The 55,679-nt window shown below is 65.8% G+C and carries 56 protein-coding genes and 3 pseudogenes (1 of these 59 running past the window's edge); 27 read left to right on the top strand and 32 right to left on the bottom strand.

Going from position 1 to position 55,679, the window contains the following annotated elements; translation table 11 throughout:
- A protein-coding gene (locus C477_RS14740; protein ID WP_008895306.1) for a class II fumarate hydratase crosses the window boundary here: on the bottom strand, positions 1 to 371 show its start. It extends 1,039 nt beyond the left edge of the window; the window shows 371 of its 1,410 coding nt (coding positions 1-371); its start codon is at positions 369 to 371; its stop codon lies beyond the left edge, outside the window.
- Positions 372 to 581: 210 nt separating this feature from the next.
- On the opposite strand from C477_RS14740, the gene C477_RS14735 reads away from it, so the two are divergent.
- From C477_RS14735 to C477_RS14720, 4 genes are all read left to right on the top strand, one after another.
- Positions 582 to 1,850: an ABC transporter substrate-binding protein gene (locus C477_RS14735; protein WP_008895305.1), complete on the top strand. Its 1,269-nt coding sequence runs from the start codon at positions 582 to 584 to the stop codon at positions 1,848 to 1,850.
- Positions 1,851 to 1,954: 104 nt separating this feature from the next.
- The gene (locus C477_RS14730) at positions 1,955 to 2,875 is read left to right on the top strand and encodes a carbohydrate ABC transporter permease (RefSeq protein ID WP_008895304.1); all 921 of its coding nucleotides are present in this window, start codon (positions 1,955 to 1,957) and stop codon (positions 2,873 to 2,875) included.
- Positions 2,872 to 3,795, top strand: coding sequence for a carbohydrate ABC transporter permease (locus C477_RS14725; RefSeq protein ID WP_008895303.1), 924 nt, complete (start codon positions 2,872 to 2,874; stop codon positions 3,793 to 3,795). Before C477_RS14730 ends, C477_RS14725 begins: the two co-directional genes overlap by 4 nt.
- 40 nt (positions 3,796 to 3,835) lie before the next feature.
- Positions 3,836 to 5,008 carry an ABC transporter ATP-binding protein gene (locus C477_RS14720; protein ID WP_008895302.1) on the top strand — a complete coding sequence of 391 codons (1,173 nt, stop codon included), beginning with the start codon at positions 3,836 to 3,838 and terminating at the stop codon, positions 5,006 to 5,008.
- Positions 5,009 to 5,092: 84 nt separating this feature from the next.
- Here C477_RS14720 and C477_RS14715 read toward each other — a convergent pair whose 3' ends face one another.
- The 6 genes from C477_RS14715 to C477_RS14690 form a co-directional block, all read right to left on the bottom strand.
- A complete protein-coding gene (locus tag C477_RS14715) occupies positions 5,093 to 5,800 on the bottom strand; it encodes a DUF4013 domain-containing protein (protein ID WP_008895301.1) in 708 nt (235 codons plus the stop codon).
- Between the two features lie 151 nt (positions 5,801 to 5,951).
- On the bottom strand, positions 5,952 to 7,595 hold the full coding sequence (locus C477_RS14710; RefSeq protein ID WP_008895300.1) for a PH domain-containing protein: 1,644 nt from the start codon (positions 7,593 to 7,595) through the stop codon (positions 5,952 to 5,954).
- Positions 7,585 to 8,046, bottom strand: a complete 462-nt coding sequence (locus C477_RS14705) for a PH domain-containing protein (protein ID WP_008895299.1) — start codon at positions 8,044 to 8,046, stop codon at positions 7,585 to 7,587. The genes C477_RS14710 and C477_RS14705 overlap by 11 nt, the downstream gene beginning before the upstream one ends.
- Before the next feature lie 49 nt (positions 8,047 to 8,095).
- On the bottom strand, positions 8,096 to 9,832 hold the full coding sequence (locus C477_RS14700) for a PH domain-containing protein (RefSeq protein ID WP_008895298.1): 1,737 nt from the start codon (positions 9,830 to 9,832) through the stop codon (positions 8,096 to 8,098).
- Between the two features lie 5 nt (positions 9,833 to 9,837).
- Positions 9,838 to 10,299 (bottom strand): PH domain-containing protein, encoded by a 462-nt coding sequence (locus C477_RS14695; RefSeq protein ID WP_008895297.1) that lies wholly within the window; start codon positions 10,297 to 10,299, stop codon positions 9,838 to 9,840.
- Positions 10,300 to 10,395: 96 nt separating this feature from the next.
- Positions 10,396 to 10,650: a BolA family protein gene (locus tag C477_RS14690; protein WP_008895296.1), complete on the bottom strand. Its 255-nt coding sequence runs from the start codon at positions 10,648 to 10,650 to the stop codon at positions 10,396 to 10,398.
- A 132-nt stretch (positions 10,651 to 10,782) separates the two neighbouring features.
- On the opposite strand from C477_RS14690, the gene C477_RS14685 reads away from it, so the two are divergent.
- From C477_RS14685 to C477_RS14670, 4 genes are all read left to right on the top strand, one after another.
- Positions 10,783 to 11,283: a DUF7523 family protein gene (locus C477_RS14685; protein ID WP_085944989.1), complete on the top strand. Its 501-nt coding sequence runs from the start codon at positions 10,783 to 10,785 to the stop codon at positions 11,281 to 11,283.
- A gap of 179 nt (positions 11,284 to 11,462) precedes the next feature.
- Complete coding sequence (locus C477_RS14680; RefSeq protein ID WP_008895294.1) at positions 11,463 to 12,632, top strand: patatin-like phospholipase family protein; 1,170 nt, start codon at positions 11,463 to 11,465, stop codon at positions 12,630 to 12,632.
- Positions 12,632 to 14,125, top strand: coding sequence for a cysteine--tRNA ligase (gene cysS, locus C477_RS14675; protein ID WP_008895293.1), 1,494 nt, complete (start codon positions 12,632 to 12,634; stop codon positions 14,123 to 14,125). Before C477_RS14680 ends, cysS begins: the two co-directional genes overlap by 1 nt.
- A 115-nt stretch (positions 14,126 to 14,240) precedes the next feature.
- Complete coding sequence (locus C477_RS14670; protein WP_008895292.1) at positions 14,241 to 14,936, top strand: DUF6517 family protein; 696 nt, start codon at positions 14,241 to 14,243, stop codon at positions 14,934 to 14,936.
- Between the two features lie 99 nt (positions 14,937 to 15,035).
- On the opposite strand, the gene C477_RS14665 is transcribed toward C477_RS14670, so the two are convergent.
- From C477_RS14665 to C477_RS14650, 4 genes are all read right to left on the bottom strand, one after another.
- Complete coding sequence (locus C477_RS14665; RefSeq protein WP_008895291.1) at positions 15,036 to 16,103, bottom strand: presenilin family intramembrane aspartyl protease PSH; 1,068 nt, start codon at positions 16,101 to 16,103, stop codon at positions 15,036 to 15,038.
- A 94-nt stretch (positions 16,104 to 16,197) separates the two neighbouring features.
- Entirely contained in the window at positions 16,198 to 16,464 is a 267-nt protein-coding gene (locus tag C477_RS14660) for an H/ACA ribonucleoprotein complex subunit GAR1 (protein WP_008895290.1), read from the bottom strand.
- A 1-nt stretch (position 16,465) separates the two neighbouring features.
- The gene (gene srp19 / locus C477_RS14655) at positions 16,466 to 16,747 is read right to left on the bottom strand and encodes a signal recognition particle subunit SRP19 (protein WP_008895289.1); all 282 of its coding nucleotides are present in this window, start codon (positions 16,745 to 16,747) and stop codon (positions 16,466 to 16,468) included.
- Positions 16,748 to 16,809: 62 nt separating this feature from the next.
- Positions 16,810 to 17,895: a PGF-CTERM-anchored ABC transporter substrate-binding protein gene (locus C477_RS14650; RefSeq protein ID WP_008895288.1), complete on the bottom strand. Its 1,086-nt coding sequence runs from the start codon at positions 17,893 to 17,895 to the stop codon at positions 16,810 to 16,812.
- A gap of 60 nt (positions 17,896 to 17,955) precedes the next feature.
- Here C477_RS14650 and btuC point away from each other — a divergent pair, with 60 nt between their 5' ends.
- Positions 17,956 to 19,086 (top strand): vitamin B12 ABC transporter permease BtuC, encoded by a 1,131-nt coding sequence (btuC, locus tag C477_RS14645; RefSeq protein ID WP_008895287.1) that lies wholly within the window; start codon positions 17,956 to 17,958, stop codon positions 19,084 to 19,086.
- Positions 19,083 to 20,546: a heme ABC transporter ATP-binding protein gene (locus C477_RS14640; protein ID WP_008895286.1), complete on the top strand. Its 1,464-nt coding sequence runs from the start codon at positions 19,083 to 19,085 to the stop codon at positions 20,544 to 20,546. The genes btuC and C477_RS14640 overlap by 4 nt, the downstream gene beginning before the upstream one ends.
- A gap of 36 nt (positions 20,547 to 20,582) precedes the next feature.
- Here C477_RS14640 and C477_RS14635 read toward each other — a convergent pair whose 3' ends face one another.
- The gene (locus C477_RS14635) at positions 20,583 to 21,698 is read right to left on the bottom strand and encodes an acyltransferase family protein (protein WP_083870297.1); all 1,116 of its coding nucleotides are present in this window, start codon (positions 21,696 to 21,698) and stop codon (positions 20,583 to 20,585) included.
- A gap of 457 nt (positions 21,699 to 22,155) precedes the next feature.
- On the opposite strand from C477_RS14635, the gene C477_RS14630 reads away from it, so the two are divergent.
- The gene (locus tag C477_RS14630) at positions 22,156 to 22,716 is read left to right on the top strand and encodes a plastocyanin/azurin family copper-binding protein (protein WP_008895284.1); all 561 of its coding nucleotides are present in this window, start codon (positions 22,156 to 22,158) and stop codon (positions 22,714 to 22,716) included.
- A gap of 93 nt (positions 22,717 to 22,809) precedes the next feature.
- On the opposite strand, the gene C477_RS24165 is transcribed toward C477_RS14630, so the two are convergent.
- Both C477_RS24165 and C477_RS14625 read right to left on the bottom strand, forming a co-directional pair.
- The gene (locus tag C477_RS24165) at positions 22,810 to 22,956 is read right to left on the bottom strand and encodes a hypothetical protein (RefSeq protein ID WP_008895283.1); all 147 of its coding nucleotides are present in this window, start codon (positions 22,954 to 22,956) and stop codon (positions 22,810 to 22,812) included.
- Positions 22,957 to 23,019: 63 nt separating this feature from the next.
- Positions 23,020 to 23,832, bottom strand: coding sequence for a hypothetical protein (locus tag C477_RS14625; protein ID WP_008895282.1), 813 nt, complete (start codon positions 23,830 to 23,832; stop codon positions 23,020 to 23,022).
- Positions 23,833 to 24,004: 172 nt separating this feature from the next.
- Here C477_RS14625 and gatE point away from each other — a divergent pair, with 172 nt between their 5' ends.
- On the top strand, positions 24,005 to 25,873 hold the full coding sequence (gene gatE, locus C477_RS14620; protein ID WP_008895281.1) for a Glu-tRNA(Gln) amidotransferase subunit GatE: 1,869 nt from the start codon (positions 24,005 to 24,007) through the stop codon (positions 25,871 to 25,873).
- A gap of 67 nt (positions 25,874 to 25,940) precedes the next feature.
- Here gatE and C477_RS14615 read toward each other — a convergent pair whose 3' ends face one another.
- Positions 25,941 to 26,423, bottom strand: a complete 483-nt coding sequence (locus C477_RS14615) for an Lrp/AsnC family transcriptional regulator (RefSeq protein ID WP_049914566.1) — start codon at positions 26,421 to 26,423, stop codon at positions 25,941 to 25,943.
- 186 nt (positions 26,424 to 26,609) lie between these two features.
- On the opposite strand from C477_RS14615, the gene C477_RS14610 reads away from it, so the two are divergent.
- Positions 26,610 to 27,563 carry a DMT family transporter gene (locus tag C477_RS14610; protein WP_008895279.1) on the top strand — a complete coding sequence of 318 codons (954 nt, stop codon included), beginning with the start codon at positions 26,610 to 26,612 and terminating at the stop codon, positions 27,561 to 27,563.
- A gap of 158 nt (positions 27,564 to 27,721) precedes the next feature.
- The gene (locus tag C477_RS14605) at positions 27,722 to 28,381 is read left to right on the top strand and encodes an HTH domain-containing protein (protein WP_008895278.1); all 660 of its coding nucleotides are present in this window, start codon (positions 27,722 to 27,724) and stop codon (positions 28,379 to 28,381) included.
- A 68-nt stretch (positions 28,382 to 28,449) separates the two neighbouring features.
- Here C477_RS14605 and C477_RS14600 read toward each other — a convergent pair whose 3' ends face one another.
- Entirely contained in the window at positions 28,450 to 29,229 is a 780-nt protein-coding gene (locus tag C477_RS14600; RefSeq protein ID WP_008895277.1) for an RNA methyltransferase, read from the bottom strand.
- A 1,008-nt stretch (positions 29,230 to 30,237) separates the two neighbouring features.
- Between C477_RS14600 and C477_RS14595 the strand changes: the two genes are divergently transcribed.
- The 3 genes from C477_RS14595 to C477_RS14585 all read left to right on the top strand — a co-directional run bounded on the left by C477_RS14595 (position 30,238) and on the right by C477_RS14585 (position 33,692).
- Positions 30,238 to 31,479, top strand: a complete 1,242-nt coding sequence (locus C477_RS14595) for a Cdc6/Cdc18 family protein (RefSeq protein ID WP_008895276.1) — start codon at positions 30,238 to 30,240, stop codon at positions 31,477 to 31,479.
- Positions 31,480 to 31,592: 113 nt separating this feature from the next.
- Positions 31,593 to 32,786: a dihydropteroate synthase gene (gene folP / locus C477_RS14590; protein ID WP_008895275.1), complete on the top strand. Its 1,194-nt coding sequence runs from the start codon at positions 31,593 to 31,595 to the stop codon at positions 32,784 to 32,786.
- Between the two features lie 207 nt (positions 32,787 to 32,993).
- The gene (locus C477_RS14585; protein WP_008895274.1) at positions 32,994 to 33,692 is read left to right on the top strand and encodes a 6-hydroxymethylpterin diphosphokinase MptE-like protein; all 699 of its coding nucleotides are present in this window, start codon (positions 32,994 to 32,996) and stop codon (positions 33,690 to 33,692) included.
- A 107-nt stretch (positions 33,693 to 33,799) separates the two neighbouring features.
- Here the strand turns inward: C477_RS14585 and C477_RS14580 are convergent, their stop codons facing one another.
- Positions 33,800 to 33,955, bottom strand: coding sequence for a hypothetical protein (locus C477_RS14580; RefSeq protein WP_008895273.1), 156 nt, complete (start codon positions 33,953 to 33,955; stop codon positions 33,800 to 33,802).
- 1,027 nt (positions 33,956 to 34,982) lie between these two features.
- On the opposite strand from C477_RS14580, the gene C477_RS14570 reads away from it, so the two are divergent.
- Positions 34,983 to 35,285, top strand: coding sequence for a HalOD1 output domain-containing protein (locus tag C477_RS14570; protein ID WP_049914562.1), 303 nt, complete (start codon positions 34,983 to 34,985; stop codon positions 35,283 to 35,285).
- A gap of 30 nt (positions 35,286 to 35,315) precedes the next feature.
- Here the strand turns inward: C477_RS14570 and C477_RS14565 are convergent.
- The 9 genes and pseudogenes from C477_RS14565 to trmB all read right to left on the bottom strand — a co-directional run.
- A pseudogene (locus C477_RS14565) lies at positions 35,316 to 35,816 on the bottom strand (sugar phosphate isomerase/epimerase family protein); the annotation flags it as partial.
- 172 nt (positions 35,817 to 35,988) lie between these two features.
- A pseudogene (locus tag C477_RS14560) lies at positions 35,989 to 36,447 on the bottom strand (sugar phosphate isomerase/epimerase family protein); the annotation flags it as partial.
- A gap of 156 nt (positions 36,448 to 36,603) precedes the next feature.
- Positions 36,604 to 36,921: a peptidase associated/transthyretin-like domain-containing protein gene (locus C477_RS14555; protein WP_008895270.1), complete on the bottom strand. Its 318-nt coding sequence runs from the start codon at positions 36,919 to 36,921 to the stop codon at positions 36,604 to 36,606.
- A 71-nt stretch (positions 36,922 to 36,992) separates the two neighbouring features.
- Positions 36,993 to 38,071, bottom strand: a pseudogene (locus C477_RS14550) (Gfo/Idh/MocA family protein).
- Between the two features lie 158 nt (positions 38,072 to 38,229).
- Entirely contained in the window at positions 38,230 to 39,417 is a 1,188-nt protein-coding gene (locus C477_RS14545; RefSeq protein WP_008895268.1) for an ABC transporter ATP-binding protein, read from the bottom strand.
- A 4-nt stretch (positions 39,418 to 39,421) separates the two neighbouring features.
- Positions 39,422 to 40,459 carry a carbohydrate ABC transporter permease gene (locus C477_RS14540; RefSeq protein ID WP_008895267.1) on the bottom strand — a complete coding sequence of 346 codons (1,038 nt, stop codon included), beginning with the start codon at positions 40,457 to 40,459 and terminating at the stop codon, positions 39,422 to 39,424.
- Complete coding sequence (locus C477_RS14535) at positions 40,459 to 41,502, bottom strand: carbohydrate ABC transporter permease (protein ID WP_049914561.1); 1,044 nt, start codon at positions 41,500 to 41,502, stop codon at positions 40,459 to 40,461. Before C477_RS14535 ends, C477_RS14540 begins: the two co-directional genes overlap by 1 nt.
- Positions 41,492 to 42,961, bottom strand: a complete 1,470-nt coding sequence (locus C477_RS14530; protein WP_049914560.1) for an extracellular solute-binding protein — start codon at positions 42,959 to 42,961, stop codon at positions 41,492 to 41,494. The genes C477_RS14535 and C477_RS14530 overlap by 11 nt, the downstream gene beginning before the upstream one ends.
- 256 nt (positions 42,962 to 43,217) lie before the next feature.
- Positions 43,218 to 44,282, bottom strand: coding sequence for an HTH-type sugar sensing transcriptional regulator TrmB (gene trmB, locus C477_RS14525; protein WP_008895264.1), 1,065 nt, complete (start codon positions 44,280 to 44,282; stop codon positions 43,218 to 43,220).
- Between the two features lie 158 nt (positions 44,283 to 44,440).
- Here trmB and C477_RS14520 point away from each other — a divergent pair, with 158 nt between their 5' ends.
- Positions 44,441 to 45,478: a mechanosensitive ion channel family protein gene (locus tag C477_RS14520; protein WP_008895263.1), complete on the top strand. Its 1,038-nt coding sequence runs from the start codon at positions 44,441 to 44,443 to the stop codon at positions 45,476 to 45,478.
- Between the two features lie 110 nt (positions 45,479 to 45,588).
- Positions 45,589 to 46,032, top strand: coding sequence for a universal stress protein (locus C477_RS14515; RefSeq protein WP_008895262.1), 444 nt, complete (start codon positions 45,589 to 45,591; stop codon positions 46,030 to 46,032).
- 70 nt (positions 46,033 to 46,102) lie between these two features.
- Here the strand turns inward: C477_RS14515 and C477_RS14510 are convergent, their stop codons facing one another.
- Positions 46,103 to 46,513, bottom strand: a complete 411-nt coding sequence (locus C477_RS14510) for a universal stress protein (RefSeq protein ID WP_008895261.1) — start codon at positions 46,511 to 46,513, stop codon at positions 46,103 to 46,105.
- Between the two features lie 154 nt (positions 46,514 to 46,667).
- Here C477_RS14510 and C477_RS14505 point away from each other — a divergent pair, with 154 nt between their 5' ends.
- Both C477_RS14505 and C477_RS14500 read left to right on the top strand, forming a co-directional pair.
- Entirely contained in the window at positions 46,668 to 46,907 is a 240-nt protein-coding gene (locus C477_RS14505; protein WP_008895260.1) for a DUF5816 domain-containing protein, read from the top strand.
- A 280-nt stretch (positions 46,908 to 47,187) separates the two neighbouring features.
- Positions 47,188 to 47,493: a DUF7116 family protein gene (locus C477_RS14500; protein WP_008895259.1), complete on the top strand. Its 306-nt coding sequence runs from the start codon at positions 47,188 to 47,190 to the stop codon at positions 47,491 to 47,493.
- Between the two features lie 37 nt (positions 47,494 to 47,530).
- Here the strand turns inward: C477_RS14500 and C477_RS14495 are convergent, their stop codons facing one another.
- Positions 47,531 to 48,736, bottom strand: coding sequence for a pyridoxal-phosphate-dependent aminotransferase family protein (locus C477_RS14495; RefSeq protein WP_008895258.1), 1,206 nt, complete (start codon positions 48,734 to 48,736; stop codon positions 47,531 to 47,533).
- Between the two features lie 192 nt (positions 48,737 to 48,928).
- Between C477_RS14495 and C477_RS14490 the strand changes: the two genes are divergently transcribed.
- From C477_RS14490 to C477_RS14475, 4 genes are all read left to right on the top strand, one after another.
- The gene (locus C477_RS14490; protein WP_008895257.1) at positions 48,929 to 49,927 is read left to right on the top strand and encodes a metal-dependent hydrolase; all 999 of its coding nucleotides are present in this window, start codon (positions 48,929 to 48,931) and stop codon (positions 49,925 to 49,927) included.
- 81 nt (positions 49,928 to 50,008) lie between these two features.
- Positions 50,009 to 50,626: a hypothetical protein gene (locus tag C477_RS14485; protein WP_008895256.1), complete on the top strand. Its 618-nt coding sequence runs from the start codon at positions 50,009 to 50,011 to the stop codon at positions 50,624 to 50,626.
- Positions 50,619 to 51,278, top strand: coding sequence for a hypothetical protein (locus tag C477_RS14480; protein WP_008895255.1), 660 nt, complete (start codon positions 50,619 to 50,621; stop codon positions 51,276 to 51,278). Before C477_RS14485 ends, C477_RS14480 begins: the two co-directional genes overlap by 8 nt.
- A gap of 84 nt (positions 51,279 to 51,362) precedes the next feature.
- Complete coding sequence (locus C477_RS14475) at positions 51,363 to 51,563, top strand: dodecin (RefSeq protein WP_008895254.1); 201 nt, start codon at positions 51,363 to 51,365, stop codon at positions 51,561 to 51,563.
- A 189-nt stretch (positions 51,564 to 51,752) separates the two neighbouring features.
- On the opposite strand, the gene C477_RS14470 is transcribed toward C477_RS14475, so the two are convergent.
- From C477_RS14470 to C477_RS14455, 4 genes are all read right to left on the bottom strand, one after another.
- Entirely contained in the window at positions 51,753 to 52,127 is a 375-nt protein-coding gene (locus C477_RS14470) for a HesB/IscA family protein (protein ID WP_008895253.1), read from the bottom strand.
- A 139-nt stretch (positions 52,128 to 52,266) separates the two neighbouring features.
- Positions 52,267 to 52,521, bottom strand: a complete 255-nt coding sequence (locus C477_RS14465) for a hypothetical protein (protein ID WP_049914559.1) — start codon at positions 52,519 to 52,521, stop codon at positions 52,267 to 52,269.
- 81 nt (positions 52,522 to 52,602) lie between these two features.
- Positions 52,603 to 53,898, bottom strand: coding sequence for a histidinol dehydrogenase (gene hisD / locus C477_RS14460; RefSeq protein ID WP_049914558.1), 1,296 nt, complete (start codon positions 53,896 to 53,898; stop codon positions 52,603 to 52,605).
- Between the two features lie 48 nt (positions 53,899 to 53,946).
- Positions 53,947 to 54,168 carry a hypothetical protein gene (locus tag C477_RS14455; RefSeq protein ID WP_008895250.1) on the bottom strand — a complete coding sequence of 74 codons (222 nt, stop codon included), beginning with the start codon at positions 54,166 to 54,168 and terminating at the stop codon, positions 53,947 to 53,949.
- Positions 54,169 to 54,444: 276 nt separating this feature from the next.
- Between C477_RS14455 and C477_RS14450 the strand changes: the two genes are divergently transcribed.
- Positions 54,445 to 55,068, top strand: coding sequence for a metal-dependent hydrolase (locus C477_RS14450; RefSeq protein ID WP_008895249.1), 624 nt, complete (start codon positions 54,445 to 54,447; stop codon positions 55,066 to 55,068).
- Positions 55,069 to 55,679: the final 611 nt, after the last annotated feature.

The raw sequence follows: 55,679 nt of genomic DNA, 5'->3' as shown, positions 1-55,679 counted from the left end.
CCGATTTCGCTGCCCATGATCTCGGCGGCGCGGTTGGCGATGACCTCGTTGGCGTTCATGTTCGAGGAGGTTCCGGAGCCGGTCTGGAAGACGTCGACCGGGAACTGGTCGTCGTGCTCGCCGGCGATGACCTCGTCGGCCGCCTCGACGATCGCCTCGGCGACGTCGTCGTCGATCAGGTCCAGATCGCGGTTGGCCTGCGCGGCGGCCTTCTTGACGACGCCGAGCCCACGGATAAATCGACGGCTGAACGAGATTCCCGAGATCGGGAAGTTCTGGATGGCGCGTTGGGTCTGGGCGCCCCAGTAGGCGTCCGCGGGTACCTGCATCTCGCCGAGGCTGTCGCGTTCGACTCTGTAGTCGTCACTCATGTGCGGAGATTGACCGGCGGGTGCGTAAAATCCACCGGTATACGTCCGAGACGCGGTGCTGAATACCGGGGAATCGGATCGCCCCTCTCTGAGCGTGGTATCGCCAGCCCGCAGGGCATTCGTCAGCCGGTTTAGCAGATTCACTCAGAATGTAATTAATTATGGAAACTATTAAGGGGGGTATGGACTATTAATTATGTGTGATTCACTGTGGTCGACGGTAACAACCTATCACGTCGAACGATTCTCAAGGGTGCGGGTATAGCAGGAACGGCGAGTGTAACCGCCCTCGCGGGCTGTACCGGCGGTGGCGGCAGTACGCTCGAGGTCCTCCACGGATGGACCGGCGGCGACGGCGCTGATGCCGCGGACGCGCTCTTCTCGGCGTTCGAGGAAGAGCACTCGGACCTCGAGTACGACGAGAACCCGATCGGTGGCGGCGGCAACGAAAACCTCGACCAGACGGTCGCGAACCGCCTCCAAGGCGGCAATCCGCCGAGTTCGTTCGCCGGCTGGCCGGGTGCAAACTTGGAGCAGTACGAGGACGCCGTCGGCGACATCGAGTCGGAGGTCTGGGACGAGGCCGACCTGAAGGACGCCCACGTCGAGGAAGCGGTCGAACTCTGCCAGCACAACGGCGGCTTCTCGGCGGTCCCGCTCGGCTCCCACCGTCTGAACGACCTCTTTTACAACGTCAGTGTCCTCGAGAGCGCCGGCGTCGATCCGAGTTCGATCGATAGCGCCGACGCGCTGATCGACGCGCTTGACGCCGTCGAGTCGGAGACCGACGCGACGCCGTTCGCGTTCTCGCTCGCGCCGTGGTGTATCCTCCAGACGTGGGCCCAGACGATGCTCGGCGAACACGGCTACGAGGCCTACATGAACTTCATCGAAGGCAACGGCGACGAGAGCGCCGTCCGCGACACGTTCGAGAAGCTCGAGCAGATCCTCGGCTACATCAACGCCGACGCGGCCTCCGTCGACTTCACCGAGGTCAACCAGGACATCATGAGCGGCGACGCCGCGTTCATCCACCAGGGCAACTGGGCCGCCGGCGCGTACATCGCGGATGACAAGGATCTCACGTACGGCGAAGACTGGGACGCGATCCAGTACCCCGGAACGGAGGACTACTACACCCTCCACATCGACTCGTTCATCTACCCGAGCGACAACCCGACGCCGGACGACACCGCGACCTGGCTCCAGTTCGTCGGCTCCGAAGAAGCGCAGGTCGCGTTCAACCAGTACAAGGGATCGATCCCGACGCTGACGGACGTGTCTACCGACGAGTTCAACCCCTACCTCACGGACACGATCGACGACTTCGACAACGCCTCGGAAAAGCCGCCGACGCTCGCACACGGCCTCGCCGTGGACACGAGCACGCAGGCCGACCTCGAGGACGTGCTCAACAACAACTTCGCGGACCCCTACGACGTCGACGGTGCGACGAGCGGGTTCATGGACAACGTCTAACTCGTCCCACAAACATGAAACGTTTTTTAGCATTACTGCGTAGCGTCCGGCGTGTCCGAGGCAAGGACCCCGAAAGCGAACGGACGAGTCGTGAGCGACGCGTCATGACGGACGGCGGAACCACCGAGGAACGTTCCACGCTCCGACGCTGGCTCGACAGCGACATCGTGCAGTCGTCGCCGTTCTGGCTGCCGCCGTTCCTGCTGATGGGCTTTTTCGTCTACGCCGCGATCGGCTGGAACCTCCTGCTCTCGCTGACGGAGTACTCCGGATTCGGAGATCCGGACTACAGCAACCTCGGTCTGCACAACTACCGGGCGATGCTGGACGATCCGGGAATGTGGGCGGCGACGCGGAACACGTTCGTTCTGCTCGTCGGCTTCACGGTCGTCTGTCTGATCGTCGGCCTCCTCCTGGCGCTGCTGCTCGATCGGGAGATTCGGTTCAGCAGGTCGTTTCGGACGATCTACCTCCTGCCGTTCGCCCTCTCGTTCATCGTCACGGCCCAGTTCTGGCGGTGGATGTACAACGTGAACAACGGCATCGTCAACCAGTTCATCGGGCTCTTCGGCATCGGTCCCTACAACTGGCTGGGGAGTCCAAAACTCGTATTGGGGTCGGTGATCTTCGCGCTCGTCTGGCAGTTCAGCGGGTACACGATGATCATCTATCTCGCCGCGCTCCGGTCGATCCCGAACGACCAGTACGAGGCCGCACGAGTCGACGGTGCGAGCACGGTTCGAATGTACTGGCGCGTAATCGTTCCGCAGTTACGACCGGCGATGGTCAGCGCGACCGTCACGTTAGTGCTGTTCGCGTTGAAGGCGTTCGACTTCCTGTACGCGACCTTCGACGGCTACCGACCCCGCCGCGGGGCCGACATCCTGGCGACCAAGATGGTCCGTGAGTCGTTCGGCCGATCCGAGTGGGCCTACGGGTCGTCGATCGCACTCATGTTGTTCGTCCTGTCGCTGGGAGTCATCGCACCGTATCTGTACAACCAGTACAAGCGAGGGAACCTATGAGCGAACAAACAATTACCACTGAGGAGGCGGCGACGGAGCACGAGACCGGCGGGATTTCGATCGGCCGCGTCGGACTGTACGCCACGCTGGTCGGTCTCGTCGGGTTCTATCTGATCCCGATCGAGTCCGGACTCGTGACATCGATCAAAACGCCGACCGCACTTCAGGAGACATTCCCGTTCCTTCCACCCGCTGGAAGCGGGATTACGGTCGAGAAGTGGCAGATCGCGTTCGATTACCTCGCGCCCGGGATGGTCAACAGCATGCTGTTTACCATCCCGTCGACGATCCTGTGTGCGCTCCTCGGCAGCATGGCCGCCTACGGGCTGACGCTCGTCGATTGGCGCGGGCAGATCGCCGTGCTGGCGCTGTTCATCGCGGGCATCTTCGTCCCGTACCAGGCGGTGATCGTCCCGCTCTTCCAGTTCTGGAGTCAGTACATGCAACTGGGCACGCGGCTCTCGTTCCTGTGGGGTCTCCCGCTGCTCGAGCCGCATTACGCGACGATCCTCGAGTTGATCATCACGCACACGGCCTACGGGATTCCGATCGTGACGCTGCTGTTCCGCTCGCAGTACAAGACGATGTCCGAGGAGATGATCGAGGCCGCGCGACTCGACGGCGCGTCGGTCTGGCGGGTCTACCGACGGATCGTCCTGCCGCTGTCGATCCCGATGTTCGCGGTCGTGTTCATCTTCCAGTTCACCCAGATCTGGAACGAGTTCCTGTTCTCGCTGACGATCATCGGGAGCACCAACGATCCGGCCGCGTCCGCGACCCTCATCCTGTCCGGGCTCGGCCAGTCCCTCGAGGGAACGGATTACCCGCTCCGGATGGCGGGCGCGTTCATCACGGCGCTCCCGACGCTGCTCGTCTACGTGCTGTTCGCCGACAAGTTCGCGGAGGGAGTACAGACATGACCGACCGACAACTAACGATACGCAACCGGAGGCTCTGACGATGGCAGAAACCCAACTCGACGACGTACGAAAAGTATTCACGGAAGACGACGGCAACGAGATCGTCGCCGTCAACGACGTATCGATCGATATCGAGGACGGGGAGTTCCTCGTCCTCGTCGGCCCCTCGGGCTGTGGCAAGTCGACGACATTGCGGATGATCGCGGGACTCGAGTCGATCACGGACGGCGAGATTCGACTCGACGACCGAGTGATCAACGACTTGCCGGCGAAGGAGCGAAACATCGCGATGGTGTTCCAGTCCTACGCGCTGTACCCGCACATGACCGTACGGGAGAACATGGCGTTCGGACTCGAGGAGTCCACCGACCTCTCGGACGACGAGATCGCCACCCGAGTCGAAGAGACCGCCGAGATGATGGGGATCGATCCCCTGCTGGACCGGAAGCCGGAAGAGCTCTCCGGCGGCCAGCAACAGCGGGTCGCGCTCGGCCGCGCGATCGTCCGGGAGCCGGCCGTCTTCCTGATGGACGAACCCCTCTCGAACTTAGACGCCAAGCTCCGCGCGCAGATGCGGACCGAGCTCCAGCAGCTCCAGGAGCAACTCGAGACGACGACGGTCTACGTCACGCACGACCAGACGGAGGCGATGACGATGGGCGACCGGATCGCCATCCTCAACGACGGCGAACTGCAGCAGGTCGGCACGCCCCTCGAGTGCTACCACGAACCCGCGAACGCGTTCGTGGCGGACTTCATTGGCGAGCCGGCGATGAACTTCTTCGACGTCACGCGCCGCAACGCGGACGGCGACGGAGCCGTCCTCGTCGGTGAGACCCTCGAGTACGCCGTCTCGAACGACATTACGACGGCGATCGGCGATCGGAACGAGCTCGTCCTCGGCGTGCGGCCGGAGGATATCGACATCCAACACAGCGACGGCAACCCCCGGCGCGCGGACGGCCACACCGTCCCCGCGACGGTCACCGTCGTCGAACCGACCGGCGACGAGAACATCGTCTACCTCGATCTCGGCGAGGACGGAAGCGAGACGGCCATCGTGACGATCGACGGAATGAGCCGGATCGAGGCCGGCGACAGCGTGGTCGCGCACATCCCCGAGGACGCGATTCACGTCTTCGACGGGAAAACCAACGAGGCGCTGCACAACCGCCGCGTCGAGAGCAGCGAGCCTCGAGCGCCGAACATCTGATCGACGACGACCGACCCGCTGGTTCTCGAGACCGGCGATAGCAACTCCTTCTCTCGAGACGGCTCGACGTTCGATCGGCCGTTCCTATCTCGGCCCGCCGCCCGACGCTCGAGCGTAGCCGACGCCGACGGTGCGGGCGCCCGCGACGACGGCGTAGGCGGCGACCCCCGCGGCGAGCAACCCGAGTACGTCGCCGCGGCGGACAGCCGTCGCGGCTAGCCACGCCGCGAACACGACGAACGAAAACCCGACGGTCCACCGTAGGAAGTACGTCGGATCGGTCAACGCGGGCAGTACCGTCTCCGCCTCGGCGGCCGCTCGCAGTCGTCCGGTCGAGACGCTCGCGGCTACGGCGGCCGGGTACACGTACGCACACGCGGCGAAGAAGAAGATCGCGATCGTCGAAGAGACGAGCGAGAACAGTCCCAGCCCCGCGCCGTTCTCTTGTGCGAGCGCTGCCGGCGTCTCGATCAGCGACCGCGTCAGCAGGACAATCGCCGGGACGAGGACGACGACCGACAAGGCGAGCGCCTCGAGGCCGGGGCGGACGACCGCCCGAACGGACGGCAGCGGTCGTCGCTCGTCCGATCCGAGGATGACGGCCGCCGTTCCGAAGAGGACGACGGCGCCGACGAACGCGACGGCCGCGGGAACGAGCGCGACGATCGACGGCGCGACCGCGACCGCGTACCGCACCCCGACCGCGAGCGCGACGACGCTGACGCCGCACCTGAGCAGCGCCGCTCGTCCGAGGGCGTCGCTGACCGGGTACCGAAGCGCGTCGCTGATCATGACCGTCCCCGGTGACGGTTCCCGATTGATCGGTCGATGCCGGCTGAAGCCATACTCTGCGAGTCGAACGGTCGGGGCAAAAACGTCGTGGTCTCCCGTGGCACCGCAGTGCCGTCGGACGCCGACTCGAACGCGGTGTCGGCGCGGGGACTCACGGCCGGTTGCCGGGCTCCACCGAGAGCCCGACGTCGTCTCCGGCCCGCTCGCGCAAGGCCGTCTGCAGTCGTTCGCCGCAGGTTTCGTGGAGCGTCCGCGCTGTCTCGAGATCGATGTCCTCGATCGTCGGCTCCGACCAGGTGAACGTCTGGGAGCTGGCCGTATCGACGACTAGCGACGCGAGGCCGAGGCGGCGCTGGAAGATCGACCGCCGGGTCGAGAGCGTCTGCACGCGGTAATAGGGAATGACGGTCGTCCGCCGTCGCCAGAACCCGCGCCGGATCACGATGTGATCGTCCCCAACGTGATAGCCGATGTTGACGTATTTCAGGTGCGCGGCGAGCGGCGCCGCGGCGACGACGACCGCGGCGAGATACCACCGCTCGAGGCCCGTCACTCGACTGGCCCCGAAGGCGAGAGCGACGACGCCGACGGCCAGCAGCGAATAGCGCACGAGGTACCGACGCCGGGCCAGCGGCGACGCGCCGCGAAAGTCGGGGCGGTCGACGCCGGTCAGCGCCGTCGCGAAGCGATAGATCCGCGATTCGGCGGCCATCGGAACGGCCGACTGATTCCCGCCGGTGCTCTCCGGTCCGTAGCCCGCCGTCTCGATCCAGAGGCCGGCGTAACCGACCAGCCGCTGGAGCGGGTTGTCGGTGATCGTCACCGACTGGATCTTGTCGGTCGGGATCGAGCCGCTGTAGCGCTGGAGCAGCCCGCGCTCGTAGAGCAGATCGTTCCCCTGCCGACCGAGCTGGAACCCGTAGTAGTTCACGATCGTGTAGAGCGCGCTGGCGACGTACGTGGCGACGAACCACTGCAGCGCGGCGACCGCGGCCAGAATGAGGAGCGCGTCGACCGGGGCTCCGTCGATCGATTCGGGACCGCCGACGGAACGGGCGGTCTCGAAGACGAAGTCGGGAAGGAAACCCGCACCCGAATCGGGGTCCAGAAACAGGGTCACCAGCAGAATCGGGAAGACCGCCGCGCCCCACCGGAACGCCGTCGCGGCGTAAACCAGCAGTTCGCCGACCTCGAGTTCGAACAGGAGCGTCGTCGACCGGTCGCCTCGCGCGGCGTCATTGTCGCGCTGGGGCTCTACGACGTCCTCGTCGGCGGTCTCGGAGAGCGAATCGGTCGCCGCGGACCGCTCGGTTGCATCGCTCGCGTCGTCGACCGCGGCCGTCCGCCGACGGATTTCCGAGCGGATGCGGTCGGCCTCGTCGCTGCCTACGAACCGCAGCGTCGCTTCGGTGCTGCCGCCGCCGGCGGTCTCGATCGAGACGACGGCGAGGCCGAGCAGGCGCTGGACGATTCCCTGCGAGACGTCGACGTTCTGGACGCGGCGGTACGGAATCTCGCGGGCGCGCCGGGAGAGCACGCCCGACGTCACGTCGAACGTGTCCGCCGTGAGCGCGTACGTAAAGCGGTAGTAGTAGGCGAGGCCGTAGCCGACGCCGACGACGAAGCCGAGCGGAGAGAGGACGAACAGGAGGTCGATGGTGAGGTCGGCGTCGATACCGAGGATACCCGATCCCACCCCCGTGAGGAAAAACGGGATCGAGAATCCCGTGAACCCTCGCCGAAGGGCCATCATCGCCCCGCTGAGGGGGTGGAGGCGGTTCGTCTCAGACGCCATCGTCGGCCTCGCTTTCGACGGCCAGTTTGCGAAGCGTATCCTGCAGGTCGCGCGCTCGGTCGGGGGTCAGCCCCGGAATGCGGACGTCGGCGTTCCGGGAGCCCGCCGTGTAGACGACCACGCTCGAGAGTCCGAGGGCGCGCTCGATCGGCCCGAACTGCGTGTCGACGTGCTGGACGCGAACGAACGGCACCGAGGTCTCGACGAACGTGAGGACCCCCCGTTCGAGGTAGAGCGCGTCGGACTGAACTTCGTACTGCCAGACCCGGTAGAGCTGTACCGCGTACGCGATTCCGAGGCCGAGGCCGAGGAGCACGACGGCGGCGATCGCGGCGGTCGGAACGTCGGTCACCCACTGATCGACGGCCGCGAGTACGACGCCGAGAGCGATCGCGCCGATCGCTCCCTTTGCGATCCAGAAGAGTCTGATTCGGGGATGGAGGGCTTCCATAGCTGAAAAATGTTAGTACCGTTCAATAAAATTTCGGGATCGTCGTGACTCACGTAAAGTCGATCGTCAGCCCGCTGTCGTCGGCCCGGGCGCGCTCGCGAAGGGCCGTCTGGAGGCGTTTTCGGCCGGTGCCGTGAACGTCGCGCGCGTCCTTGAGGTCGACGTCGTAGATCGTCGGCGACGTCCAGAAGAAACTGCGCGAACTCGCCGTGTCGACGACCAGGGACGCGAGACCGAGACGACGCTGGAAGACCGTTCGGCGCGTCGAGACCGTCTGGATTCGGTAGTAGGGGATCACGGTCGTTTTTCGCTTCCAGAAGCCCCGCCGGACGACGAGGTGGCCCTCGCCGACGTAGTAGCCCAGGTTGACGTACTTCAGGTAGGCCGCGGGCGGGACCGCGACGAAGACGACGGCGGCGAGATACCAGCGCTCGAGGGGAGTAAACTGCGCGACGGCGAACGCGGCCGCGACGACGAGGGCTGCGACGATGGCGTACCGGGCGAGATACCGTCGGAGCGCCGTCGTCGGCGGGCTTCTGAACCGCGGCGATTCGACGCCCGTGAGCGTCTCGGTGAACCGGTGGACGCGACCCTGGTCCGCCAGGGGCACGGCCGACTGGCTGCCGCCGCTGTCGCTCTCGGGCCCGTAGCCCGCCGTCTCGACCCAGAGCCCGGCGTAGCCGATCAGTCGCTGGAGCGGGTTGGCGGTCACCGTCACCGACTGCACCTTCTCGACGGGGATCGAGCCGCTGTAGCGCTGGAGCAGCCCGCGCTCGTAGACGAAATCCCCGCCGGCCCGACCGAGCCGGAAGTCGTAGTAGGCGGCGAACGTGTAGACGACGCTCAGCACGTACGCGGTCACGACGCCGTTGACGACTGACACGACCGTGAGGATGCCGTAACTGGTCGGCGATCCCTCGCCCAGATTCGCGGGGCCGCCGAACGGCCGCGCGGCGCTCACGAGCAGGTCGATGGCGAGGTCGGTCGCGAAGAAGAACAGCCCCAGGAGGGCCGCGGCGGCGGCGGGACGGAACGACGTAAACGAGTAGAGCAGGAGTTCCCGCGCCTCGAGTGCGAACAGTTGCTCTCGACGCGGTCCCCGCGAGTCGGGTCCGGCGACGCGGTCGCGGCCGTCCGAGACCGGGTCCGAGTCGCTCGTTGTCGTCCCGTCCGTCGAGTCGGGTTCCGCCGTCGGTCCGTCGTCGTCGGGCGCCGGTTCGTCGGGGTCGGTCGCGGCGCTCGTCCGTTCGGTCTCGGCGTCGCTCGAGGCCTCGTCTGTCGCAGGGCTCCGCTCGTCGGCCGCCGACGCATCGGGCCGTCCGCGTCCGCGGCGGCGGTCTTTCACCTCGGCGGTTCGCGTGCGGATCTGGTGTTGCAGCCGGGTGGCCTCCGATTCGCTGACGAAGTTCAGCGCGGCCTCGGTGCTGCCGCCGCCGGCGGTCTCGATCGAGACGACGGCGAGACCGAGCAGGCGCTGAAAGACGCCCTGTCGGACGTCGACGTTCTGGATGCGTTCGTACGGGATTTCGCGCGATCGGCGGGCGAGCACCCCCGAGGCGACGTCGAACGTGTCCGGGGTGATGCCGTACTCGAACCGGTAGTAGTAGGCGATGCCGTAGGCCGCTCCGGCGACGAGTCCCACCGGCGCGGCGAGGGAGACCCAGGCCGACTCGATCGCGTCGAAGATCCCGCCGAGGAGGAGCGTGAGGATCGACGCGACTGATAGCCAGAGGAATCCGTACTGGAGAGCGTACGCGGCCGCGCTGAGTGGATGCAGACGGTTCATCGCGATCAGACGGCGTCGGTGGCGTCGCTCTCGGTGGCGAGTTGACGGAGTGTATCCTGGATTCTCTCGGCGCGCTCCGGCGTCAGCCCCGGAATGCGAACGTCGGCGTTCCGCGAGCCCGCGGTGTAGACGACCACGCTCGAGAGGCCGAAGACGCGTTCGACGGGACCGAACTGCGTGTCGACGTGCTGGACGCGGACGAACGGGACCGCGGTCTCGACGAAGGTGACGACGCCCCGTTCGAGGTAGAGCGCGTCCGACTCGATCTCGAACCGCCAGACGCCGTAGCGCCGGACGGCGTAGGCGACGCCGAGGACGAAACCGAGCGCGACGACGACGCCGAGGGCGACCGTCGGAACGTCGACGAGCCACCGGTCGACGGCCGCGAGGCCGACGCCGAGAGCGATTGCCGCGAGCGCCTCCTGGGCGATCCAGAGGAGTCGAACGCGGGGATGTAGCGATTCCATACGGGTATCTTTCAGGAACGGTGGATAAAACTGGGGTTCGGCGGTTCGACGGCGCGACCGACGGTCGGGGGAGCGCCAGCCATGATAATCCGTCGGTTAACCCTCGTACTCCTCGTATTCCTCGGGCGTGTAGGTCGACAGCTCGAGGGCGTGGATGTCGGTCGTCATGTGGTCGTCGAGGGCGTCGTAGACCTGCTGGTGTTGTTGGACCAGCGGCTGGCCCTCGAACGCGGGCGAAACGACCGTCGCCGCGAGGTGGTCGTCGTCGTGTTCGTCTCGCGCGTGCGTGACCGTCGCTGTCGCGTCCTCGAGGTTCGATTCGATGAGTTCCTCGACGTCTGCCGGTTGCATAGTCGAAACGACGGGCGCTCGAGGCAAAAACACGGCGGTCCCGGTGCGTCCGAGCGAGGGAGCCGACGATCGAACGACCCGCGATCGGCGAGCGGCGTCGTATTTATGGTGTCGGCCGCCCCGATGGGCGGTATGTCACTGGCCGCCGAGACCCGGCGCACGGCCGAGGAGCATCCGTTTCTCGTGACGGCGCTGCGCGCGGGAATCGTCAACTACACCGCCGCCGCCCGGTTCCTCGAGGTGGACGGCGAGACCGACGCGATCGCGACGGCGCTGCGCCGCTACGCCGAGGAGTTGTCGGCCTACGAAACGGACTCGCGCGACGTTCGCGTGCGCATGGAAAGCGGAATCGGATCTGTCGACGGCGACGCGGAGACGGAAGCGCTGCTCACCGTCGGCGAAGCGGCCTTCGCCCCCGACGGCGGCGACGGCGACCACACGGCGATCGTCGCGGTCGGGGCCGTCGATGCGGCCGCGCTCGCCGCAGTCCTCCGACGGTTGTCACTCGAGGAGATCGCACCGATCGCGGCCGGCGTCGGCGAGGGGTCGCTGCTGGTCGTCGTTGATCGGCTGGCGGGTGCGAACGCGTTACGGGCCGTCGAAGACGCGCTCGCAGCCGTGCCGACCGAATAGCCGCTCGCGTTACCATTAATATATTTACAGGTGGGCGTTGGCTATCGTGGTTGTCGGATGACTTCTCGAACCGCGGCGACGCGCACGAACCGAGTACTGATCCGATCACTGGGTCGACGGGCCGAGCGAAACGGCGGTGCGGGGGGCCTCACTCGACGACCGAGCGGGCGTGATGGCGGATGAGCGACGGAAACGGCGATGCGAGTCGGTCGGACGCGACGCCCGAATCGACGACGGCGGACTCGAACGGGCCGCGACAAATCGCGATCGCCTGTCAGGGCGGCGGGAGCCACACCGCGTTCACGGCAGGCGTGCTCCGCGAACTCCTCGCGAACTGGACAGCGGACGAGGAACGGTTCGAACTGGTCGGCATCAGCGGCACCTCCGGCGGCGCCGTCAACGCGCTGGGCGTCTGGTACGGACTGCTCACCGGCGGCCCGTCGACGGCGGTCGAGATTCTCGATGGAATCTGGAGCGATCTCGCGGCGACCGACGCGTTCGATCGACTCCTCAACGAGTGGGTCCTGACCTATACCCGTCTCGACAGTATGGGCGTCGGGCTGCCGAGCGTGAGTCCGTACTGCAACCCCTACGACGACGCGGCACAGCGGCGACTGGCCGAGATCCTCGAGCGGTACATCGACTTCGACGCGATTCCCGAACTCGGCGGCGCCGAGCGACCGGAACTGGTCGTCGGCGCCGTCAACCTCGAGCGGGGCGACTTCGAGACGTTCACCGCCGAGGACGTCACCGTGGACGCGGTGCTCGCCTCCGCGGCGCTGCCGACGTTGTTCGAAGCCGTCGAAGTCGACGGGCAGCGCTACTGGGACGGCCTCTTCTCGCAGAATCCGCCGGTGCACGACCTGATGTCGGTCCCCGGCGAGCGGACGCCCGACGAACTCTGGGTCGTTCAGATCAACCCCCAGCGACGGTCGGAGACGCCGACGACGCTCGCGGAGATCGCCGACCGGCGCAACGAACTCGGCGGGAACATCTCGCTGAATCAGGAGCTTCGGTTCATCGAACGGATCAACGAGTGGATCGAGGCGGGCCACTTCGACCATCCCGACTACACGGTGACGACGATCCATCGGATCGAACTCACTGGGTATCACCACGCGACATCGGATCGAACTCACTGGGTATCACCACGCGACCAAACTCGACCGCGATCCCGATTTCCTCGAGGAACTGATGGCGCTGGGGGAGCAGCGGGCCGCGGCGTTCCTCGCCGATCGGAACTAAGCCCGCCGCCGGCGATTGACGTCGCGTGCACCCCGGCGTTTCGGCCGTCACGCTCGCGAAGGAGGTCAAACGCTTTAACTACCGGCCACGGGAAGTATCGCTAATGACCCTGCACGTGACGAACACGTTGACGGGCGAGAAGGAGCCGTTCGAGCCACGGGATCCCGAGAGCGTCCTGCTGTACTACTGTGGCCTGACGGTTTCCGACCCGCCCCACCTGGGCCACGCGCGGTCGTGGGTCCACGTCGACGTCATGCACCGCTGGCTCGAGTATCTCGGCTACGACGTGCGTCACGTCGAGAACTTCACCGACATCAACGAGAAGATCGTCGCCCGCGTCGGCGAGGACGACCTGGGCGAGGACGAACTCGACGTCGCCGAGACCTACATCGAGCGCACCCTCGCGGACATGCGCTCGCTGAACCTCCTGCGGGCCGAGGTCTACCCCCGCGTCTCCGAGCACGTCCCCGAGATCATCGACCTCGTCGAGACCTTGGTCGAGGAGGGCTACGCCTACGAGTCCAACGGTTCGGTCTACTTCGACGTGACGAGCTTCGAGGAGTACGGCAAGCTCTCGAACCAGGAACTCGACGAGATCGAGTCCCAGGGCGACCCGGACGAGCGCTCGGAGAAGCGCCACCCCGCGGACTTCGCGCTCTGGAAGGCCGGCGCCGTCGACGAGAGCGCGGTCGAAGAGCACCGCCACGAGGGCGTCGATCACGGCGGCGATCCGCCCGCGGGCGAGACGTGGGAGTCGCCGTGGGGAGAGGGCCGACCCGGCTGGCACATCGAGTGCTCGGCGATGAGCATGACCCACCTAGACGAGACGCTGGATATCCACGTCGGGGGACGGGACCTCGTCTTCCCCCACCACGAGAACGAGGTCGCCCAGTCAGAGGCCGCCACGGGCCAGGCGTTCGCGAACTACTGGCTCCACTGCGAACTGTTCCAGATGGACGACGAGAAGATGTCCTCGAGTCTGGGCAACTTCGTCACCGTCGACGACGCGGTCGACCAGTGGGGGACGAACGTCCTGCGGACGTTCCTGACCGCGGGCTCGTACAACAGCAAACAGCTCTACTCCGACGAGACGATCGCCGAGGCCGAGGAGCGCTGGGATCGCCTCGAGCGCGCCTACGAGGCCGCGGTCGAGGCGGTCGACTCCCCCGACGCGCGGACGAAAGTCGAGGACGCGTCGTTCCGCGAGGAGATCGAGACGGCCCGCGACGCGTTCGTCGCGGCGATGAACGACGACTTCAACACGCGCGAGGCCCAGTCCGCGCTGCTGTCGGTCGCGACGGCGATCAACGCTCACCTCGAGGACCGCGCGGAGTACGACTATCGGGGCCTTCGGGACGCCGTCGAGGCGCTCGAGGAACTCGGCGACGTGCTCGGGCTCTCCTTCGCCGGGGAGACGACCGGGACGGCCGACCTCGCTGGCGACGTCGTCGACCTCGTCCTCGAGGTCCGCGAGCGCGAACGCGAGGCGGGCAACTACGAGCGCGCCGACGACCTGCGCGACGAACTGCAGGCGCTGGGTATCGAGGTCCAGGATACTGACGACGGCGCGACCTATCGGCTCCCGTCCGGGGAGTAGCGGTCGGCCGACGGTCCGCGAACCATCGATTCCGACGCCGGCGTCCGTCTCTCCGTTCCACGACGTGACGAAGACCACGAAATTTATACTTCAGAACACGGTCGACCAGAATAGTATGAATCGACGACGATTCGTTGCCGCGGCCGCAGCCGGCGCTGTCGGTGTCTCAGCGGGCTGTCTCAGCGATTTCATCGACGACGCTACGACGTTCGAAGCCTCGCCGATCCGCGTCAGCGAGGACACGGCCGGGGAGGCCGGCTACGAGTACCAGGGAACCGAAGAGCTCGTCGAAGAGCGGGAGTTCGCCGGCGAGTCGGTCGAAGTCACGAACTACCTCACCGACTACACGCGGATGATCGAACTGCCGGGCCTCGGCTCCGAGCAGGAAGCGGGCGTCTTCGCGCTCGTCTCGACGCCGCAGGTCTCCGTCGCCGGCGAGGAGTTCAACCCCGTCGGAGAGATGTCCAAGGCCGAACTCGTCGAATACCTGCAGGGACAGTACGAGGGCCTCGAGGTCGGCGATAACATCGGCGGCCGGGCCATCACCAAAGACGAGATCGACGGACTCGACGCGGCGGTGCGGTTCGACACGTGGGAGGGATCGGCGACGCTGCAGGGCGAAACCGAAGTCGACGTCTACGTCGACGTCGCCCAGGCCGAAGATGGCGGCGACCACCTCGTCGTCGTCGCCGTCTATCCCGACGACGAGAACATTCCGATGGAGTCCGAGCAGGACCGCGCCGATACCATGACCGCCGGGATCCAACACGGCGACGACGTGGACGTCGAACTCAAGAACGGCGACGAGTAACTCGAGCGGACCACGTAATCGATCCGCGACGATGCGATGCAGCGCGATTCGTTTTTCCGCGGAATAGAAGCCTCGTGACCGGCGCTTCCGTCGACGCGATCAGAGGCCCAGCGCCGCCGCCAGCGAGAGGCCGCTCGCGAGCGCGCCGACGAGGTAGCCGGCGATCGCGCCGCCGTTGAGCAGCGGCAGCCCCGCGTGGGGTCGGCCCTTGAGGACCATGTACATGAGCACGAGCAGGCCGGCGATCGTGCCGATCAGCGCGCCCAGCGCCGGGACGTTCAACGAGATCACGGGGACGTCGAGTGTCCCGGCCTCGAGGAAGTACGCCGCGCTCGCGACGAGGACCGTCGGAATGACGGCGTCGCCGAGCCCGATGAAGAGGGCGTCACGCTCGAGGGCGTCGTCGCCGTCGGCCGCCGAGTCGGCGTCGGTCTCGTCCGCCATCGACGCGCCGTCGGGACGCGGCCCGCCGTTGGTGCTCGAGGCGGCGTTCGGGTTCGAGTCGTCGCCGCTCTCGGCGTCGGCCGCGTCGTGGCCGTCGACGACGCCCTCGGTACTCTCGGGCTCGAGGTAAGAAAAGGAGAGCGTCGTCGGGACGACGAGGACGACGGGGATCTTGAGGGCCATCACGCCCTCGGCGAGGTCGAGCATGTGTTCGGTGCCGTAGACGCTGATCGCGTCGTAGACCGCGAGGACGGAGAGCAACAGCAGCGCGGGGAGGAGCCCGAAGCTGATGCCGAACAGCGCGGCCGCGCCGGCGCCCATCACGACGCCCGTGATGTCGATGACGTACCACTCGGGATAGAGGAGGAGAGCACCGCCGACGGCCACGGCTGCGGCCGCGGCGACGACGTTGACCGAGCCCACCGTGACGACGGACGGGACGAGTTCGGCGAAGACGTACCACGAGATCATCACGCTGACGCCGATGATCATGGCCTTGATGAGCCACTCGACGTCGTACTTGATGGTGACGAGCATGAGCGCGGTCGCGACGAGAATGATGCCGAAGTAGACGAGACTGTTGGTCGGATCGTCGGGGTTCTCGACGGACTGGTGGCCGCCCTCGTAGAAGGGTTCGACCAGCGCCAGCGCGCCGAGTTGGACGCTCAGGAAGAGCGCGACCGTGAATCCGACGGCGAGAAGGACCCGCGTCCGATCGTTCATAGCCCGCGGTTCGCACCCGCCTCCTATGGGTGTTTTCCTCTCCCCTCGAGGCGGCTCGAAGAATCGCCGACTCGGGGCCGAGACGGCGGTAGCGTTACCGCGCGTACAGCGTCGACCCGACGAGCGACGGCAGGTGGACGTCGTCGTCCGGCGTCACCGCGAGGTACGGGCGGCCGACCGGGCCGAAGACGTCGACGACGCGTCCGACGGACTCGAGGTTATCGTCGAGGACCGACGTCCCGATCTCGTCGCGGAACCGGTCGCCGCCGCTCGAGTCGCCGTTCGATCCGTCGTCGGTGTCCTCCGCCCGCAGGACGGCCAGTCCCTGTGCGGTGCGGACGACGGAGCCGATCCGGCGCACGTCAGTCGCGCATCGCGACGACGTACGCCGCGACGGCCTGAACGAGGTCGTTTTTCGTCGAGTCGTCGGCGCCGCGGACGACGACCCGGCCGCGGTCGGCCCAGTGCTCTCGAGAGTAGGCCTTGTCCCGCTCGATCGTGGCGTCGTAGCCGATCTGCTGGACGGCTTTCGCGATTTCGTCGACCGTCGGCTCTTCGACCGCGAGATCCTGCGAGACGCGCCGCCCCTCCGAGCGGGTGCGGTTCGCGTCGAGATAGGCGGGCCAGATGACGTTTTCGACCATACACTCATCTCGACAGTCCGACGGGTAAATGCTTTTCAAAACGGGGCGGGGTGAGACGACGCTTACCGCCGGCGCGCGAGGATGCCGACGGCGGCGAGCGCTGCGGCGACCGCGATAGGGACCCCGAAGCCGGGAATCGTGTCCTCGTTTTCGCTCTCGCCGTCGTTCGTCTCGTTCTCGTCGTCGGTTTCGTTCGCGCCGTCCATATCAGCACTCGCCTCCGCGTGAACTTCGCCCACGATCTCGAGGAGGGGATAGATCACCTGCGGCGTGGGCTGGTTGATCTGATTCGAATCGACGGCGACGAGGTTGCCGGACTGATAGGCGCTCGTCGCCTCGGCGACGTCGGGCATCCGCGGTTCGTCCGCGTCGTCGGGGTAGACGATCCACTCCGGATCCTCCTCGACGATCGTCTCTTCGCTGAGTTTCGGGTAGAACGTTCCCGAGGCTGCCTCGGAGAGGTCCTCGACGCCGGCCGTCGTCAGCACATCGTGTATGAAGGAGTCGGTTCCGGGCGTCGTCCCGTCGGCTCCCATCGGGTAGTACGCGAGCGGTCGGTCCGTCCCCTCGAGCGTCTCGGTAACGATCTCGAGGCGGTCGTCCATCCACTGGACGGACTCCGCGGCGCCGGCGCACTCGCCGGTGAGTTCGCCGGTCCGGTTCGTATTTTCGCGGACGTCGTCGATCGACCGGGCCTCGTCGAACTGATAGACGGTGAGACCCGCGTCGCGGAGCGTCTGGATATCCGAATCGAACGTGGTGTTCGCGGCCAGAACGACGTCCGGATCGAGATCGATCACCGTCTCGTGTTGGATCTCGTACCCGTCGGTGACCGACTCGATGCCGTCCGTCTCGAGGTCGGCGACCCCCGGGTTGTCCGGAACGCCGACGAGGCGATCCTCGGCGCCGATTTCGAAGACGGTCCGCGCGTCGCTCGGCTGCAACGCGACGACGGATTCGGGCGGTTCCTCGAGCGTGATCGTTTCGCCCGTCGCGTCGGTTACTTCGATCGGGTACTCGCACTCTACCTGAGTCGCGTCCGCGGCGGTCGTCGTCGCGGTTCCACTTCCACTGCTCCCGGCCGCTGCGGGAGCGAACAGAGAGAGAACGAGGACGGCTGCGGCGAGAACGGCGATTTTTTGTCGCATTAGCCGATAAATCGGGGCTCTTCAACAAATATTTGTCTAACCCAACCGAGGTTGCGATGTATGACGCGCCCGATCCGGACCGTCGCGTGGTCGGCGGGCCTCGCGGCGCTGCTCGTCGCTGTCGTCGTCGGGAGCGCCGCTCTCGGCGCGGTCAGTATCGATCCGGTGACGGTCGCCGCGGCGATGCTGAACGCCGTCGTCGTTCCTTCGGGCGTAGTGGTCAGGGAGGTGATCGTTCCGGGTATCGGAGTCGGACTGCCGGCCCCCGGCCTCGAGTATACGCCGCTCTTCTCGTTCGAGGTCGAGTCGACCCACCAGATCATCGTCGAGGATATTCGCCTGCCCCGAATCGCCCTCGCGGCGACGGTCGGGTCTTCCCTGGCGGCCGCGGGAACGGTGATGCAGGGCTTCTTCAGAAATCCGCTGGCCGATCCGTCGATCATCGGCGTCTCGTCGGGGGCCGCGGCGGGCGCGGTCGCGGCGATCGCGTTTCCGGCGCTGGTCCCGTTCGGAAGCCTCCACCTCTCGGCGTTCGTCGGCGCGCTGGGGACGGCGTTTCTCGTCTACGCGATCGCGACCGAGGGCGGACGGACGCCGGTCGCGACGCTCCTGTTGGCCGGCGTCGCCGTCCAGGCGTTTCTCGGCGCGATGATCTCGTACATGCTCGTCCAGAGCGGCGACGACCTCCGACAGGCCGTCGTCTGGATGATGGGCCACCTCAGCAACAGCACGTGGGGCGACGTGAAGTTCGCGCTCCCGGTGACGGTCGTCGGCGTGACGATCCTGTTAGCCTACGCCCGGGACTTGAACGTCCTCCTGCTCGGCGAGGAGGACGCCCACCACCTCGGGGTCGACGTCGAGCGGACCAAACTCCTCCTGCTCGCGCTCGCGAGTCTCGTCACGGCGGCCGGCGTCGCCGTCGCCGGCGTCATCGGCTTCGTCGGCCTCGTCGTCCCACACATCATGCGGCTGCTCGTCGGTCCCGACCACCGGATTCTGTTGCCCACCAGCGCCCTCGCCGGCGCGTCGTTTCTGGTCGCGACCGACACGATCGCGCGACTCGGGAGGCTTCCGTTGCCCGTCGGCCCCGCAATCGACACCCCGATCGTTCCCGTGGGCATCATCACGGCCGCGCTCGGCGCGCCCTTCTTCCTGTTCCTGCTGACCCGCCGGGAGGTGCATTCGGTGTGAGGGGCTTCGAAAACGACGAACGCGGCGACGACGGCACCAACCGGGACCCACCCGTCGATCCCGAACCCGAATCGTCCGTCGAACCGGCGTCGATCGCCGTCGACGGCGTCTCGCGTTCCTTCGGCGACCTCCCGGTACTCGAGGACGTCTCGCTGACCGTCGACCCCGGTGAGTTCGTCGGCTTCGTCGGCCCCAACGGCGCCGGGAAGACGACGCTCCTGCGGCTGATCAGCGGCGCGCTCGAGCCCGATTCGGGAACGGTCACCGTCGACGGCGTCGACGTCCACGACGTCCCCTCGAAGCGCTCGAGTCAGTTGGTCTCGGTCGTCCCGCAGGACACGACGCTGTCGTTTTCCTTCCCCGTTCGCGACGTCGTCGAGATGGGGCGCCATCCCCACCGCTCGCGGTTCTCGGGACCGACGCCCGAGGACCGCGCGGTAGTCGAACGGGCCCTCGAGCGCACCCGCACCGCCGAGTTGGCTGCCCGGCCGATCGACGAGGTCAGCGGCGGCCAGCGCCAGCGCGTCGTGCTCGCGCGAGCCATCGCGCAGGCGACGCCGGTCATGCTGCTCGACGAACCGACGGCGAGCCTCGACGTCAACCACCAGCTCGAGACCCTCGAGCTGGTCCGCGAGCTGGTCGCGGAGGGCCGGACCGTCTGCGCGGCGATCCACGACCTCGAGCTGGCCGCGCGCTACTGCGACCGGTTGGTGATGCTCGCCGACGGCGAGATCTATCGGAACGGACGGCCGGCAGACGTCCTGACCGGAGAGTCGCTTTCGGACGTCTTCGACGCGACCGCGACGGTCACGCGGAATCCGATCACGGGGACGGAGACGGTGACGGCGTTCCCGAACGACGCCGGCGTCGGGGTCCGCAGCGAGGACGAAAGCGACCGTCGGGTTCGCGTCCACGTCCTCGGAAGCGGACAGACCGCCGCGGGCGTCGTCGCTCGACTCGCGACGGCGGGAGAGCGGTTCGACGTTTCCGTCGGCCCCGTTACGAGCGGCGATACGGCGGCCGAAACCGCCCGTTCGCTCGAGGTCGATCGACTCGAGGTGGCGCCGTTCGAGTCGCTCTCACCGGCCGACCTGACGGCGTTCGAGGACCGCATTCGGAACGCCGACGCGACGGTCGTGACCGAGAGCGTGATCGACTCCGACGGCGCGGGGACGCGGCGGCTCCTCGAAGCGGTCGAGACGGTGGCCGGCGCGGTCGTCATCGCGACGCGGGCGGAAGATGACTCGTCTCGAGCGGGATCGACTACGTCTCCGGAACGGGAGCGAGGGCTCGTAGCGACCCCGGAGACGATCCTCGAGGCGATCCGGTGCGCGCTCGAACGCGGACGGGAATCGGCTCGCCCGCTCGTCGATTTCGGCTCGAGTTCGTCGGATACCGGCTCGAGTTCGTCGGACGGCGACTCGAGTTCGGGCGTGTCGGCCGAGTCCTCGAACGACTGAACCAGCCGGTGACGCCGACCGCGACGACATCGACGCCTACTGACGCTGTACGTACTTCCCGATCGATCGAACGCCCGGGAGGTGGGAGCCGCCGATCTCGATCGCGCCGACGCGGTGTGCCCCGATATAGACGAGCAAGGCTCCGAAGAAGGTCGCCGGAGTCAACGCGACGTGCCACAGGAGCGTGGTTTGAATCTCGTACCCCATTCCCTCGAGCACCTCGGCCGCGGTCTCGAGCGCGAACAGAACGGCGGGATGCGCGACGTAAACGCCGACGGCGTACTTCCCCAAGTCGGGGAGCGGCGTCCGCGCACCGAGCGTCGGGCGCGACAGGAGAAACAGGAACAGCGAGAGCGTGACCAGCGCTGTCGCGATCGTGTAACTCGACGTATAGATGCCGTGACCCAACGTCTCGTCCGTCACGACGTATCCCAGAACGTATCGTTCGCCCAGGTGGAGCGCGCCGAAGAGGACGGTCGCGCCGAGAAAGAGCGCGCTTCGATCGGGACCCGGTCGCCACTCGCTCGAGTGGAGCGCGTACCCGAGGCTGGTGTAAAAGAGTCCGAAGAACAGCGCGTCTCTGACTTCGAACGGCACGTCCACGAACATCGTGTAGCTCGATCCGAGGAGGCCGACGACGTGGAGGCCGAGCGAAATCGGAATCAGGTATTTCGTGGCGTCGAAGACGGCGAACGAACAGATGATCGCGAGCGAGAAGAGCAGCGCCGGCAGGAACCAGAGGATCTCGCTCACCGAATTGCCGTAGTACAGGAGCGCGAGCGGCGAGACGAACTCGGTCAGTTTGAGCGCGACGGTGCTCGCGATGTCTCGGTTCTCGGCACCGGCGCGGACGACCCACCCCACGAGGAACACCGGCGCAGAGAGTAACAGTCCGAACACGTAGATTGACGAGATCGTCGCCGCTCGCTCAGCGAAGTACGCGACCGGATCGCAGTGAGCGATCTTGCGGGCGAAAAAGTATCCGGACGTCACGAAAAAGAACGGAACCGCGAACCGCGCCGACGAATCTATAACGAAGTTGAGGATATTGCCGTATGCACCGACCCCTCTGAACGGGTCTGTGTGTATTGTGATAATAAACGCCATCGCAATGATGCGCATTGCATCTATGCTGTAGATGCGATCGGACATTGTCCGGGCAAATTCTACCCTTATATATCGCTTTTGGGCCTCAATTAGAAGATATCCAGACTCGATAACATATTTCGTGAGACGACTCGTCCCACTACCTAATTTATTTGACTTGAAGTCGGTGTAAAGCCGCACCGTTCAATACAATCATCAATATCGCCCATCATCTGATTTGCTAGTGACATAAGTTTCGGACGGAAGACGAGCGATCGTCGACTCGCAGTCTGCCCGAAGGCGATCGCGGGGAGACGCCGATTGATCCTGCAGTCGACCGAGGGCTGCCGTCGAGAACGCTTGCAACGCGCACGCGCTCGAGCGGAAACCGCGGCCGTTGTTCCGAGCTAGAGATAGTTTAGCACAGTTTCGCACACAAACCGCGCTCTAACCGGACACAGAACGTCGTTTCTCGAGAGACGGGTACGTGGCTTTTTCTCCGGCCGCCGGATCTCGCAACCACATGAGCGATGACGATCCGACCCGACGGACGGCGTTGCGGCTCATCGGTGCGACGGCCGCCGCGAGCGGACTGGCGACTGCGGCGACCGCCCAAGAGAACGGGAGTAACGAGAGTAACGAGAGCAGCGGGGACGCTCACGAGGGTATGGGTGACGACGCCGACCAGAGACCGATCATCCTCGCCGGCCGGAGCGAGTACTGGTACGGCATCGCACCTGAGGAGATCGAAGGCGAAGAGAACCCGACGCTGGACCTCGCGGCGGGGACGGAGTACGAACTGGTCTGGATCAACGCCGACGGCGCCGAACACGAACTGATCATCGAGACCGCGGACGGCGAGGAACTCGAGGAGTCCGACTCCTCGGAGGAAGCGGGCGAGGCGGTCTCGATGACGTTCGAGGCCAGCGAGGACGCCGCGGAGTACTACTGCGAGTACCACCCCGAGGCGATGCGCGGCGACGTCGAACTGGGCGACGGGTTCGACTTAGCGCCCCACGAACACGGGGAACACGGTCACGGAATGGTGGGCAACGAGTCGGCGGCCGAGAACTCGAGCGAGTGATCGAACGGTGGAGACTGGGTCTCCGCTCGTTCGACGTGATCTCCCTCGCGTATCGGGTGAGGGCGTTTCGGCGGGGTCCTCGAGCGACTGCGCTCAGTGCCCGAGGACTCGGAGGATGATTCCGATCACGATCCCCGAGATCCCGACGACGATGCCGACGCCGGGGATGACCGGGATCGGGATGAGACCGATACCGAGGACGATCGCGAGCACGAGTACGATCGTGGAGAGTCTGACCATACTCGAGTGAGCGGACAGCGGGGCGTAGCCGTTGGGCTTGCTCGTGCGACTGCAACGCGACGATCAGCCGACGATCTCCCCTTCGAGACGGAGCGCTCGTTCCGTCCGCCTCGCTTCCGGTCCCGCTTCGACGAGCGTCGGCCCGTCGATCGGCTCCGAGAAGCGATCCGGCTCGGGCTCGACGCGCTCGAGCATCGCGGAGAACACCGATCCGCGACGACCGCCCGCCGAGACGATGCCGCCGTACTTGCGCTCCTCGAACGTCGTTTCGTCGGGGTCGGGGAACTCCTCGCGGATGATTTCGGCGGTTTCCTTGAGGTACGTCGCCGCCCGCCGCTGGGAGTAGCGGCTCTCCTCGTAGTAGGTCTCGGCGTAGTCGTCGGGCAGTTCGTCCGACGAGTGCTCCGGTGACTCGTAGCGGATCGACTTCGGCGTGGTGTACCCGCCGGCGAATCGGATGTTCGTCGTGAAGCTGTCGGGGTAGCGGAGGATGAGCGGCGAGAACAGCATGTCCGTCACGGTCGTCCGCTGTTGGATGCGCCACAGCCCCTCGATGTAGTAGGCGGCGATCGCCCCGAGTCGATCGTCGCGCTCGCCGCGGTGGTACGCCCTGGCGACCGCTCGGTAGTCGTCGCCGACGATCCGGCGAAGCCGCCGCTCGAAACTCTCGGCGACGCGCTCGAGTTCCGCCTCGTAGGCGTCCAGGAGCGGGACGTCGGGATCGGCGAGCAGGTCCGCCTTCCGCTCGCGGGCCGCCGCGACGGTCATCATGTTCTCGTGGAATACCCGCTCGGCCTCGAGGTTCGGCAACGGCGTTCTCACCGCGCGATGATGCAGTACCTCCGCGTCCCCGTTGAATCGGTCCCGTTTCCCCATCGTACGGAAGCATACGTCGAAACGCGCTATTAAGTCGATCGGCACGCGCGAGCCTCCCGGGAGAACGAACACGCGACCGACGCCGCGAAACCGAATCCTGGCGGAACGGGGCTGTCGTCGGTCCGGCCGTAACTGGACGGTTTTTTACCCCTCCGCCTCCGAGTGGCCGCCAATGAGCGAGTACGATTACGACGAGCTCGGACTCGTCGCCGGGCTGGAGATCCACCAGCAACTCGACACGGCGACGAAGCTGTTCTGCCAGTGTCCGACCGAGCTCCGCGAACCGGAGGAGTCGACGCGCAGCTTCACGCGCTACCTCCACCCGACGCGGAGCGAACTGGGCGAGATCGACCAGGCCGCCCTCGAAGAGAGCAAGGTCGACCGCGAGTTCGAGTACCTCGCGTACGATACGACCTGCCTCGTCGAGGAGGACGACGAACCGCCCCACGAACTGGACGCCGAGGCCCTCGAGACGGCCCTCGAGATCGCCCAGCTCATGGAGATGAAACCGGTCGATCAGGCCCACGTGATGCGCAAGATCGTCGTCGACGGCTCGAACACGACGGGGTTCCAGCGCTCGACGCTGATCGCCACCGAGGGCGAGATCGAGACCAGCGAAGGTGCCGTGGGAATCGAGGATATGCTGCTCGAAGAGGAGAGCGCCCAGCGCGTCGAGGAGACCGACGACGGGGTGCGCTACAGCCTCGATCGACTAGGGATTCCGCTGGTCGAGATCGGCACGAGTCCGGACATCTCGACGCCCGAGCAGGCCCTCGAGGCCGCCGAGCGGATCGGGATGCTCCTGCGCTCGACGGGGAAGGTCAAGCGCGGGCTGGGGACGATCCGCCAGGACGTCAACGTCTCCATCGAGGAGGGCGCCCGCGTCGAGATCAAGGGCGTCCAGAGTCTCGACGACATCGACGACATCGTCCGCAATGAGGTCGGCCGGCAGGCCGAACTCGTCGACATCGCCGCGGAATTAACAGAGCGCGAGGCCTCCGTGGGCGAGGTACAGGACGTGACGAGCGTCTTCGAGGACACCGACAGCGGCGTGATCGCGGGGGCGCTGAACTCGGGCGGGTCCGTGATGGCGGTGCCGCTCTACGGCTTCGACGGGATCGTCGGCCGCGAGATCGCGCCCGACCGCCGGCTGGGGACGGAACTCTCCGATCACGCCAAGCGCCACGGCGCCGGCGGGATCTTCCACACGGACGAACTGCCGGCCTACGGCGTGACGGAGGACGAGGTCGACGACCTGCGTGACGCGGTCGGCGCCGGTCCCGAGGACGCCGTCGCCATCGTCGCCGCGGACACCGACGTCGCCGAGGCGGCCATCGACGCCGCCGCCGAGCGCGCCGGGACCGCCCTCGAGGGCGTCCCCGAGGAGACCCGCGACGCGAACGACGACGGGACGACCCGCTACCTCCGTCCCCTCCCGGGTGCGGCGCGGATGTACCCCGAAACGGACGTGCCGCCGGTCGAACCGGATCCGAGCGAGGTGCCCGAACCCGAACTGCTGACCGAGAAAGTCGAGCGCTACCAGGAGGAGTACGATCTCGGTGAGGGGCTGGCCGAGCAGGTCGCCTACGGCGAGTACATGCCGCTGTTCGAGGACGTCGTCGCCGACGGTGTCGATCCGACGCTCGCGGCGTCGACCCTCGAGTCGACGCTGACCGAACTCCGCCGGGACGACGTCCCCGTCGAGAACCTCGAGCGGGAGCACCTCGAGGGCGTCTTCGCGATGGCCGAGAGTGGCGACCTCCCCAACGAGGGCGTGCCGGACTTGCTGACCGCGTTGGCCGAAGATCCGGACCGGACCGCCGAAGAGGCGGCCGACGAAGCCGGCCTCGGCGGCGCCGACGAGGAGGAGGTTCGCGACGCCATCGCCGAGGTCGTCGAGCGCAACGAGGAGCAGGTCGAAGAAGAAGGGATGCAGGCGTTTTCGGGCCTCATGGGCGAGTGTATGGGCGCCCTGCGCGGCAAGGCGGACGGCGACCTCGTGAGCGAACTGCTCCGCGAGGAGATTCAGAAGCGCGCGTAGGAACCCCGACCCCGCCTCGAGTCCGTCTCAACTCGGGTTCCGTACTTCGATCGAGTCCGGTCGATTCTCACTTGTCAGTCAGTTCCTCGAGCAGCGTCTCCAACTCGTAGCTCTGGAGCGCGTCCCGTTCCTCGATCGCCGAGATGACGAACGTCGAGTCGGTCCGCTCGACGCCCTCGAGCTGCTCGAACTCGGCGATCAACCGTTCGACCATCTCGCTGTCGCTCAGTCGCGCGATCACGATGAAGTCCGTCTCGCCCATCGTGAAGTAGACGTTCGTGACCCCCTCGACGGTCAGCAGTCGGTCCGCGAACTCTTCGTAGGAGCCCTGGTAGTCGGCGTGAACCTCGACTAAGACGGTGACGCCGAGCCCGAGTTCCTCGAGGTCGATTTCGTAGCGATCGTTCGCGATGATCCCCTCTTCCCGGAGGTTGTTGAGCCGGTAGTGGATCGTCGAGACCGGAATTCCGGTCGCCTCGTGGAGCCGTTCCGGGCTCCCCGTCTCGAGTTCGGCGATCGCCTTCAGCAGGCGCACGTCGCGTTCGTCGATGGCCATGAACGGAGGTTGGTCGGGTAGTGGGATGTGTCTTCCGACCGAAGTAATTGGAGTTATCTACAACATCGGTGCCAGATATGGATGGCTACTCGGAAGACATCCATATGTGTGGTTTTCAATCCAGGAAAATCCGCTCGCTTGTAGAAGGGTCTAAATATAGCGACGATTTCCGAAGCGGATATGAAACTGTTCGATTCAGTGCCGAGCGGGTACCGCGAAGCGGTGCTCTTTTCGATGCTAGCGCTGTGCTGGGGAACGTCGTTCGTGGCGATCGAGATCGGACTCGAGCACGTGCCGCCGCTGCTGTTCGCCGGGCTCCGCTACGCGGTCGCCGGCGCGATCGTCTTCGGATACGCAACCGTCGTGACCGATCGCACGCGGCCGCGAGGGCGGGCGGAGTGGCTGGCAGTGACCGTGGCCGGCGTCTTCGTCATCGCGCTCTATCACGGACTGCTGTACCTCGGCGAACTGTACGTCTCGGGAGCGGTCGCGGCGACGCTCGTCAGTACGGCCCCGATCCTCACGGCGGCGTTCGCCGGCGTCGTCCTTCCGGAGGAACGGCTCTCGTTCGGCGGCGTCGTCGGCTTCGTGCTCGGACTAATCGGCGTCATCGCCGTGGTCCAGCCGTCCCCCGGGTCGCTCGGCGACGACGTCACCGTCGGGGCCGCCTTGGTGTTCGCCTCGGCCGTCGCGTTCGCCCTCGGCAGCGTGTTCGTGCGACCGATCGATTCGGAACTCCCGCTCGAGACGCTCGAGGCGTGGGCGATGCTCGTCGGCGGTGCGGTGCTGTTGGGCTGGGCGGCCCTCCGGGGCGAATCGGTCGCGGCGATCGATCCGACCCTCTCGGCGCTGGTCTCCTACGGCTATCTGACGCTCGTCTCCGGCGTGTTCGCGTTCCTCCTCTATTTCGAACTGCTCGACCGAAGCGGGGCGACGCAGGTCAGTCTGGTCAGCTACGCGGAACCGGTCGTCGCGATGGGCGTCAGCTGGATCGCGCTCGGCTACGTCGTCGACTCGGTGATGCTCCTCGGGTTGGTGACGATCCTCGCGGGCTTCGCCATCGTCAAGCGCGGCGCGCTCCGGACGCTGCTGCGGTCGGTGCTCGAAACGCGCTCGACTACGACCTCGAAGTAGGAACGTGTCGCCGACGTGAGGAAGGGAGAGACCGTCAGATTCCGACAACTACCGAATTTCGATCGAGACGGACTGTCTCGTTGGATGGCTAGTGTCGGATATCTGTGGCGTCGATAATCTTTATCAGGACACACGTTGGTCGAACAAATACTGACCCAATGACGCCAGACACACAACCGACCGAGATCACGGCCGTCTGCCACGTTCGCGCACCGCTGTTGCTCGAGCCGGTCGACAGACAGGTCGAGACCCTCCGCGCCTGCGAGTCCGAGGGCGCTGTCGACGACCTACTGTTGCGCAGTTGGCCCAAGGAGGTCACGCTGACCGACGACACGCCCTATCAGGAAGCCCTCGAGAGTGTTGAGCGCTTCGAGGGGTGGGCGGACCGCCGAGGCGTGAGCATCCGACCGCCGTTTCGGGAGCGCACCGCGACCAACCAGATCAGCGGCGAGACGACCGACGTGCTGATCATGCCGATGCTCTGTCTCGAGCTCTACGCGGACGACAAACTGGTCGGCGTGTTCCCGCACACCGACGAGAACGCCGACGAGACGTACACGACTGACGAGGCTATCGCCGCGCTCCGAACCGGAGAGCTTCCCACGCCGCTCGGCGGCGAATCCGAAGAGACGGCGGCCGCGGATTCGGGGACCGGAGACTGTCCGGACTGCGGCGCCTCGCTGATCGACGGCCAGGGGCTGTTCGCCTGCCACGAGTGCGGCTGGCTCGGGACCGTCACCGAGACGGGGCAGTTAGTCGCCAGGGAAGAAGCGTCTCGAACGACCGAACGCGAGACCGCGGCGGCCGAATCCCGGTAAAGCGTCCGACCCGGCGATCAGCCGGATTCGAGTCCGAATTTCTCTTCTCGAAGCTCGTCTCGAGGTCGTTACTCGCGTCCTCGGTTCTCGGCGGGTCGTTCGGTCGCCCGCCGAAGAATGCCGAGCAGCGTGTTCGCCTCGCGTTCGGTCAGATCCGCGCGGCCGAACACGCGCCGGAGCATCCGCATCGTCTTATCGCGTTTCTCTCCGGGATGGTTGATCTCGCCGAGGAGGTCTGCCCACTGATCGTAGAGACGATCGACCGTCGGTTCTGGGGCGCGGACGCGTTCGACGTCCGGCAGCTGGGTCTCGTCGTCGTCGAGGGCCAGCGAGCGCAGTTCGTACAGCGTGATCGTCGCGGCCTGACCGAGGTTGAGGACGGGGTACTCGGCGCTGGCCGGGATCGAACAGATCTCGTCGATGCGGGCGAGTTCCTCGTTCGTCAGCCCGACGCGTTCGCGGCCGAAGACCAGCGCCGTCGGCGCCTCGACGGTCGGCAGTCGCTCCGCGAGGTCCGCGGGCGTCGAAAACGGGAACCGGACGTGACTCCGGTCGTCCTCGTTGGTGACCGCCGTACAACCGATCGTGTGATACTCCACGACGAGCCGATCGAACGAGATCTCCGTCGCGTTCGGAAGCACGTCCTCTCGGGCGTGGCCCGCGAATCCGTAGGCCTCTCCGTCGGGATCGAGCTCCGGCGGATCGACCAGCAGGAGGTCCTCGAATCCGAAGTTCTTCATCGCTCGAGCGATGGTACCGACGTTGCCCGGGAACTGGGCGTCGACGACGGCGACGGCTGGCGGGGTCCGATCAGACGGCGGCTCGGTCGCTGACGGCTCGGGAGTCATCGTTCGATGGCGGATATCGGCTCGAGGAACCGTGTATCCGTTTCGGTTCCGTCCGTTCGCACACGTCGCCACGGGAGTCCACAGCTCGAGTCGACGGACTGAGAGGGCGGCGACTCGAGAGACGCGTCGATCATACGTCGACTATCTGCTGCGGTGGCAAAAGGGACGCGTTCGGGAGGCTCGATAGACTCGTTCGGAACAGCGTTTTCTCTTCCTTTGGAGGTTTCAACAACGAGCTCTACCCTACTGTATCTAACTAACTTTGTTTTAGACTAGCTAGAACTAGATCTAGAACTAGTCTAGACGGTCTAGAACTGGTTTAGACGGGTTCGAAGACGATCGGTGGTGCCGTCGGATCCACGTTTCCTGAAATGAGTTGGCTCACTGAAGTTTGTTGAATCCGTGTTTCTCGACGCTGCGGACTCTCTGTGCAGTTTCGAACTGATACCTCTTCGGGCGATCGTGCTCGCCTGAATTGCTGAGGGGACACACACCCCCATCGCGTTTGTAACGCCATCTAGGTGTGGGGGTCTCTTCGTGGAACACACCTGTGTCGCGGATGTAAATTCGGCGAGTCAGTGCCTCGAGTCTCGCCGAAATCCGGGATAATTCTGCAACCCCCTCCCCGCCGTTCCCGTTACAAACGCGACGGGGGTGTGTGTCCCCTCTGTGTCAGACGCGCGTCGCACAGGAGGCAAAATCACCCGCTTTCCCGGCTCTCGGACGGGTTCTTCTCATTTCCGTGACGTCTGCCCTCGGTTCTGCCGACTTCGGCGGCGGATCGAAGTTCGGCGGTTGACCGATGTCAGCGTTACATCCGCGACGGGGGTGTCTGTGTTTGACACGCCCGAGTCGCCGCCGCGGTTAGAAGCGCGAGGCCGCCGTCTCCTGTCACCGCAAGCGATACGGGCACTCGCGGCCGTCATAGGCCTATTCAGCCGGTATTTACATCCGCGAGCGATCTCCATACCTTTATTTCAATCCAGCGGGAAGCCACGGGGTACCGCAATGTCCGCAAACGACGATCGAGACCCGCTCTTTCGGTACGACGATCCGGTCTTCGCCGACGAGCGCCTGCTCGAGATTACGCACCTGCCCGGTCCGGATCGGATCGTCGGGCGCGACGAGCAGATGCAACGGGTTGCGGACGCCCTGAACCCGGCTATTTTCGGGAGCGAACCCAACCACCTGTTCATCTTCGGCAAGACCGGAACCGGCAAGTCACTCATCTCCCGTTCGATCACCCAGCGGGTAATTTCCGAAGCACAGCGCGACGACATTACCGTCAAGTACGCCTTCATCGACTGCGGCGAGCAAAACACCGAGGCGTCGATCGTGAAGACGATCGCCCAGATCGTCAACGAACCCGATCGGAGCGGCGTCTCCGTCCCCGATCGCGGCCTCGGCACCGGCGACTACTACAAGCGACTTTGGCAGGCGATCGATCACTGCACCGACGTCACCATCGTCATCTTAGACGAGATCGATATGCTCGAGGACGACGAAGTCCTCCGAAAACTCTCCCGTGCGGGAGAAAACCGGCGGATCTCGGACTCGAGTATCGGCATCATCGGTATCTCGAATAAGATCGACTTCCCCGATCACCTCTCGGAACGCGTCAAATCCAGTCTCTCTCGTGACGAACTCGTCTTCTCGCCGTACGACGCCAACCAGCTGGTCGAAATCTTGGAGAAGCGGCGCGACGCCTTCCACGACGGCGTGCTCTCGGACGACGTCATCCCCCTCACGGCGGCGCTGGCGGCCCAGGAACACGGCGACGCGCGCAAGGCGATCGACATCCTCCGCAACGCCGGTCGCATCGCGAAGAAACAGAACGCGACGCGGGTCACCGCCGATCACGTCCGCGACGCCAAGGAGAAGACCGAGGCCGACCGCTTCAACGAACTCATCGAGGGCTCGCCCCAGCAGGCCAAGGCCATTCTCTACTCGCTGACGCTGCTGACCGAGAACAGCACGGAGAAGGAGTTTCCGACGAAGATCATCTACAACCAGTACAAGGAGGTCGCCCGGCAACTCGACTTCGACGTGCTCTCCGAACGACGCGTCCAGGAGATCCTCCAGGAACAGAACTTCCTCAACGTGATCCAGTCCGAACGCGAGGGTCGCGGGCGCGGCCGCGGCGCCCACGCCAAACACCGACTGCTCGAGAACCCCTCGATCGTCAAGAAGGTGCTCTTGCGGGACTCGCGGCTCGCCGTCCTCGAGGACGACGGCGACGACGCTGCGTAGTCGCTCGCCGAAAGCGATTCTGCGATCGAGACGCCGAAAACGACACCGTATCGCCCGGTCGCCGAATACGCCGGAACCGGGGGTCATTTCCGTTTCCTCACCTCAGGTCGGGTATGCACAACGTCGACGCTGCGGGGCTGGGGATCGGTGACGACCACCCGCCCCGCATTATGGGCGTGTTGAACGTCAGCGAGGAGTCCCCCTACGATCCCAGCGTCTACGACGACCCCGGCGAGGCCGCCCGGTACGTCGACGAGGAACTCATCGGCAACGGCGCCGATATCGTCGACATCGGCCTCGAGTCGGCGAACAAACGGTTCGACGTGCTCTCCGCCGACGAGGAACTCGAGCGACTCCACATCGCCCTCGAGACGATCGAGAGCGTCTCCGGGGACGCCGTCTTCTCCATCGAGACCCGCTACGCCGAGGTGGCCGACGCGGCCCTCTCGAAGGGGTTCGACATGGTCAACGACATCGCCGGCTTCGCGGATCCGGAGATGCCAGCCGTCTGCGAGGAGTACGACGTCGCCGTCGCGAAGATGGCGAGCCCGCCGAACCTCGAGCGGCCGGGGGCCGTGGAGGAAACGGACTGGGCCGCGCGCAAGTCAGCGGACTGGGCCGAGCGGGCCGACTACGTCGACCGGATCTACGAGGCCCTCAAGCAGAACGGCCTGACCGACAAGACGATCGTCGACCCCGCTTTCGGCGGTTGGAGCGAGGCCCAGACCCTCGAGGACGACCGCGAGACCTTCCGCCGACTGCGCGAGTTCCGCGCGCTCGACCGGCCGATGCTGGTCTCGATCAACCGGAAGAACTTCCTCGGCGAGATCGCCGGCCGCGAGACCGACGAGCGGCTCCCGGTCAGCCTCGCGGCCACGTCGATGGCCGTCGAGCGCGGCGCGCACGTGATCCGGACCCACGACGTCGCCGAGACGCGAGACGCGGCCCTGATCGGCGACGCGTTCACCGAGCGCTCGCGGACCGTCGACGACGACCTCTCGGTGACTCGCCTCGACGTGCACTCGAGTCGGGAACTGCGCGCGTACCTCGACGAACGCGGCGTCGATCCCGCCGTCGCCGACGACTGGTACTCGCTCGCGATCGAGGTCGACGGGCTCCGGAGCGAGGATCGGGACCGCGTTCGGTCAATCGTCGACGGTGCCGACGCATCCATGTACTGTGGCACCAATAACCATGCATTGATCGTCGGTTCGGTAACCGGAATTTCCGCCGTCAAAACGTGTCTTCGCGACGAAGATGGAGCTCTTTCTTCGGTCGGGGAGTCGCTCGCGCAAATGCTTGAGTAAGAGAAAACTTATACCGGAGGCTTCAAAAAGAGGGAGTGGACGCCGGGCGGCCTCTCGGGTAGGGGTACTTTGGAGGCGACTCCCGGCCCACAACACGGAATTATTGTGGCCTTACGTCGACCAGTGACGACTCGACCGGGCCGACGGTCCTCGTCTCGGCCAGCGACGAGTCCGAACACCGATAGGACTCCGGCCGCCAGTACGACCATGGAGTTCGACGAGTGGGAGCCCGTCTACGAGGCGATCTGTCGCGACTTCGGTTACGATCGAACCGGCGACGAACGAGCCCGCGACGTCCTGGCCTCGCTGACCGACGACTTCGATCTCGACCAGCTCTCGAGCCTTCGGGACGCCACGGTGGCGGTCGCCGGCGCCGGCCCGTCCCTCGAGTCGGAATCGGCCCTCGAGCGGGCGCGGGCGGCCGACGCCGTCGTCGCGGCCTCGACGGCGGTCGACACGCTGGCAGCGAACGGGATCGACGCCGACTGCATGGTGACGGATCTGGACAAGAACCCCGAGACCGTCCGCCGGTTGACCGACGTGGGGACGCCGGTCGCGGTCCACGCCCACGGCGACAACGTTTCCCTCGTTCGCGACGTCGTCCCCGACTGCGCGAGCGAGTTCGTCCTCCCGACGACGCAGGCCGCGCCGCGCGGGCCGGTCCGAAACTTCGGGGGGTTCACCGACGGCGATCGAGCCGCCTTCCTCGCTGATCACCTCGGCGCCGCGGAACTCGCCTTCGTCGGGTGGGACCTCGAGGACCCCGCCGTCGACCCGCCCAAAGCGAGCAAACTCGAATGGGCCGAGCGACTGCTCTACTGGCTCGAGTCGCGACGCGGCGAGCGCTTCTCGGTGCTGGACGGCCGGCGGGACGCGATCGAGACGAGCGCCCTGCCCGTCGAGTGACGGCCCGTTCGAACGACGGCGGATATCGAACTGGCTGGACAGCGCTTACTGGCAGTCGTTCGGTCGCCAACGGCCGACGGGCGAGTGCGTACAGCCGGGCGCATCCGTCACTCGATGCGGTACCGCGCGACGCCGTCGCAGCCACAGGTCGGGCAGGACACGCCGTCTGGCTCGCGGCTCGTCCCGCAGCGCCGACACTCCTCGACGATCGTCCCACTGTCGTCGCGGCCGAAGACAGTCTCGAGGACGATTCGTAGTCCCACCGATGCCGACTCCCGGTTCGGCCTCCCCTGACCTCGCATACGTAGCGCCCCCATCGTATTCGGTTTCGTTATGGTCTCGTTATTGTGAATAATATAAAATATGATAGGAATGCGGTCCCAATACCCACGGTCGGCCGCGGCGTAATGCGGCGCTTACCGCGGTCGAACGCCTCCGAACGACGTCGATCCATCTCGAGTCGCACCGTTCGACCGACGGAGCGCTCGGAAGGAGACGAAATTCTCGACTGTGTACCGTCGCCGGACGCCGACGAACCTATCGGAACGATGGTAATAACGGTTAAGACGAATAAGTCGCCATCGTAGTACGTGGATCCCCGACTCATCGTCACGGTCCCAGTACTGACGTACTACGTCATCATGGGGTTGTTCGCCCTCGCCCAGTCGACGGTGGGCGCGACGTTTACGCAGGGCCAGCCCGCTTTTCTGCTGGTCGTCGGCGTCATCGGCCCCCTGGTTGCGCTCGGATTGGTCTGGCTGCGAAACTACATCTACGGAGCGCCGTTGCTCGTGGGCGCGTTGNTCGTCGGCGTCATCGGCCCCCTGGTTGCGCTCGGATTGGTCTGGCTGCGAAACTACATCTACGGAGCGCCGTTGCTCGTGGGCGCGTTGTTGCCGACCGCGTGGTTCGTCTGCTACTTCTTCTTCGTCCACGACAACCCGGCGAACGTGTTCGCGGTCGGCGGCGAGGGCTCGACGGCCTATCTGGTGGCGACGTTCGGGATCGTCGCCACGTCGCTGATCTCCGCTGGCGTCAGCTGCTGGCTCTGGTATCAGGTGAGCCCGCAGTTCCGGACCGCGGTCGATCGGTTCATTCGTCCGGAGGCCGCCGAGTAGTCGCCCGGCGTCGCTCCGGCGACGTCCGTTCGGACCGCCGATCTCGTCAGACGATATCCGACGACGGATTTCAGAACGGCGAAATACCGTCGCCTAACGGATTGTACGGGCGCTTTGTCACGAGGGTTTGAGAGCCGCTACGCTTATCGGGCCGTTCGGTGTAGCGACGGCTATGTCCGCTTCGTCCGACCCGTCGTCCGATGCGGTGGCACCCAGCCAGGCCGTCATCGAGGCGATCGCCGCCCACGAGGGCATCGACGTCACCGACGTCGAACCGCCGGCATACGAGCCGCTGTACGCCGTGGTCAACCCCGAGGCGCTAGACCGACTGTTCCAGCCCGCAGCCGGTTCGACGACCGCACGGGTCGTCCTCGAGTACGAGGGGTACGAGATCACGGTCTGCAGCGACGGTCGCGTCGACGTCAACGACCGATCGGTCGCCGACGGCTCCATCGAGTTCTCGCTTGAGGACTAGGCGCGCACTCGAGGCGCGAGAACCGCCCTCCTATTCGGCCCAGTAGGCTTCGCCCGGTTCCGTCTCGAAGACCGCTCGCTCGAGCAGGTCGACCGCCTTCTCGAGGCCCTCCCGAGAACTGGTCAGCGAATCCTCGTGTTCGATGCTCAGCGCGCCGTCGTAGCCGACCATCCGTAGCGTCGAGACGATGTCCTTCCAGTGGCCCTCGCCGTGGCCGTAGCCGACCGAGCGGAAGAGCCACGAGCGGTTCGGCTCGTCGTCGTAGGCGGTCGTATCGAGGACGCCCTTCTCGCGGGCCTGGGCGTCGTAGATCTTGGTGTCCTTGGCGTGGACGTGGTGGATCGCGTCGCGCTCGCCGAGGTAGCGGATCGCGTCGGTGATCGTGATCCCCTGCCAGTAGAGGTGGGACGGATCGAAGTTCGCCCCGATGCGCTCGCCCGTCTCCTCGCGCAATCGGGCCATCCCGTGGGGTTCGTAGACCAGCATGTTCGGGTGCATCTCGATCGCGACGTCGACGCCGTGCTCGTCGGCGTCATCGGCCCCCTGGTTGCGCTCGGATTGGTCTGGCTGCGAAACTACATCTACGGAGCGCCGTTGCTCGTGGGCGCGTTGNCAATCGGGCCATCCCGTGGGGTTCGTAGACCAGCATGTTCGGGTGCATCTCGATCGCGACGTCGACGCCGTGCTCGTCGGCGTACCCGTTGAGGTCGCTCCAGTAGGCCACCGCTTGCTCCCACTGGTACTCGAGCGCCTCATCGTGTTCCGGCGGCCAGGGGGCCGTGATCCAGTTGGGGACCTCGTCGTTCGGCCCCCCGGCGGGGAGGCCGGAGAAACAGGTGACTGCGTCGACGTCGAGCTGATCGGCCAGTTCGATCGCCTCGCGCAGTTCCGTGTCCGCCCGCTCGGCCCGCTCGTCGTCCGGGTGCAGCGGGTTGTTGTGCGTCGCGAGCGCGCTGATCCGCATGTCGTGCTCGTCGAGGAGGTTTCGAACCTCCTGTTGTCCGACGTCGTTGTCGAGGTATTCGGCCCGCGGGAGGTGGTCCTGTCCCGGATGGCCGCCGACGCCCGGTTCGATCGCGCTCACGCCGAGTTCGTCGAGGTACGAGAGGGCCCCCTCGAGCGATTCGTCCGCCAGCGGCGGGGTGTGTACGCCGATGTCCATATCGACCATCAACCACGGCGGGAGAAATAAAACGCGGGCCGGCAACGCGGGGTCTGGATTCCCGCGATCTCCGGCAGGTGGTTCGATCCTTCTCCGGCGGAGCGAGACTCGCGACTCGGTTCCGCTCGCCGTTCAGCGGCGCTACTGGATGGCGCGCTATCTCGTCGGCGGACCGACCCGCCGCTGCCGCCGGTCCGTCGTCGATCGCGGGATCGCTCGGACGAGCGTCGACGTCGACCGGTAGCGGACCCGTTCGGTCGGCGACTTGGTCGCGACGAGTTTCCAGAAGCCGGGCGAGCGAAACGCGATCTCACACCGGCCGCGGCTGTCGGTTCGCTTTCGCTTCGAGCCGGCCTCGATGAGTGCCCCCTCGATCGGGTTGTTCCCCTTGTCGCGGACCCGGACGGTAATCGACCGTCCGACGGGCACCTCGTGGCGACTGATCTCGAGCACGAGGGATCGTTCGATCTGCATGCGAGTAACTACCACTACTGCGGAGAAAACGGCGTATCTGCAATCGCAGGCACCGGCGGCGGAGTCCCGGCTCACTCCTCGATCGTGATCGTGTGGCCGTCGTCGCTGGACCGGTAGATCGCGTCGATGATCCGCTGGACGGTGAGCCCGTGCTCGACGCTCCTGTCGTCGGGGTCGTCACGGAGAATCCGATCGTAGAACTCCTCCTGTTCCGCCGAGTGCGTGTCGTTCTGGCGCGTCTCGACGGACGTGTTCTCGAGGTGGTCGGGTCCGGCGGCGCTCGCCNGGCGCTCGCCGAGTGGATGGTCAGATCGCCCTCGAGCAGGTCGAACCGCGCGGCCGCCTCGGTGCCTCGAACGACGAACTCGTGGTTCGCCGGCCGGTTGGTCGCCCACGCGACTTCCAGCGAGATGGTCCGGTCGCCCTCACACCGGATGAACGCGCTGGCGGAGTCGTCGACGTCGAAGCCGGCCGGGCCGGCGTCCTCGCCCCACATGTCGAGGTAGGCGTACTCCTCTTCGGACCCGAACTCGCCGCGGGCGACGCCGTTTACTTCTGAGACGGGTGGATACCCCAGCAGGTAGAGCGCTAGATCGATAGCGTGGACGCCGAGATCGATGAGCGACCCGCCGCCGGCGATCTGTCGGCGGGTGAACCACGAGCCCCGCCCCGGGATGCCTCGGCGGCGAACGTAGTTGGCTTCGACGTGGGTTACCTCGCCCAGATCGCCGCGTTCGATCCGGTTGCGGACGATCTGGACCGTGTTCGAAAACCGGTTGTTGAATCCGACCATCGCGTGGCCGTCCGAGTCCGCGGCGGCGTCGGCGATCCGTTGGGCGCTCTCGAGGGAGTGTGCGAGGGGTTTCTCGAGCAGGACGTGCAGATCGCGCTCGAAGGCGTCGACGGCGTACTCCTCGTGGTACTTGTTCGGCGTCGTGATGACGACGGCGTCGACGGTGTCGTACAGTTCGTGGTGGTCCTCGTAGACGTCGACGTCGTAGCGGCGGGCGAACCGCGATCGCGCCTCGGCGGCGACGTCCATCCCACCCACGAGCGACACGCCCAGTTCGATGAGGCGTTCCGCGTGGTACTGCCCGATGTTCCCCAAGCCGACGATTCCCGTTCTGATGTCGCTTCGATCTGTTGTCATCGGAGTGTCGATAGCTGCAGTCTGTTCTCGTACTGATACACCCGGTACCGCGATATCGAACCTTCGTACTCGAACGTCTTCTGTCCGTTGCCAAACGGCAGCGGCTGATAAGCCGATCAGCGGGTTGGTGGCCGCCCGCCGCCGGCGGTCGAGACGTGTCAGCTATCGGCTTCCGTCGGCGTCGTTCCGGGTTCTCGCTCCGAGCGGTCGGTCAGGCCATGGAGCAAGGCGTCGCCGGTCGCCGTGTCGAAGAGGTGAATTTTCGATCGATCGAGCACGACGTCGACGTCCTCGTTCGCCTCGATCTCCGTATCGGGGGTGACGCTCATCAGCAACTGGTTCGGCGACGTGGCGGGGTCCTGATCCATCGACCCCTCCGCCGCTTCGGAGAGCAGGAGGTAGACGAAGACCTCGTCGCCCATCGGCTCCAAGACGTCGGTTCGGGCGTCGATCGGATCCGTCGGCGCGGCCAGCGAGTCCGCGTACTGGGTCAGGTGGACGTCCTCCGGCCTGACCCCGAGTGTGACGTCGTCGCCGATCGAGACGCCAGAGAGCCGGCCCGGATCGAGACCGATGGTGAAGTTGTTCGTCTCGAGGCCGCCCTCGACGAGGGTCCCCTCGACGAAGTTCATCGACGGCGAACCGATGAAGCCCGCGACGAAGAGGTTCGTGGGTTCGTTGTAACAGACCAGCGGCGGGGCGATCTGCTGGAGTTTCCCGTCGTTCAGGACGGCGATCCGGTTGGACATCGTCATCGCTTCGGCCTGGTCGTGGGTGACGTAGATGACCGTCGCGTCCAGCTCCCGGTGGAGCCGCTGGAGTTCCGTCCGCATGTGCACTCGGAGCTTCGCGTCTAAGTTCGCCAGCGGCTCGTCCATCAGGAACACGTCCGGGTTGCGAACGATCGCGCGGGCGATGCCGACCCGCTGTTGCTGGCCGCCGGACATCTCCGCCGGCATCCGGTCTAACATCCCCTCCAGTTGGACGATATCGGCTGCCTCTTCGACGCGGCGCCGGACCTCCTCGTCGTCGTACTTCCGGAGGCGCAACCCGAACGAGATGTTCTCGTAGACGTCCATGTGCGGGAACAGCGCGATGTTCTGGAAGACCATCGCGACCCCGCGATCCTTGGGGGCGAGGCCGGTGACGTCGTCGTCCCCGATGTAGACCCGCCCCTCCGTGGGCTCCGTCAGCCCCGCGACCGTCTCCATCGTCGTCGACTTCCCACAGCCCGAGGGGCCGACGAAGGTGACGAACTCGCCGTCCTCGACCTCGAGGCTGATGTCGTCGACTGCCGTTTCGTCTCCGTACCGTTTCGTGATGTTCTCGAGTCGTACTCGTGCCATTGTGTTACTCTTTGAGTGCGCCTGCGGTCAGTCCGCTCACGATCTTTTCTTGTGCCACCACCACGAGTATCGCGACGGGAATCACTCCGATGATACTCGCGGCGGCCATCAGATGGTAAAGCACCTCGTACTGGCCCTGATAGGCGAGGATCCCGTCGAGGATCGGCGCCCAGTTCTGGGGCTGCCCGTCGGTCATCAGGAACGAGAAGAAGAACTCGTTGTAGACGGCGATGAACGTCAGCACACCGGCGGTCGCGACGCCGGGGGCCGACAGCGGGATGATGACCCGGAACAGCGCGCCGAGTCGGGTCGTCCCCTCCACGCGGGCCGCGTCCTCGAGCCCGTCCGGAATCTGCGAGTAGAACGTCGTCAGAATGAAGATCGCCAGCGGCATGAAGATCGCCGACAGCGGCGTCACCAGCGCGAAGGGCGTGTTGTAGAGGGTCCCGTCGCCGGTGATCGGCCTGAGGAAGAAGAACGAGGTGTTAAACAGGTCGTTCAGCGGGATGAAGAACGCCGCTGGCGGGAAGAAGGAAATGATCAGCACCAGCAGCATGAGCGGCGTCCGGCCGGGGAACTCGAGGCGACCGAAGGCGTACCCCGCGAGGCTGGCGATGACGAGGACGACGGCCGTCGAGGCCAGCGCGATCACGAAGCTGTTGAACATGTAGACGTGGAACGGGATGACCTCGAAGACCTCGACGAAGGCGCCGGGGTTGAACCCGTTCGGCGTGAAGACGATATCCTGAAGCTGTCCTTCGGGCGTCAGCGCGACCATGAGCAGCCAGTAGAACGGGAACAGCGTCGTAAAGAGAAAGAAGATCGCTGCGACGTAGAACAGCGCCCGGTAGACCCGTTCGGGGTTCTGGATCGAGTCGGCAGCCCACTGCTGGAGCGGGCCGCGGTCGAGTTCCGCGTCGCGCCCCTCCTTAAGGACGTTCGTGCCCCCGTCAGGTCGGTGGAGCGTCGGGTCTCTCGGTCGGTCACCGTCGTCGGTACCTCTCGTATCGTTCGGATCGGTGGGTGCGTTCGGATCGGACATCAGTACATCCCTCCTTCGGTGTCGCGGAAGAGCACGACGTAGCCGCCGATGATCAGGCCGATGACCAGCGCCGTCGAGAAGGCGACGGCGGCGGCCGTCGCGTAGATTCGCGTGCCGCCGAACATCGCCTCGACGACGAGGCAGGTCAGCGACGGCACGGTCGTACAGCCGGCCGTCGACTCGATCAGCCCGAAGACGCGCATCGCGTCCATGGTTCGGAACAGCATCGCGACCAGCAGCGCCGGCATCACCAGTGGCAGCGTGATCAGTTTGAACCGCTGCCACGGCGAGGCCCCGGCCACGCGAGCGACGTCGTAGAGGCTCCGGTCGACGCTCTGGAGCCCCGCGAGGATCAGCAGGGCCATGAACGCCGACGACTTCCAGATGTCGGCCACGAGGATGATGATGAAGGCGTCCCGGCTGTTGGCCAGCGGCGTCGAACTGAAGAGCCCGATGCTCTGCATGAGGTCGGAGCCGAACCCGACCGTCGGCTGGAACATCAGGAAGAAGATCATTCCCTGGATGACGATCGGAACCGCCCACGGGAGGATGATCGCGACGCGGACCCAGCGGCGGCCTCGGAAGTCCTGATCGAGCACGTAGGCCTGTCCGAACCCGATCAGCGTCTCCATGATGACGCTGATGATCGCGAACGCGAGCGTGACGAACAGCGCCTGCTGGAAGAACGGCGTACCGAGTTCGATAAAGGGGAACGACGACGTCAGCCCCACGTCGAGGAACTGCCGGGCCAGCCGCGCGTTCCCGGTGAGGATGTCGACGTAGTTCTCGATGCCGACGAATCCGCCGAGCGGGTCCATGCCCCGCGTCTGATCGGCCTGGAGTGACATCACGAACGTCCGAATCATCGGATAGAACGCGACGAGCGTCAACAACGCGAACGCCGGCAGCAACAACAGATACGCGTAGGCCGCCTCGCTCAGGCCCTCCATCCAATTGATGACCGCATTACCGGTCCGTTCTCGGTCCTTGGTCCGTCCGGTCTCACCGCCGGTCAATCCATCCGTATCGGTATCAGTTGCCATTCGTTTGCACCTCCGATTCGCTCTGTTCGAGTTCTTGCGCGAGGTCGTTCATCGCCGCCTGGGGCGCATTCGCGCCGCGGTAGGCCGAATTGACCGACTGATAGATTAGCGCCGACTGCTCCGGCCAGAGATCGGTCGCGGGCCGCGGAATCGCGTTGTCGCTGGCCGCCTGCACGACCTCGCCGTAGCGGGCGACCGGGCCGACGTCGTCCGGGTTGGCCTCCGCGACCAGATCGAGATTCGGCGGGAGGTATCCGCCGAGTTCGAAGACCGTGAGCATGACCTCCTCGTTGGCGAACGCCTCGAGGACCTGCAGCGCTTCCTCCTTGCGCTCCGAGAACGGGCTCACGACCAGATTCCAGCCGCCGAGCGCCGCGGCGGTGCCGCCGGTACCTTCGAACTCGGCCTCGCCCTCGGGGACCCCGACCGGACTCGTCGTGACCCCGAGGTCCTCGCCGAAGACCTCCTCCGCGCCGGTCTGGGCGATCGCGAACGACCAATTCCGGTTCGAGACGGCGTTGCCGGCATCGAACGGGCTGAGCGATTCCTGTTCGGTCCACTGGACGATCGGCGACGGACAGATCTGGGAGTACCCGTCGAGGGTGTTCTGATTCTCTCCCTCGATGAACGAGCGCATCATCCGAATCGCGTCGACGACCGGCTGTTCGTCGACGGTGATCGGCCGGTCGCCGGCGGTGAAGAGGTTGTCCACGCCGCCGAAGTACGCCCCGCCCCAGCTCGTCATCACCTCGTTGAACGTACAGCAGGACAGCCCCTCATAGGCGGCCGCCTGCGTCGTGTACCCGTAGTTGAGTCCGGCCTGGTCCCTCGCGTCACTGACCGCGTTCGCGAACTCTTCCCACCGCGGCGGATTCGTTCCCCAGCCACTGGTGTCGTAGCCGGCGTCCTCGATCAGGTCCTGTCTGTAGAGGGTAAACCCGAGGTCAGGGAACAGCGGCAGCCCGTGAAGGTCTCCGGACTCGGGATGGCGAGCCGTCTCGAGGATCGCGTCGAGGTAGTTCTCGTTGACGTACGAGAGCGTCTCCTCGGGAAGCTCTTCGGTCAGGTTGACCGTCTGATTGCGCAGGACGAACGGGACCGTCCATCCGCTGTCCATCATGTGGATGTCCGGCGGGGCGCGACCAGCCTCGAGCGCTGATTGCGCCGTCTGCATCCGCGATGCGGAGTCGCTGACGACGGTCTGAATCTCGATACGGATGTCCTCGTCGAGACCGGCGTCCCAGAGCGCCTGCTGGACAGAGGGTTGGTCTCCGTCGGTGTGTATGATCCCCTCGACACCCGAATCTGCGGTCATCACCACTGTGTTCGATCCGGGACCCCTCCCGAGACAGCCGGCAACGGCGATCGTTCCGGCCGCTGACGAGGCCGATGCGGCCTTCAGGAACGATCGCCGTCCGAGGCGACCCCGGTCGTCACGACCGGCGGTATCACGTCCCATGACCTGTGGGCCGTCCACGTTCTGGGACTTAGCTGTTGGCAATAAATGGTGTAATAAGGCGTGAACGTACGGAACCCGGTGCTATTACGACGCCTTTGCAGTATTACGGGGGAGGGTGGAGAAGAGCGGGATTCCCGAGTCGCTCGTCATGTCGCGGTTTCAATCGATCATTGCCGACAGTCGGTCGGCACCTGCCGGCCGACGACCGATGTGGGCCGGCTCCGTGCTAAGTCAGGAGAGATCGACCGTCGACCGCTCAGTCCTCGAGCGTCGGCGGCTCGTTGCGGCCGATGTGGATCTCGTGGGCTTCGACGTCCTCTAAGGCGGCGACGCGGCCGCCGACGGTGATCTTCTCGCCCTCCTCGGTCTCCATGGTGAGGCTGGCGACTTCCTCGCTGACCTCGAAGGAGACGTCGAGGATGCGCCCGCGGACGACGCGCGGTCCGCCGACGTCGACGTCTCGACCCTCGATCGTCGCGTAGAACTCGCCGCCCGCCTCCATGATGTCCTTCACGCAGCGGCGGATCGTGGCGTACTTGCGCGGATACGTCCGCGTGCTGCCGTCCTCGCCCAGCGTCCGTTCGGCGGTCGTCCAGAGGACGGTCCCGAAGAAGCCGGAGACGAGAAAGCCAAGCGCCGAGCGGTTGAAGATGACGCCGTAGCGGTCCTGATCGTCGCGCAGGGCGTCCTGGGTCGCGTAGATCGAGTAGTTGCCGTCGGCGACGGCGATCACCGGCGTCGTGATCCCGCGTCGCGCGCGGGCGGTCGTCGCGATCTCGCGGTAGTCGAACTCGGACGGATCGGGCGCCTCGCCGGCCGGCGTCACGATCAGGTCGACGCTGACGCCGGCGTCGACGGCGGCTTTCAGCTCGTCCTCGAAGCGAGTCAGCAGGTCCGGCGTCAGCGACAGGGAGAGCTCGTAGTCGGCGGCGTCGATGACCTCCTCGAGGTAGCGCAGGATCGTCGAGCGCGATTTGACCAGCGAGACGGCCTCCGTGTCGCGGGCGGGCGCGGTGTATCGGGCCTCGAGTTCGTTGATCATCTCCGAGAGGGACTGCTGGACGTTCTCGAAGGCCTCCTCGGGATCGATCGCGACGACTTTCATCGGGCGGGACTCGCGGAGTTCGACGAGTCCGCGGTCGCTGAGACTGCGGACGGTGTCGTAGACCCGCGGCTGCGGGATGTCGGTCCGATCCGCGATTTCGCTCGCGGTGAGCTGTCCTTGCTCGAGAACGGTGAGATAGGCGTCGATCTCGTACTCGCCGAGATTGAATCGCTCGCCGACCCCTTCGACGGTCGTGCGGAGCTCGTCTGGTGCCATACGAGCCCCTACGATCCCGACGGATATATGATTTATTATAACCCGAGTAGCACCTGTTTTCGAAATCGGGTAGTTCCGGTCAGTGAGAGTGGTTCCCAGTTAGCACGACGGACGTGACAGTCAGAACTCTTAACCACAGCGGTCCAGAGTGTGCTGCTATGCGCGGGGTGTTACAGGGAAACGAGAGCGAGGCCAGTGAAGCGGCCAAGGGCGTTCGGAGCGTGTTGCCGTTCGACGTTTCGCAGACCACGGTTAACATCACCCTCTCGATTCTCGTCGTCGTCGTCGGCTGGTACCTCTCGAAGTACGTCGTTCGGATCGCCGGACGGACGGTCGCTCGCCGGATCGAACGCCCCAGCGTCACCCGGACCGTCCTTCGCGGCGTCAGACTCTCCGTGTTGTTGTTGTCCCTGTTCGTCGCCGCGGGCATCCTCGGCGTCGGCGACACGCAGATCCTCCTCTCGGTGACCGTCATCTCGGCGGTCATCGCCGTCGTCCTCGCGCCCCTGGTCGGTAGCCTGATCAACGGCTTCTTCGTGCTCGCTGACCGGCCCTACGAAATCGGCGACATGATCGAGGTCCCCGATCAGGGCCACCGCGGGTTCGTCGAGGATATCACCATTCGGTACACCAAGATCTTCACCCTCCAGAATACGTTCATCGTGATCCCGAACTCCGCGATTCAGGAACGGGACGTGATCAACTACTCCGCCGAAGACGAGCGCACGCGGATTTCGCTCTCGTTCGAGGTCACCTACGGGAGCGACGTCGAGGCCGCGCGCCGACAGGCCGAACGGGCCGCCAGAGCCGTCGGCACGGTCATCTCCGGCGGTCCGGACATCCGGATCGGCAGCGCGCGGTACGGCGCGGCGCCCCTCTGTAACATCGCCGAGTTCGCCGACCACGGTGTCGCCCTCGAGCTCTTCTTCTGGGTGAAAAACCCCTACAAGCTGAACGTCGCCCGTTCGGAGGTGCAAACGGAGTTGCGCGACCGGTTCGCCGACATCGACGTCGAGTTCGCCTACCCGCGGCGCCATCACGTCTTCGACGAGACGAGCGGCGTCGCCCGCATGTCCATCGAGGAGCGGGGCGCCGAGCGACCGGCGCCCGAGTCGCCGGTCGAACGGGACCCGCGGTCCGAGGGCGAGGGCGAAGAGGGCGACGGGACCGACATCGGCGAACCGGCCGATCAGTGACGCCGGACCGACCGGTCGCGTCGTCGCCGCTCCGTCGGACACGCTACCGCCGCGGGAGAACTGTGACCGTCTTTTATCCGGGTTCCCGTCCAAGTCTGCGGTAGCCGACGATGTACGACGACATCCTCATTCCGACCGACGGGAGCGAGACGATCGCCGAGACGCTGGCCCACGGCCTGCCGATCGCCGAGCACAACGACGCGACGGTCCACTCGCTGTACGTGGTCGACAGCCGCGTCACCGCCGCGGCGACCGACGAGACGGGTCCCGAGCTCGAGGCCTCCCTCGAGGACGAGGGTCGCGAGGCCGTCGCGGACGTCGCCGACCGGGCCGACCGACGGGGGCTCGAGGCCGTCACCGACGTCCGGAAGGGGACGCCCTCGAAGGCGATCCTCGAGTACGCCGACGAGCACGGCATCGACCTCATCGTTATCGGGACGCGAGGGAAGAGTCCCCGGGAGAAGATCGCCTCGCTGGGCAGCGTCTCGGAGCGGGTCGTCGATAACGCCGAGATTCCGGTGTTCGTCGTTCGCGATGCGGGCGGCGCCGACTAAGGCGCGTTCGGACGACGGCAGTAACGCGTGCGCCGACGGAGAAGAATCGCGGCGCGATCGAGTCGCCGTCTTACGCGCGGGCGCCTTCGACCGTAATAACCTCGCACTCGAGGTGACTCCGCAGGTACTGGTCGATATCCGGGTTGTCGGTAAAGCGCCGGAAGAGCCGGCGCAGTCGGCTCGCCTGCTGGCTGCCGATGACGACCGCGTCGGCTTCCTCCGCCGCCACCTCGTCGAGGATGCTCTCCTCGACGAGAAAGCCCGTCCGCACGACGTAGCGGGCGTTCTCGAGGTGTCCGAACGTCCGCTCGACGGCGGTTTTCAGGTCGACCCGCGTCACTTTCCGCCCGTTCTGATAGAGATCGACGTGGAGGACCGTCAGCGCCGCCTCCCGCTCGCGAGCGATCTCGATAGCTCGCTCGAGCGTGCGTTTGGAGCGTTTCGACAGGGGATACCGAACGGGGACGACGACCAGCGACATTACCCAAGCGAACGACTCCCGTCCGGGTAAACCTTTCAGTTAGGACAATCACGACTGTGAATGTGTATCATGACCGGCTCGTAACCGCTCTCGGAGTTCCGAGCGGGGAAGACGGAAGGACAGTCATTTATCTCGAGCGACGATAGCAGGTGGTATGCAATCACGGTCCACTGCGGACGGGACGACCGTCTACGTGACGGAGACCGAGGGCGACCGCGGCTCGAAGGGACCGTTCCTCGTCGCCTACGAGTCTTCCGACGCCGACCGGCGGTACGGCTGGTTCTGTACCAACTGCGAGAGTTTCGACAACGCGATGGATTCGATGGGCCGCATCAAGTGCAACCAGTGTGGCAACTTCCGGAAGCCGACCGAGTGGGACGCCGCACACGAGTAACCGCCGTCTCGCGCCCGCAGCCGTGCGGGAGCACCACTTGAACGCGAACGGCGCGGACGACGGCGAGCGACGGGTACCGAACCTGGTGCCCCGCGAACCGTCGATTCGTCACGTTTCTGGAGAGACGGTCGATTTCCCGCCACTAATCGAGTCGATAGGTCCCTACCCGTCTCTAAACAGGCCACGGAGTGTCGTTCGTCGGAGAATCCCGTGGCCCTTGTTACGGACTAACATTTATGGTGGGGGCCGTCGTAGGGAGTACTGAATGGGTCCTGTTAACATGCGACTCGTCGAGCAGGCCAGGTCGATCTTCGCAGAGCTCGGTTACACCGTCGAAGGAACCGGCCCGACGTTCCGCGCCGAACGCGAGTGGAAAGTCGTCCACGTAAACACCGTCCTCGAGACGGGAGAGTTGCCGTCCGAATCGGGGCAGTTCCACTGTTTCGTCGCCGAACCCGAGGACGCGGACGACCTCGAGAACAAGCTCCGGAGCCAGAATCCGGACTACGAGTGGGCCATCATCGTCGTCGACGGGGAAGACTATCAGGTCGAACGAGCCCCGCCAGGACCGCGCGTCTCCGCGTAACGAAATCAGACGAGAATCCGAACCGCTTTTTTCGCCGCTACAGCGCGTCTCGAGTCGCCGACACGCCGGCGCCGGGATCGACGTCCGCACCCATCGACTCGAGAACGTCACCCAGCGCCGTCACGACGTAGATGACGTTCTCCGGACGCGCGGAGTGTCCCATACAGCCGATCCGGAAGATCTCGCCGTCCAGATCGCCCAGCCCGCCGGCGATCTCGAGATCGTACTGCTCGAGCAAGGCGTCACAGACCGCGCCGTCATCGATGCCGTCGGGGACGCGGACGGCGTTTAAGCTGGGCAGCCAGTACTCGTCGGGGGCGTTCATCTCCAGGCCCATCCCCTCGACGCCGGCTTTCAGCGCGCCGGCCAGTCGCTCGTGGCGCGCCCAGCGCTCTTCGATTCCCTCCTCGGCGACCAGCCGGAGCGCCTCCCGGAGCGCGTAGACGTTCGTGACCGGCGCCGTGTGGTGGTAGGATCGCTCGTCACCCCAGTAGCCCTCGAGCAGGGAGAGATCGAGGTACCACGAGCGGGGCTCTTCGTCGCGCGCGAGAACCTTGTCCATGGTCTCGTCCGAGAGCGTGAGGGGGCTGGCGCCGGGCGGACAGGAGAGACACTTTTGTGGTCCCGAGTAGGCGACGTCGATACCCCACTCGTCGACCCGTAGCTCCACGCCACCGAGGGAGGTGACGGTGTCGGCGATGACGAGCGCGTCGTGATCGTGGGCCGCCGCCGTCAGTTCGGGAACGTCGGGCTGAACGACGCCCGTGCTCGTCTCCGCGTGGACGAACCCGAAGACGTCGGGATCGTGCTCGGCCAGCGCGTCCGTGACGTCGTCGGTATCGAGGGGCTCTCCCCACGGCGCGTCGACCTCGACGACCTCGCCGCCGGCTCGGCGGGCCATCGAGGCCATTCGGCCGCCGAAGTAGCCGTTCGTGGGCACCAGCATGGTGTCCCCCGGCTCGACGACGTTGCCGATCGCGGCCTCCATGGCCGCCGACCCGGTCCCCGAGATCGGGATCGTCCACTGGTTGTCGGTTCGGAACGTGTAGCGCAACAGTTCCTGAACCTCGTCCATGATCTCGACGAACGACGGATCGAGGTGGCCCACCAGCGGCGTGCTCATCGCCCGGAGCACACGCGGGTTTACGTCGCTCGGTCCGGGACCCATCAGCGTGCGATCCGGAGGGGTGAGTTCGCCGACCGACGGCGCGCGAGCCGACTCGTTCAACGGAGTCTGAGCCATATGAACGTGTGCTCGAGTGCCACTTGCAAAGGCCTACCGGCATCGGAAGTACTGGACGCCGGACGGAAGGTCCGTCCGGTCCCGGCTGTATCCCCGATCGAACGAGCGCCGAGCGACCCGAATCCTGCGAGTCGCTAGCATTCCCCGCGGCTGCGAGCCGTTTAAGCCTCCCCAACACATAATCGAGGCATTGTGTTCGTCGGTCACGCCCTCCTCGCGTTCGCCGTCGCGGCGCTGGTCGCCGACTGGCGAGGCTGGGAGCGCCGCCCGGCGCTGATCGTCGGGGCCGTCGCCGGCGCGTTCGCCGCGATTCCCGACATCGACGTCGCCTACGCCCTCGTCGGGCTCCTCCGGTGGCAGGTCGCCGACGGCGTCCTCGGCGCGTCGACGGCCTTCTGGGACGCGAGCCGGGCCGTCCACCGCTCGGCTACCCACTCGCTGGTCGTCGGCGCCGTCGCCGCGCCGGCGTTCGGACTGCTCGCCGTTCGCGGCCGTTCCGATCGCGCTCGAATCGCGCGTACGGGTGCGCTCGCGACCCTCGCGGCGCTCGTTGCGATCGCGTTTCTCGCCGACGGGGCCCTGACTGCGGTCGTCGTGGTCCTGTTCGCGGCGAGCGGCGTTCTCGTCGCCCGCGGCGTCGCTCGACGGACGACGCTCTCGCCGTCGACGGTCGCCGTCGCCGCGCTCTGGGGTCTCTGGTCGCACCCGTGGGGAGACCTCGTCACCGGCTCGCCGCCCGACTGGTTCTTTCCCTTCGATTCTCCCGTGCTCGAGTCGCGGGTGGTCCTCCACCCGGACCCGACGCTGCACCTGCTCGGCGCGTTCGCGATCGAACTCGCGGCGATCTGGCTCGCCGTCGCGGTCGTCTGCCAGCTCACCGACCGATCGATCCTCGCGTCCGTCGACCGCCGCGCCGGCGTCGGTACGGCCTACGGCCTCGCCGCGCTCGCGGTCACGCCGCCGACCCTCGACGTCTCTTATCACTTCGTCTTCTCGATTCTCGGCGTCGGCCTGCTCTGTGGCGCCGTTCGAGGGACGCGCTCGATGCCCGTCCGCCGCTCGCGACGCCGACGACTGCCGCTGCCTCGGGCGGAGTCGACCCTCGAGGTCGCGCTCACGGCTCTGGCCGCCGTGACCGTCGCGCTCGCGGCGTACGCCGCAGTGTACCTCTTCGTCGCTCCGGTCGGGTAGCGACGGACGTCCCCCGCGCCGTCCGCTCCTTTCGATGCAAGACGAAATACGCTTTTGTGAGAACGGTCAGTACCAGTCACTGTGTCTCAAACTTCACTCGAGGAACTGCTCGCTGACGGCCGCACCAACGCGGCGATCGCGTGGGCGTTGGTCGTCGCGATCGCGGTCGTCGGCATCAGCGAACTGGTGACCGGCGGGTTCCTGTGGGCGACGTTCGCTGCGGTGCTCGTCGCGCTTGCGGTACTCCCTTCGATCGCCTACCGATCAGCGGTCGTGATGGTTCCCTGGGAGGTGTTGCTCATGGCGGCGCTGCCGGTGCTCGGAATGGCCGTCGGCGCGGAGCGGTTAACGGGGCACTTCGCATCCTACCTCTCGGTCGCGGCTATCGCGCTCGTTCTCGCCGTCGAACTGCAGTCGTTTACGACCGTCCGGATGACCTCCGGCTTCGCCGTCGTCTTCGTCGTCGTGACGACGATGGCCGCGGCGGGGCTGTGGGCGCTGCTCCGGTGGAGCGCCGCCCAGACGCTCGGCATCCCGTTTACGGCCGACCACGACGCGGTCATGTGGGAGTTCGTCTACTCCGCCGTCGCCGGACTCGGCGCCGGCGTCGTCTTCGAACTGTACTTCAGGCGGTACGCCCGTCCGGAACGGCGCGTTCCGGCGACGGTCCAGCCGGCCGCGGAGGTCGACGATGCGTAGTCTCGTTCGCGGGCTGCGATCGCAGCGCCGGCAGCGACAGCTCACCTACCTCATGGAGATCGGGCTGATCGGCATGCTGTTCGTCGGTATCGAGCGCGGTAACGGCGGCATCGTGATCAACACCGGCGTGGCACTGATCGTCACCCAACTTCCCCCGCTGCTCGAGCGCGACTACGAGATTCCGATGGATCCACGACTTACGCTGTGGATCACCGCCGCCGTCTTCCTCCACGCCTTCGGGACCGTCGGGCTGCCGGGCGCTACCGTCACCCTCTACAGCCAGATCTGGTGGTGGGACCACATGACCCACGCGCTGTCGGCCTCGCTGGTCGCCGGCGCGGGCTACGCCACTGTCCGCGCGCTCCACGAACACGCCGACGGCATCCACTTCCCGCAGCGATTCGTCGCCGTGTTCATCCTGCTGTTCGTCCTCGCGTTCGGCGTTCTCTGGGAGATCCTCGAGTTCGCCATCGCGCTCGCGGCCCAGGCGCTGGGGACCAGGGCCGTGCTCACCCAGTACGGCCTCGAGGACACGATGCTCGACTTCGTCTTCAACTCGATCGGCGCGATCGTCGTCGCGCTGTGGGGCGGCGCCTACCTCTCGGACGTCTCCGGGGCGATCCGGAAGCGACTCGAGGCCCGGGCCGATTGACGCCGGGCCGACACTCTAGTACCGATTCACGAGGCGAAACTGACGACCAGCTTTACGTCCGCGTACGGTGTAGCGATCCGGGCCATGGTCTTCAAGAAGATCACCCTGATCGGCACGAGTACGGAGAGCTTCGACGACGCCGCCGACGACGCGATCGACCGCGCGGAAGACACCCTCCAGAACCTCTACTGGATCGAAGTCGACGAGCTCGGCGTCGAACTCGCCAGCGTCGAGGAGCGACAGTACCAGGCGGAAGTGACCGTCGCCTTCGAACTCGAGGAATAGTCGACTCGCCGGGGCCTACGCGGAATCGCACCCGGTCGGCCACCGGAACGTCGGCCGGCGCGATCCGGTCGACCGACGACCGGCCGCTGACGGACGGCCGCTGTCAACCGACGTTCTTCGACGGCGGTCCCGCTGCTGGTCGAAATTGCGAGACCAAAGCGAACGGACGGCGAGAAGCGTCGGTCGGCGTTACGTTCGGAACGATTCGCCGCAGCCGCACTCGCTGACGACGTTGGGGTTGTCCACGTGGAACCCCTCGGCCTGCAGCCCGTCTTCGTAATCGAGAACGCTGCCCTCGATGTACTTCAGGCTGGCCGGATCGACGAACACCCGCAGGTCGTGGTGTTCGTAGATCGTGTCGTCCTCGTCGGGCGCGTCGTCGAAGCGCATCCCGTAGGACAGTCCCGCACAGCCGCCCTGTTGGACGAACAGGCGCAGCCCGGCTTCGCCGTCGTCGAGCCCTTCTCCCTCGAGCAGCGACAGTGCCTGCTCGGCCGCGTCTTCGGTTACTTCGATCTCGGGACGCGTCTCCGCTTCCCCGCCATCCATGCTGTCCGTGCTCATGTGTATTCCGTACCGGCGCTACGATGTTAACTGTGACGCCACCGGCACCGCTCCTCGACCTGTGATCGTCCGGAGATACGTTCGATAGCAAGCCCGCCTCGAACGCCGTTCGCCGGGGTCGGTGACGGACGCCGCGGGGCTATTCGCCGTAGCTGTTCACGTGTTGTTGCACCGTGCGATAGTACGTCCCGAACTGCCGTTCGTCGTTGCGCGACAGTTCGATGTCGTGTTCCGCCAGTAGCTCGAGCATTCGCTTGGGCTCGCAGTCGTACCACATCGACAGGAGCCGGACGTTCTTCTGGGCGTAGTCGTAGTTTCGCTCGAGTACGCGTCCGTCGGTCGGATCAACCACCGACTCACGATCGGGCTCACGGTCGCATTCACGCCGTGACATCTTAATTCGTACTTGCGGATCCAGCACCGTAAAAACTCGGTTGGTCGTATCCGGAACTCGGTCGGCCGCCGTAACTACTGCTTACAGGTCGTCCTCACGGTCCTCGATCCGGCGCCGAACGCTTTCGGCGTGGGCCTCGAGCCCTTCGGCGTCGGCCAGTGTCGTAATCGTGTCCCCGATGTCGGTCAGTCCCTCGGCAGACAGACGCTGAACCGTCGTCGACCGGAGGAACGTCTCGATCGAGAGCCCCCCGGTCACGCGCGCGCCGCCGTTCGTCGGCAGCACGTGGTTCGTTCCACTGGCGTAATCGCCCGCAGCCACCGGCGTGTTCGGCCCGAGGAAGACGCTGCCCGCGCTGTCGATCCGCTCGAGGATCGACTCCTCGTCGCCGGCGATGATCGAGAGGTGTTCGGGGGCGTACTCCTCGGTGAACAGGATCGCCTCGCTCATCGACCGGGCGAGCAGGACGCCGCTCGCATCGTTCTCGAGCGCACCGCGTATCACGTCCTCGCGCTCGCGCACCGCGGTCTGCTCGTTGACGGCCGCGGCGACGGCGTCGGCGGTGTCCGCGTCGTCCGTGACGGCGACCACGGACGCGTTCGGGTCGTGCTCGGCCTGTGCGACCAGTTCCGCCGCAACGAGGTCGGGATCGGCGGTTTCGTCGGCGACGACGACCACTTCGCTGGGCCCCGCGAGGAAGTCGATCTCGACGTCGCCCCGAACGGCCGCTTTCGCGGCCGTCACCCACTTGTTGCCCGGCCCGACGATCTTCTGGACCCGCGTGATCGTCTCGGTGCCGTAGGCCAGTCCGGCGATCGCCTGCGCGCCGCCGACGCTGTAGACCGCGTCCGCGCCCGCGACGTGGATCGCCGCCAGCGTCACGGGATTCAGCTCGTCGGCCGGCGGCGTGACGACCGCGACGTGATCGACGCCCGCGACGACCGCCGGAACGACGCCCATGATCGCACTCGAGGGATAGGCCGCCGAACCGCCGGGCACGTAGACGCCGACCCGCTCGATCGGTCGAAACCGTCGGCCGAGCTCCCGTCCAGGGCCGAACTCGCGGCGCCAGTCCTCGGGGAGTTGGGCCTCGTGGAACTCCCTGACGTTGTCCGCGGCCGTCTCGATCGCCTCTCGGACGTCGTCCTCGAGATCCTCGTACGCGCGCCCGCACGCGTCAGTGATATCGATGTTCCCCAGCTCGACGCCGTCGAACTCGCTCGTGAACTCGCGAACGGCGACGTCGCCCTCCTCGTGTACGCGGTCGACGATCTCTCGAACGTCGTCGCTGATCGCGTCGATACCGGCGTCGCGGTCGAAGAACGCGGTCCGATCGGCCGGTCCGAGGTCGGCGAGTTCCCGTACGTCCACAGTCATACCATCCGATTCGTGGGGTGGCGGAAAAACGGTTTCCTTAGTCCCGCCTCAGGCCTCGTCGTTCTCGACCGTCCAGACGCCGACCGCGTCCAGCGTCGCCCGGACGAACAGGTAGACGACGATGAGAAAGCCGACGACCGCGAACGGCGCCTGAAGCATCTCCGCGACGTCGTGGCCGAGGGCCAGCTGACCGAACCCGCGGACGAAGAAACTCAGCACGACCAGCCCGATCCCGACGACCGCGAGCTTGACGAATCCCGATCGATCCATACGCGAGCATGCGACGCCGATCGGTAAATCGTATCGATTAGCCGGAGTCCGACCCGACTGCTCCGCGTTTCACCTCTCACCCGTGATGCTTTCAGCCGTTCCGTACAGTTCGAATCGTTGCACTGAGCGCGGTAAATCGATCGTTTCGAACGGCAGTTCGGTACCGTGGCCGCCCCGATCAGCGATACGTGTCTTCCGGCCGGCGCCGCGCGGACCGTCACCCGCGCGGTCAACAGGCGCTGCATAACTATCCACTCCCCACCGCACCGCCCTCGTATGTGGCCGTGGGAACACGCGATCGTCGCCTACCTCGCCTACTCGACGTTTTGTCACGCGATCTATCGGGACCCACCCTCCGGACTCGAGGCGATCGCCGTCGTCTTCGCGTCGGTCTTCCCGGATCTCGTCGATAAACTGCTGGCCTGGGAGTTCGGCGTCTTCGACGCCGGCTACGCGCTCGGTCACTCGGTTTTCGCCGCCGTTCCGATCTCGATCGGTATCGGCCTCGCGGCTCGCTCGATAGGTCGCTCTCGAGCCGGGATCGCGTTCGCGCTCGGCTACCTCCTGCACCTGCCCGCGGACGTCTTCGACTCCTACGTCCGCGAGGGGATCTTTCAGCCGGAACTGATGCTCTGGCCCGTCGTCGTCGTTCAAGACCACGGTGTGAACCAGGGATTCGTCGAGCAGTTCCTGCTGTTTTTCGCTCGGTACCGAGACGAACTGCTCGCGGGGGACCTCACGACGTACCGCTGGCTCCAGATCGGACTCGCCGTCTTTACCGCCCTCCTGTGGCTCTACGACGGCGCACCCGTGCTTCGGAACCTCCTCCGTGGCTCTCGCCGCCTCCTCCTTGGCGTAGTCGGGAATCGCCGATTCGACGAGTCCACTGGCCGCCGCTAGCGATTCCGGACTTCGATTCGTTCCTGACAGTTTCGTCTTCCTAACAGTCCCCCGGTGCTGATCAACGTACGGCAGACGCCTTTCGAGACGACGGCCTTATATATATCCCCGGCTTCCGTCACTAATGCGAACGACGTGGCCAACGCCGCCACGTCCCCTCCGGCCGCATTCCGGCGCGGAGGTAGGCACAATATCCCCTCTCTCGTTGCGAACCGTCGATTCGATCGACCGGTTCGATCGAGGGCACGCGGATCACCTCGCGATCGACGCCAACCGGCGTCGTGAGACGACGGCCTTATATGGGCTGGCGTCGTACATTGTAGTACGCGAAACCCGATGCCGGATGTGGTTTCCGGCTGTCAGGTTGATCCGATGCCCTTAAGTGTACGAGGGCGTTGGGATATGAACGTAAATGCGTGATCGACGGGACGTTCAACTCGTCTCGTCATCTCGGACCACTCGAGTCCGAAGGGGTTAAGTACCCTTCGTGGCTTACGAGTAGGTCCGAAGGAGATGAGGATTCCACCCCTGCGGTCCGCCGTACAGATGGGATCTGATGTTAGCCTTGGTAGTTCGGTGACGCCCGATCGGTCGACGATCACTGTGGTCAC

This window comes from Haloterrigena salina JCM 13891, from assembly GCF_000337495.1.
Taxonomy (GTDB): Archaea; Halobacteriota; Halobacteria; order Halobacteriales; family Natrialbaceae; genus Haloterrigena; species Haloterrigena salina.
This window is presented reverse-complemented; position numbering and strand designations above follow the sequence as displayed.

Coding starts and splice junctions, on each gene's coding strand:
- C477_RS14730 (WP_008895304.1), top strand. CDS start 1,955: ATGACGGACGGCGGAACCACCGAGGAACGTTCCACGCTCCGACGCTGG.
- C477_RS14725 (WP_008895303.1), top strand. CDS start 2,872: ATGAGCGAACAAACAATTACCACTGAGGAGGCGGCGACGGAGCACGAG.
- C477_RS14720 (WP_008895302.1), top strand. CDS start 3,836: ATGGCAGAAACCCAACTCGACGACGTACGAAAAGTATTCACGGAAGAC.
- C477_RS14715 (WP_008895301.1), bottom strand. CDS start 5,800: ATGATCAGCGACGCGCTTCGGTACCCGGTCAGCGACGCCCTCGGACGA.
- C477_RS14710 (WP_008895300.1), bottom strand. CDS start 7,595: ATGGCGTCTGAGACGAACCGCCTCCACCCCCTCAGCGGGGCGATGATG.
- C477_RS14705 (WP_008895299.1), bottom strand. CDS start 8,046: ATGGAAGCCCTCCATCCCCGAATCAGACTCTTCTGGATCGCAAAGGGA.
- C477_RS14700 (WP_008895298.1), bottom strand. CDS start 9,832: ATGAACCGTCTGCATCCACTCAGCGCGGCCGCGTACGCTCTCCAGTAC.
- C477_RS14695 (WP_008895297.1), bottom strand. CDS start 10,299: ATGGAATCGCTACATCCCCGCGTTCGACTCCTCTGGATCGCCCAGGAG.
- C477_RS14690 (WP_008895296.1), bottom strand. CDS start 10,650: ATGCAACCGGCAGACGTCGAGGAACTCATCGAATCGAACCTCGAGGAC.
- C477_RS14685 (WP_085944989.1), top strand. CDS start 10,783: ATGTCACTGGCCGCCGAGACCCGGCGCACGGCCGAGGAGCATCCGTTT.
- C477_RS14680 (WP_008895294.1), top strand. CDS start 11,463: ATGAGCGACGGAAACGGCGATGCGAGTCGGTCGGACGCGACGCCCGAA.
- cysS (WP_008895293.1), top strand. CDS start 12,632: ATGACCCTGCACGTGACGAACACGTTGACGGGCGAGAAGGAGCCGTTC.
- C477_RS14670 (WP_008895292.1), top strand. CDS start 14,241: ATGAATCGACGACGATTCGTTGCCGCGGCCGCAGCCGGCGCTGTCGGT.
- C477_RS14665 (WP_008895291.1), bottom strand. CDS start 16,103: ATGAACGATCGGACGCGGGTCCTTCTCGCCGTCGGATTCACGGTCGCG.
- srp19 (WP_008895289.1), bottom strand. CDS start 16,747: ATGGTCGAAAACGTCATCTGGCCCGCCTATCTCGACGCGAACCGCACC.
- C477_RS14650 (WP_008895288.1), bottom strand. CDS start 17,895: ATGCGACAAAAAATCGCCGTTCTCGCCGCAGCCGTCCTCGTTCTCTCT.
- btuC (WP_008895287.1), top strand. CDS start 17,956: ATGACGCGCCCGATCCGGACCGTCGCGTGGTCGGCGGGCCTCGCGGCG.
- C477_RS14635 (WP_083870297.1), bottom strand. CDS start 21,698: ATGTCCGATCGCATCTACAGCATAGATGCAATGCGCATCATTGCGATG.
- C477_RS14630 (WP_008895284.1), top strand. CDS start 22,156: ATGAGCGATGACGATCCGACCCGACGGACGGCGTTGCGGCTCATCGGT.
- C477_RS24165 (WP_008895283.1), bottom strand. CDS start 22,956: ATGGTCAGACTCTCCACGATCGTACTCGTGCTCGCGATCGTCCTCGGT.
- C477_RS14625 (WP_008895282.1), bottom strand. CDS start 23,832: ATGGGGAAACGGGACCGATTCAACGGGGACGCGGAGGTACTGCATCAT.
- gatE (WP_008895281.1), top strand. CDS start 24,005: ATGAGCGAGTACGATTACGACGAGCTCGGACTCGTCGCCGGGCTGGAG.
- C477_RS14610 (WP_008895279.1), top strand. CDS start 26,610: ATGAAACTGTTCGATTCAGTGCCGAGCGGGTACCGCGAAGCGGTGCTC.
- C477_RS14605 (WP_008895278.1), top strand. CDS start 27,722: ATGACGCCAGACACACAACCGACCGAGATCACGGCCGTCTGCCACGTT.
- C477_RS14600 (WP_008895277.1), bottom strand. CDS start 29,229: ATGACTCCCGAGCCGTCAGCGACCGAGCCGCCGTCTGATCGGACCCCG.
- C477_RS14595 (WP_008895276.1), top strand. CDS start 30,238: ATGTCCGCAAACGACGATCGAGACCCGCTCTTTCGGTACGACGATCCG.
- folP (WP_008895275.1), top strand. CDS start 31,593: ATGCACAACGTCGACGCTGCGGGGCTGGGGATCGGTGACGACCACCCG.
- C477_RS14585 (WP_008895274.1), top strand. CDS start 32,994: ATGGAGTTCGACGAGTGGGAGCCCGTCTACGAGGCGATCTGTCGCGAC.
- C477_RS14570 (WP_049914562.1), top strand. CDS start 34,983: ATGTCCGCTTCGTCCGACCCGTCGTCCGATGCGGTGGCACCCAGCCAG.
- C477_RS14555 (WP_008895270.1), bottom strand. CDS start 36,921: ATGCAGATCGAACGATCCCTCGTGCTCGAGATCAGTCGCCACGAGGTG.
- C477_RS14545 (WP_008895268.1), bottom strand. CDS start 39,417: ATGGCACGAGTACGACTCGAGAACATCACGAAACGGTACGGAGACGAA.
- C477_RS14540 (WP_008895267.1), bottom strand. CDS start 40,459: ATGTCCGATCCGAACGCACCCACCGATCCGAACGATACGAGAGGTACC.
- C477_RS14535 (WP_049914561.1), bottom strand. CDS start 41,502: ATGGCAACTGATACCGATACGGATGGATTGACCGGCGGTGAGACCGGA.
- C477_RS14530 (WP_049914560.1), bottom strand. CDS start 42,961: ATGGGACGTGATACCGCCGGTCGTGACGACCGGGGTCGCCTCGGACGG.
- trmB (WP_008895264.1), bottom strand. CDS start 44,282: ATGGCACCAGACGAGCTCCGCACGACCGTCGAAGGGGTCGGCGAGCGA.
- C477_RS14520 (WP_008895263.1), top strand. CDS start 44,441: ATGCGCGGGGTGTTACAGGGAAACGAGAGCGAGGCCAGTGAAGCGGCC.
- C477_RS14515 (WP_008895262.1), top strand. CDS start 45,589: ATGTACGACGACATCCTCATTCCGACCGACGGGAGCGAGACGATCGCC.
- C477_RS14510 (WP_008895261.1), bottom strand. CDS start 46,513: ATGTCGCTGGTCGTCGTCCCCGTTCGGTATCCCCTGTCGAAACGCTCC.
- C477_RS14505 (WP_008895260.1), top strand. CDS start 46,668: ATGCAATCACGGTCCACTGCGGACGGGACGACCGTCTACGTGACGGAG.
- C477_RS14500 (WP_008895259.1), top strand. CDS start 47,188: ATGCGACTCGTCGAGCAGGCCAGGTCGATCTTCGCAGAGCTCGGTTAC.
- C477_RS14495 (WP_008895258.1), bottom strand. CDS start 48,736: ATGGCTCAGACTCCGTTGAACGAGTCGGCTCGCGCGCCGTCGGTCGGC.
- C477_RS14480 (WP_008895255.1), top strand. CDS start 50,619: ATGCGTAGTCTCGTTCGCGGGCTGCGATCGCAGCGCCGGCAGCGACAG.
- C477_RS14475 (WP_008895254.1), top strand. CDS start 51,363: ATGGTCTTCAAGAAGATCACCCTGATCGGCACGAGTACGGAGAGCTTC.
- C477_RS14470 (WP_008895253.1), bottom strand. CDS start 52,127: ATGAGCACGGACAGCATGGATGGCGGGGAAGCGGAGACGCGTCCCGAG.
- C477_RS14465 (WP_049914559.1), bottom strand. CDS start 52,521: ATGTCACGGCGTGAATGCGACCGTGAGCCCGATCGTGAGTCGGTGGTT.
- hisD (WP_049914558.1), bottom strand. CDS start 53,898: ATGACTGTGGACGTACGGGAACTCGCCGACCTCGGACCGGCCGATCGG.
- C477_RS14455 (WP_008895250.1), bottom strand. CDS start 54,168: ATGGATCGATCGGGATTCGTCAAGCTCGCGGTCGTCGGGATCGGGCTG.
- C477_RS14450 (WP_008895249.1), top strand. CDS start 54,445: ATGTGGCCGTGGGAACACGCGATCGTCGCCTACCTCGCCTACTCGACG.